The sequence below is a fragment of the Nostoc sp. UIC 10607 genome (assembly GCF_047228265.1).
GTDB lineage: Bacteria > Cyanobacteriota > Cyanobacteriia > Cyanobacteriales > Nostocaceae > Nostoc > Nostoc foliaceum_A.
Window position 1 is genome coordinate 1 of sequence record NZ_JBIQNW010000021.1, and the last position, 57,671, is coordinate 57,671.

The 57,671-nt window shown below is 41.0% G+C and carries 43 protein-coding genes and 1 pseudogene (1 of these 44 running past the window's edge); 19 read left to right on the forward strand and 25 right to left on the reverse strand.

Translation table 11 applies throughout. From position 1 onward, the window contains the following. Positions 1 to 506: 506 nt before the first annotated feature. Positions 507 to 698: pseudogene (locus ACEYW6_RS18560) on the reverse strand (DUF2811 domain-containing protein); the annotation flags it as partial. Between ACEYW6_RS18560 and ACEYW6_RS18565 the strand changes: the two are divergent. From ACEYW6_RS18565 to ACEYW6_RS18575, 3 genes are all read left to right on the forward strand, one after another. Beyond that, entirely contained in the window at positions 697 to 963 is a 267-nt protein-coding gene (locus tag ACEYW6_RS18565) for a hypothetical protein (protein ID WP_412980889.1), read from the forward strand. The pseudogene ACEYW6_RS18560 and the gene ACEYW6_RS18565 overlap by 2 nt on opposite strands. Positions 964 to 1,169: 206 nt before the next feature. Continuing rightward, entirely contained in the window at positions 1,170 to 2,441 is a 1,272-nt protein-coding gene (locus ACEYW6_RS18570) for an MDR family MFS transporter (protein WP_412980890.1), read from the forward strand. Positions 2,442 to 2,596: 155 nt separating this feature from the next. Continuing rightward, entirely contained in the window at positions 2,597 to 3,490 is an 894-nt protein-coding gene (locus tag ACEYW6_RS18575; protein WP_412980891.1) for a phosphotransferase family protein, read from the forward strand. 114 nt (positions 3,491 to 3,604) lie between these two features. On the opposite strand, the gene hisIE is transcribed toward ACEYW6_RS18575, so the two are convergent. Both hisIE and ACEYW6_RS18585 read right to left on the reverse strand, forming a co-directional pair. After that, complete coding sequence (gene hisIE / locus ACEYW6_RS18580) at positions 3,605 to 4,255, reverse strand: bifunctional phosphoribosyl-AMP cyclohydrolase/phosphoribosyl-ATP diphosphatase HisIE (protein ID WP_412980892.1); 651 nt, start codon at positions 4,253 to 4,255, stop codon at positions 3,605 to 3,607. Positions 4,256 to 4,349: 94 nt separating this feature from the next. Next, positions 4,350 to 4,544 carry a ChaB family protein gene (locus tag ACEYW6_RS18585; protein ID WP_190894859.1) on the reverse strand — a complete coding sequence of 65 codons (195 nt, stop codon included), beginning with the start codon at positions 4,542 to 4,544 and terminating at the stop codon, positions 4,350 to 4,352. A gap of 105 nt (positions 4,545 to 4,649) precedes the next feature. Here ACEYW6_RS18585 and hemL point away from each other — a divergent pair, with 105 nt between their 5' ends. Beyond that, positions 4,650 to 5,948, forward strand: a complete 1,299-nt coding sequence (hemL, locus tag ACEYW6_RS18590) for a glutamate-1-semialdehyde 2,1-aminomutase (RefSeq protein ID WP_190894858.1) — start codon at positions 4,650 to 4,652, stop codon at positions 5,946 to 5,948. Between the two features lie 351 nt (positions 5,949 to 6,299). Here the strand turns inward: hemL and ACEYW6_RS18595 are convergent, their stop codons facing one another. Continuing rightward, positions 6,300 to 7,106, reverse strand: a complete 807-nt coding sequence (locus ACEYW6_RS18595; protein ID WP_412980893.1) for a fasciclin domain-containing protein — start codon at positions 7,104 to 7,106, stop codon at positions 6,300 to 6,302. A gap of 686 nt (positions 7,107 to 7,792) precedes the next feature. Between ACEYW6_RS18595 and ACEYW6_RS18600 the strand changes: the two genes are divergently transcribed. The 4 genes from ACEYW6_RS18600 to ACEYW6_RS18615 all read left to right on the forward strand — a co-directional run bounded on the left by ACEYW6_RS18600 (position 7,793) and on the right by ACEYW6_RS18615 (position 13,188). Beyond that, positions 7,793 to 8,587: a glutathione S-transferase family protein gene (locus tag ACEYW6_RS18600; RefSeq protein ID WP_412980894.1), complete on the forward strand. Its 795-nt coding sequence runs from the start codon at positions 7,793 to 7,795 to the stop codon at positions 8,585 to 8,587. Positions 8,588 to 8,654: 67 nt separating this feature from the next. After that, positions 8,655 to 10,385, forward strand: a complete 1,731-nt coding sequence (locus ACEYW6_RS18605; RefSeq protein WP_196510751.1) for a helicase HerA domain-containing protein — start codon at positions 8,655 to 8,657, stop codon at positions 10,383 to 10,385. A 661-nt stretch (positions 10,386 to 11,046) separates the two neighbouring features. Further along, positions 11,047 to 12,030, forward strand: a complete 984-nt coding sequence (locus ACEYW6_RS18610; protein ID WP_196510729.1) for an RNA polymerase sigma factor, RpoD/SigA family — start codon at positions 11,047 to 11,049, stop codon at positions 12,028 to 12,030. A 456-nt stretch (positions 12,031 to 12,486) separates the two neighbouring features. Continuing rightward, positions 12,487 to 13,188 (forward strand): hypothetical protein, encoded by a 702-nt coding sequence (locus ACEYW6_RS18615; protein WP_412980895.1) that lies wholly within the window; start codon positions 12,487 to 12,489, stop codon positions 13,186 to 13,188. A gap of 8 nt (positions 13,189 to 13,196) precedes the next feature. Here the strand turns inward: ACEYW6_RS18615 and cobO are convergent, their stop codons facing one another. Both cobO and ACEYW6_RS18625 read right to left on the reverse strand, forming a co-directional pair. Next, on the reverse strand, positions 13,197 to 13,874 hold the full coding sequence (gene cobO, locus ACEYW6_RS18620; RefSeq protein WP_412980896.1) for a cob(I)yrinic acid a,c-diamide adenosyltransferase: 678 nt from the start codon (positions 13,872 to 13,874) through the stop codon (positions 13,197 to 13,199). Positions 13,875 to 14,260: 386 nt separating this feature from the next. Then, positions 14,261 to 15,529, reverse strand: a complete 1,269-nt coding sequence (locus tag ACEYW6_RS18625) for a plasmid pRiA4b ORF-3 family protein (RefSeq protein WP_412980897.1) — start codon at positions 15,527 to 15,529, stop codon at positions 14,261 to 14,263. 194 nt (positions 15,530 to 15,723) lie between these two features. Between ACEYW6_RS18625 and ACEYW6_RS18630 the strand changes: the two genes are divergently transcribed. From ACEYW6_RS18630 to ACEYW6_RS18640, 3 genes are all read left to right on the forward strand, one after another. Beyond that, positions 15,724 to 16,260, forward strand: coding sequence for a nucleotidyltransferase family protein (locus ACEYW6_RS18630; RefSeq protein ID WP_412980898.1), 537 nt, complete (start codon positions 15,724 to 15,726; stop codon positions 16,258 to 16,260). 173 nt (positions 16,261 to 16,433) lie between these two features. Then, the gene (locus ACEYW6_RS18635) at positions 16,434 to 21,857 is read left to right on the forward strand and encodes an AAA family ATPase (protein WP_412980899.1); all 5,424 of its coding nucleotides are present in this window, start codon (positions 16,434 to 16,436) and stop codon (positions 21,855 to 21,857) included. Between the two features lie 539 nt (positions 21,858 to 22,396). Further along, the gene (locus tag ACEYW6_RS18640) at positions 22,397 to 22,963 is read left to right on the forward strand and encodes a nuclear transport factor 2 family protein (protein ID WP_412980900.1); all 567 of its coding nucleotides are present in this window, start codon (positions 22,397 to 22,399) and stop codon (positions 22,961 to 22,963) included. 194 nt (positions 22,964 to 23,157) lie between these two features. Here ACEYW6_RS18640 and ACEYW6_RS18645 read toward each other — a convergent pair whose 3' ends face one another. Then, on the reverse strand, positions 23,158 to 23,598 hold the full coding sequence (locus ACEYW6_RS18645; protein ID WP_412980901.1) for a hypothetical protein: 441 nt from the start codon (positions 23,596 to 23,598) through the stop codon (positions 23,158 to 23,160). A gap of 199 nt (positions 23,599 to 23,797) precedes the next feature. Then, positions 23,798 to 24,478, reverse strand: coding sequence for a GntR family transcriptional regulator (locus ACEYW6_RS18650; protein WP_412980902.1), 681 nt, complete (start codon positions 24,476 to 24,478; stop codon positions 23,798 to 23,800). 95 nt (positions 24,479 to 24,573) lie between these two features. Between ACEYW6_RS18650 and ACEYW6_RS18655 the strand changes: the two genes are divergently transcribed. Next, positions 24,574 to 26,196, forward strand: coding sequence for a 2-isopropylmalate synthase (locus tag ACEYW6_RS18655; protein WP_412980958.1), 1,623 nt, complete (start codon positions 24,574 to 24,576; stop codon positions 26,194 to 26,196). Positions 26,197 to 26,214: 18 nt separating this feature from the next. Here the strand turns inward: ACEYW6_RS18655 and ACEYW6_RS18660 are convergent, their stop codons facing one another. Together ACEYW6_RS18660 and ACEYW6_RS18665 are read right to left on the reverse strand one after the other, a co-directional pair. Beyond that, positions 26,215 to 27,354, reverse strand: coding sequence for a glycosyltransferase family 4 protein (locus ACEYW6_RS18660; RefSeq protein WP_412980903.1), 1,140 nt, complete (start codon positions 27,352 to 27,354; stop codon positions 26,215 to 26,217). A 210-nt stretch (positions 27,355 to 27,564) separates the two neighbouring features. Continuing rightward, positions 27,565 to 28,734: a glycosyltransferase family 4 protein gene (locus tag ACEYW6_RS18665; RefSeq protein ID WP_412980904.1), complete on the reverse strand. Its 1,170-nt coding sequence runs from the start codon at positions 28,732 to 28,734 to the stop codon at positions 27,565 to 27,567. A 519-nt stretch (positions 28,735 to 29,253) separates the two neighbouring features. Here ACEYW6_RS18665 and ACEYW6_RS18670 point away from each other — a divergent pair. Both ACEYW6_RS18670 and ilvD read left to right on the forward strand, forming a co-directional pair. Beyond that, positions 29,254 to 31,629, forward strand: a complete 2,376-nt coding sequence (locus ACEYW6_RS18670; RefSeq protein ID WP_412980905.1) for a hypothetical protein — start codon at positions 29,254 to 29,256, stop codon at positions 31,627 to 31,629. A 405-nt stretch (positions 31,630 to 32,034) separates the two neighbouring features. Then, complete coding sequence (gene ilvD / locus ACEYW6_RS18675; RefSeq protein WP_412980906.1) at positions 32,035 to 33,744, forward strand: dihydroxy-acid dehydratase; 1,710 nt, start codon at positions 32,035 to 32,037, stop codon at positions 33,742 to 33,744. 64 nt (positions 33,745 to 33,808) lie between these two features. On the opposite strand, the gene ACEYW6_RS18680 is transcribed toward ilvD, so the two are convergent. Continuing rightward, positions 33,809 to 34,708 (reverse strand): aspartoacylase, encoded by a 900-nt coding sequence (locus tag ACEYW6_RS18680; RefSeq protein WP_412980907.1) that lies wholly within the window; start codon positions 34,706 to 34,708, stop codon positions 33,809 to 33,811. A gap of 268 nt (positions 34,709 to 34,976) precedes the next feature. Here ACEYW6_RS18680 and ACEYW6_RS18685 point away from each other — a divergent pair, with 268 nt between their 5' ends. Both ACEYW6_RS18685 and ACEYW6_RS18690 read left to right on the forward strand, forming a co-directional pair. Continuing rightward, positions 34,977 to 36,179, forward strand: coding sequence for an AGE family epimerase/isomerase (locus ACEYW6_RS18685; protein WP_412980908.1), 1,203 nt, complete (start codon positions 34,977 to 34,979; stop codon positions 36,177 to 36,179). A 56-nt stretch (positions 36,180 to 36,235) separates the two neighbouring features. Then, the gene (locus ACEYW6_RS18690) at positions 36,236 to 36,823 is read left to right on the forward strand and encodes a Uma2 family endonuclease (protein WP_412980909.1); all 588 of its coding nucleotides are present in this window, start codon (positions 36,236 to 36,238) and stop codon (positions 36,821 to 36,823) included. A 349-nt stretch (positions 36,824 to 37,172) separates the two neighbouring features. Here ACEYW6_RS18690 and ACEYW6_RS18695 read toward each other — a convergent pair whose 3' ends face one another. The 3 genes from ACEYW6_RS18695 to ACEYW6_RS18705 form a co-directional block, all read right to left on the reverse strand. Then, complete coding sequence (locus ACEYW6_RS18695) at positions 37,173 to 38,501, reverse strand: ATP-binding protein (RefSeq protein ID WP_412980910.1); 1,329 nt, start codon at positions 38,499 to 38,501, stop codon at positions 37,173 to 37,175. A gap of 96 nt (positions 38,502 to 38,597) precedes the next feature. After that, on the reverse strand, positions 38,598 to 39,935 hold the full coding sequence (locus ACEYW6_RS18700) for a tellurite resistance TerB C-terminal domain-containing protein (protein ID WP_412980911.1): 1,338 nt from the start codon (positions 39,933 to 39,935) through the stop codon (positions 38,598 to 38,600). A 187-nt stretch (positions 39,936 to 40,122) separates the two neighbouring features. Beyond that, a complete protein-coding gene (locus tag ACEYW6_RS18705) occupies positions 40,123 to 41,457 on the reverse strand; it encodes an ATP-binding protein (protein WP_412980912.1) in 1,335 nt (444 codons plus the stop codon). A 107-nt stretch (positions 41,458 to 41,564) separates the two neighbouring features. Between ACEYW6_RS18705 and ACEYW6_RS18710 the strand changes: the two genes are divergently transcribed. After that, positions 41,565 to 41,882 (forward strand): TMEM14 family protein, encoded by a 318-nt coding sequence (locus tag ACEYW6_RS18710; RefSeq protein ID WP_412980913.1) that lies wholly within the window; start codon positions 41,565 to 41,567, stop codon positions 41,880 to 41,882. 112 nt (positions 41,883 to 41,994) lie between these two features. On the opposite strand, the gene ACEYW6_RS18715 is transcribed toward ACEYW6_RS18710, so the two are convergent. The 7 genes from ACEYW6_RS18715 to ACEYW6_RS18745 all read right to left on the reverse strand — a co-directional run bounded on the left by ACEYW6_RS18715 (position 41,995) and on the right by ACEYW6_RS18745 (position 50,333). Beyond that, positions 41,995 to 42,855 carry a fructosamine kinase family protein gene (locus ACEYW6_RS18715; RefSeq protein WP_412980914.1) on the reverse strand — a complete coding sequence of 287 codons (861 nt, stop codon included), beginning with the start codon at positions 42,853 to 42,855 and terminating at the stop codon, positions 41,995 to 41,997. Between the two features lie 158 nt (positions 42,856 to 43,013). After that, a complete protein-coding gene (locus tag ACEYW6_RS18720; protein WP_412980915.1) occupies positions 43,014 to 44,294 on the reverse strand; it encodes a M16 family metallopeptidase in 1,281 nt (426 codons plus the stop codon). Positions 44,295 to 44,455: 161 nt separating this feature from the next. Then, positions 44,456 to 44,890: a hypothetical protein gene (locus ACEYW6_RS18725; protein ID WP_190894827.1), complete on the reverse strand. Its 435-nt coding sequence runs from the start codon at positions 44,888 to 44,890 to the stop codon at positions 44,456 to 44,458. Positions 44,891 to 44,973: 83 nt separating this feature from the next. Beyond that, positions 44,974 to 45,843 (reverse strand): zinc metalloprotease HtpX, encoded by an 870-nt coding sequence (locus tag ACEYW6_RS18730; protein ID WP_412980916.1) that lies wholly within the window; start codon positions 45,841 to 45,843, stop codon positions 44,974 to 44,976. A gap of 583 nt (positions 45,844 to 46,426) precedes the next feature. Further along, entirely contained in the window at positions 46,427 to 47,662 is a 1,236-nt protein-coding gene (locus ACEYW6_RS18735; protein ID WP_412980917.1) for an LL-diaminopimelate aminotransferase, read from the reverse strand. 151 nt (positions 47,663 to 47,813) lie between these two features. Further along, positions 47,814 to 49,172 carry an NAD(P)/FAD-dependent oxidoreductase gene (locus ACEYW6_RS18740; RefSeq protein ID WP_412980918.1) on the reverse strand — a complete coding sequence of 453 codons (1,359 nt, stop codon included), beginning with the start codon at positions 49,170 to 49,172 and terminating at the stop codon, positions 47,814 to 47,816. Positions 49,173 to 49,406: 234 nt separating this feature from the next. Further along, complete coding sequence (locus ACEYW6_RS18745) at positions 49,407 to 50,333, reverse strand: DUF4349 domain-containing protein (RefSeq protein WP_412980919.1); 927 nt, start codon at positions 50,331 to 50,333, stop codon at positions 49,407 to 49,409. Positions 50,334 to 50,796: 463 nt separating this feature from the next. Between ACEYW6_RS18745 and ilvC the strand changes: the two genes are divergently transcribed. Continuing rightward, a complete protein-coding gene (gene ilvC / locus ACEYW6_RS18750) occupies positions 50,797 to 51,792 on the forward strand; it encodes a ketol-acid reductoisomerase (RefSeq protein ID WP_412980920.1) in 996 nt (331 codons plus the stop codon). Positions 51,793 to 51,949: 157 nt separating this feature from the next. Here ilvC and ACEYW6_RS18755 read toward each other — a convergent pair whose 3' ends face one another. From ACEYW6_RS18755 to ACEYW6_RS18770, 4 genes are all read right to left on the reverse strand, one after another. Beyond that, positions 51,950 to 52,444: a DUF427 domain-containing protein gene (locus ACEYW6_RS18755; RefSeq protein ID WP_196511080.1), complete on the reverse strand. Its 495-nt coding sequence runs from the start codon at positions 52,442 to 52,444 to the stop codon at positions 51,950 to 51,952. Positions 52,445 to 52,446: 2 nt separating this feature from the next. After that, positions 52,447 to 53,808: a 5-histidylcysteine sulfoxide synthase gene (gene ovoA / locus ACEYW6_RS18760; RefSeq protein WP_412980921.1), complete on the reverse strand. Its 1,362-nt coding sequence runs from the start codon at positions 53,806 to 53,808 to the stop codon at positions 52,447 to 52,449. A gap of 345 nt (positions 53,809 to 54,153) precedes the next feature. Beyond that, positions 54,154 to 56,310 carry a polyribonucleotide nucleotidyltransferase gene (locus ACEYW6_RS18765; RefSeq protein WP_190894819.1) on the reverse strand — a complete coding sequence of 719 codons (2,157 nt, stop codon included), beginning with the start codon at positions 56,308 to 56,310 and terminating at the stop codon, positions 54,154 to 54,156. A 109-nt stretch (positions 56,311 to 56,419) separates the two neighbouring features. Then, positions 56,420 to 56,983, reverse strand: coding sequence for an N-acetyltransferase family protein (locus ACEYW6_RS18770; RefSeq protein ID WP_412980922.1), 564 nt, complete (start codon positions 56,981 to 56,983; stop codon positions 56,420 to 56,422). A gap of 143 nt (positions 56,984 to 57,126) precedes the next feature. Between ACEYW6_RS18770 and ACEYW6_RS18775 the strand changes: the two genes are divergently transcribed. Next, on the forward strand, positions 57,127 to 57,671 hold the start of the coding sequence (locus ACEYW6_RS18775) for an SNF2-related protein (RefSeq protein ID WP_412980923.1). 4,144 nt of this gene lie beyond the right edge of the window; 545 of the gene's 4,689 nt are visible here — the first part of the coding sequence; the start codon lies at positions 57,127 to 57,129; its stop codon lies beyond the right edge, outside the window.

The window sequence follows — 57,671 nt, forward strand, 5'->3', positions numbered from 1 at the left end:
TCTTTTCCTCGTACCCCTGTTGATGAATTTTACTGTTATAACTCCTCCTAACTGTAAAAAACCTACACTTGTCAGCCTTACTAAGGGGAGGGGTAAAGCGTATGTAGGACAAGCATTTGAGCTTAAGTTTACACCAATGACAGCTATGCGCCCCTACTAACGTGTTTGTATCCAAAAGAAAACCGCTATACAACAAGTACTAACGGTCAACTAATATATTCAAGTCTTGCCTCAATTTTAAATCTTGCGCTATTACCAACTAGTAGTTTTGGCAACAGGAGAAACTATTGGAACCTCTTTAAGGATCAGAATTTACTGATCTTTTTTGTTGTAATATTGCCCCAACATGGCCGATCGCTTTGGATCAAAATCCCATTTATGGGGCACGGTTTGACGTGCCCCTATTAGGGCATGAGCCAGAATAACGCCGTTCATACCAGTACCTATGGGGTGTCTAGTAGATTAGCTGTTGCGGGTGAATCGATGCTGGGCATTTCTACTGTGGAGTGGTGGAACAAAGTTTCCAGATAGACTCGAGCAGCACGGCGATCGCTATCCCCATTTTGGAGTAAAAACAATGATAGTGCCGCCGTCAATACCCTATTTTCATCCCAATCAGGATGGGTTTCTAAGTAGTTTTTTAAGGATTCGTGGAGTGTTTCGGGAATTTCTGTAAAGATGCTAACCGTTGATTTCATGAGATTTTCCTCCTATGAGGATAATCAAGAGGGACAAGTTGCTTGCGGTAAAGCAGCCTATGGCTTCCTCACCACTCTTTTGCTAGCCCGACAATCTGCATCCACATCTCAGGTAATATATTTTACACATTTGATGCCAACGGTTGAACGAATTACAAAAGCAAGCCGAATCATTGTGCGCCAAGAGGGGGTGGGTTTGTCAATGCTGCGAAATGTTAAAAACGGATGTATAAAAAATAAATACGAACGAAATAATCAGCATTAGAGTCTATTTTTCGTTACTTTACTTTATAAAAACTCAGTCCTTGAAGTTCTTTACCACTGTTAATTAACAATCCCCAGCCAGAGGGTAAGATGCCCATTAGCTCGTAGTCAACCTGTGGAAAACTGCTAAAATCCCTGTGGAAACCCTGTGGAATGAGGGAGAAAAATAGCAGCCAATGATAAGAATTACAAAAATGTCACCAAACTATGACATTTAAACTCGTGAAATTAGCTTCTCAATCTCAGCTATCATCATGGCTGCCCTCGATACATCCCCAAGTCTGGATTTTCGCAATAGGTAGATTTCTCTCGGAAGTTGGCACCGGCTGTACCCTGTTTTACGCCCCCATCTTTTTTGTGAATGAAGTTGGTTTATCTGCAACCAGTGTTGGGTTAGCCTTGGGTAGCGCCTCGATTTCCGGCATTGTCGGGAGGATTGTAGGTGGTTCATTGGCTGATTCTGAACACTGGGGTCGCCGCCGCACTTTGTTGCTAGCGACGGCGATTTCAGCAATTGCTTCTCTGGTTTTAGCTGCAACCAATGATTTTACTATTTTGGTAATTGGTAGCTTGATTAGCGGTTTAGGAATAGGTTTCTATTGGCCGGCTGCTGAAGCTGTTGTTGCTGACGCTAGCCAAATTGACAATCGCCGCGAAACTTTTGCGATCGCTCGACTAGCTGATAATCTTGGGTTAGCGATCGGAATTGTACTTGCTGGGTTTTTGATCGCGATAATTGGGAGTTATCGATGGCTATTTGTCATTGATGCCATCTCTTTTTTGGTATTTTTTGGGGTTGTCTATGTGGGACTTAGTGAAACCGAACAACAGCAGATAGGGAAATCTGAAAAGATAGAACTTTTTGCTTCTTGGATGGCAGTATTAAGCGATCGCCGTTTCCTGGTCTACATAGCAGTTAATATATTCTTTACAATCTATATTTCTCAAATCCACAGCACCTTGCCGCTTTACTTCAAAAACTTTGTTATAAAAAGTACTACCGAAGGATTTGCTCAAACTACGATTAGTGTTTTATTTGCTTGGCATCTGGTGTTCGCCATTATCTGTCAGTTGCCTGTTACCAGTGTGTTAAAACGCTGCTCACACACACTTGCACTCACTGTCTCCGCCATTCTTTGGGCAATTGGTTTTGCCCTCATTTGGGTAAGCGGCACTGCCCCATCTCATCATCTAGTTTGGGCAATATTGGCATTAGGAGTATTTGCTGTGGCGATTGTTTCCTACAACCCATCTGCTGCCTCTTTAGTCACTGAGTTAGCCCCGGAAAATCAACGCGGCGTTTATTTTTCCATCAACGCTTTATGCTGGGCTGTTGGCTCTTTTATTGGTCATCCCTTGGGTGGATGGGCATTAGATCAACCACAAATTATTACTAATAGTTTATGGTTAGGCTTTATCTTGAGTGTGGCGATCGCTGTGGCAATTTTACAGTATCTCAATCGAATTTTGGCCGAGTAATCACCAAAATGGTATTATGCTCATGTTTAGCGATTTTATAGGGAGTTGAATCATAGTGGTACGTTGATACAACAAACGGACAAATCATTTAAATCGCTGTGATCGGGCTAAAAGTCCGATAAATTTTGATTTTTTGTTTGTTGTCATAATCTACTATGAATATTCCTGCTTCGTATATCGAAAAAATTGGTGCTATCTATCCCAATATCTCTGTTGAGCATCTTGACTTTAATCAAGATGGAATGGTTAATGATGTGGTGATTGTTAATCATGAGCTTGTATGTCGTTTTGCCAAAGATGACTGGGGAAAACAGGTACTTTCCCATGAAGCTAAGGTATTAGAAGTGGTGCAAAAATATGTTGAACTGCGAGTTCCCCACTTTGAACACCTGGAAGAAGGCTTTGCTAGCTATAGATTTATTAAAGGTGAACCACTATCTCGTAACACCTTGCTGAAGCTGAGTGATGCATCACAAGAGCATATCATCTTCCAACTAGCTAGATTTCATCAACAATTACACAGCATCCCAAATGAAGTTTTAGTTAATGCTGGGGTGTCTTCTTCTGGTGCAGAACGTTCCCGTGAAGATTGGTTGCAGTTGTATGAGCAACTTCAGGAAACTCTCTTTCCTCACCTGTGGCGTCATCAGCAAACTTGGATACACGAACTTTTTGCACCCGTAATTACAGGTGAACTTGACCTCAGCTACACGCCCGTACTGATAGATGGCGACAAGCCAGTGTATCACATTCTATTTGACCCGATTTCAGAAAGCATCAGCGGTCTGATTGATTTTGGTACGGCTGGTTTGGGAGATGCAGCTTGTGATATTGCAGTGCAACTCGGTAATTACGGAGAAAGTATTGTGCGGCGTATGGAAAGCGACTATCCGATGTTACCAGATGTCATCGACCGGGCGCGTTTCTGGGTGGGGACACTTGAACTTCAGTGGGCTTTAGCTGGAGTAAAGTTTAACAATATCTCATTGTCGTTAGCACATATTGGTTTAGCCAGAGAGGTTCAACCTTTAGGTACACCCTTAAGTTAACCCAGCATAGCCAATCAAAAACGGCACACTTGTTTAATTTTAGAGACTGGCGAAGTTAGGGAAGAAAGTTTTGTATTTACTTCCCCGACTCGCTCATTTATTTGCCTATATTATTTACTGACGACGTTCTTGCAACTTTCGATACACCGATTTCAAATCAACTTGATGGTGAGCTAAGGCAACCAAAGTATGATAAAGCAAATCAGCCACTTCACCTGCGATCGCATCTGCTTCATCATCCTTAAAGGCCATTACCACCTCAGCAGTTTCCTCACCAATCTTTTTCAAAATTTTGTTATCACCACCTGCGAATAGTTTACAGGTATAAGAACTTTCAGTAGGATTATCGCGGCGATCGCATATTATTTGAAATAATTGCGACAATGTATCCCCTGGCGGTGGGGCAATTTTCCCTTCTATTTGGTGAAAGCAGCTGCGTTCTCCAGTGTGGCAGGCAACATCTCCTAATTGCTCTACGCCTATGAGCAGCGCATCACTATCACAGTCATAACGGATACTTTGCACTTTTTGAATATGCCCAGAAGTTGCTCCCTTGTGCCACAATTCTTGCCGGGAACGGCTCCAAAACCAAGTTTCTTCAGTTTCCAAAGTCTTTTGTAACGACTCTTGATTCATCCACGCCATCATCAAGATAGTACCATCCAAATAATCTTGGACAATTGCAGGCACCAGACCCCGTTCATCGTAGCGAATTTCCTCAACGGGGATGGTGTAATGCAGTGAGCGCGAATCGTTAGAAGACATACCAGCTAGTTTGCTCTAATGAGAATAATTTATGGATTCACGATACCATTCTGAATAGAGCAACTGGCATGTTTTTTTTATTGCACTATCTTATCTAGCTCTCAACAAGAGCATTTCGTTCCATAGCAGACTGCATCTTTACAGCACTCAACGCGACTTTGTGAGCTTTTGAGGCTTCACCATACCAATGAATTGCCGAGTTAAAAGCTGCTCGGTAAAGATCCTGGTATGCTTCAGATAATCGAGTTTGAATATCTAGAGGCAAGTCTTTATTCGACTTGTATAACATATTGTTATTTTTTGGTTCAGCTATTTATATAGGATAGAAATTCTAAGCAGTTTTTGACCCTATCCTAAGATAGAGCTTTTTATTGCCCACTGTTAGGAGAGAACCTTGGTAAATACCACAATTAAAACAACAAAATCACAAGAAGTCTTCGCCGCTGCTCAAAACCTCATGCCAGGAGGAGTCAGTTCTCCTGTTCGTGCCTTTAAATCTGTGGGCGGACAACCCATCGTTTTTGATCGTGTTAAGGGCGCATATATTTGGGATATAGATGGCAACCAATACATAGACTATGTAGGTACTTGGGGCCCAGCTATTTGCGGTCATGCTCATCCAGAAGTAATTGCAGCGTTGCATGAAGCTTTAGAAAAAGGTACCAGTTTCGGTGCTCCCTCAGTCCTAGAAAATGTTTTGGCAGAAATGGTCATCGATGCCGTTCCTAGCATCGAAATGGTCAGATTTGTCAACTCTGGAACTGAAGCCTGTATGGGAGTTTTGCGACTGATGCGGGCTTTTACAAAACGAGACAAAATCATCAAGTTTGAAGGGTGCTACCACGGACACGCCGATACTTTTCTAGTGAAGGCAGGTTCTGGTGTTGCGACACTTGGTTTGCCAGACTCACCAGGAGTTCCGAAAGCGGCAACTAGCACCACTCTAACTGCGCCTTTCAATGACCTAGAATCTGTCAAAGCGTTGTTTGAAGAAAACCGTGACGAGATTGCTGGCGTTATTCTTGAGCCAGTTGTTGGTAATGCTGGATTTATTGCACCTGACGCGGGTTTCCTAGAAGGATTACGCGAACTAACTCACGAGCATGGAGCGTTATTGGTATTTGATGAAGTGATGACAGGCTTCCGTATTGCTTACGGTGGCGCTCAAGAAAAATTTGGCGTTACTCCCGATTTAACAACCTTGGGTAAGGTGATTGGTGGTGGTTTGCCAGTAGGAGCTTATGGCGGTCGTCGAGATATTATGTCAATGGTTGCCCCGGCCGGCCCCGTATATCAAGCTGGGACTCTTTCTGGTAATCCTTTGGCGATGACTGCTGGTATTAAGACTTTAGAATTGCTGCAAAAACCAGGTACTTACGATTATCTTGAGCGGATTACTAAAAAGCTAGCAGATGGTTTGCTGCAAATTGCTAAAGAAACTGGTCATGCAGCTTGTGGCGGTCAAATCAGCGCGATGTTTGGCTTATTCTTTACCTCTGGCCCAGTTCATAACTACGAAGATGCGAAAAAGTCTGATACAGCTAAATTCGGACGCTTCCATCGGGGTATGTTAGAGCGTGGTATTTACTTAGCACCCTCTCAATTTGAAGCTGGGTTTACCTCTTTTGCTCACACTGAAGAAGACATTGAGCAGACTTTAGCGGTTGCACGGGATGTAATGTCTAGTCTGTAATGCAAACCTAGTCAAAGTAGGGGAGCAAATGCATCGCGGTGAGTCCAGCACAGTAGTACTCATACGTGTCAACTTAAGTTAAAACTCCTTTAAAACCTTGTTCCCAGTCGGAAACTGGGAACGAGATAATCTCTAAAAGCTTCTAGACTGGCTTTCACGTTAAGTTGACACCAATGCCTTGAAGACAGATATGGTTTGTCAAACCACTCATATTTGCTCTTGCGTGTCAATGGGTAAGTCATGCAATGTTCTTACAAAAAAACCGTCCAAAACTAGCATCTGAACGGAATTTTTTGGTATTAATATTTAATGCCAACCTAGTCTTCTACAGGTTGCACTGATACCGAAAAACTACAAGTCAGGAGGTAAAATAACCTGATCAATTGCGTGGATTACACCGTTGCTGCCTGTGATATCTGCCTGAGTAACTTTAGCATCATTGACAGTTACACCAGTAGCCGGATCAACTTTAACGTTGATTGCGCCGCCTTCAAGGCTTTTAACTTCACCAGATTTCAAATCAGTGGACAATACCTTACCAGACACTACATGGTAAGTTAAAATCTTGAGCAATACTTCTTTGTTGTCTGGTTTTAACAATTCTTGCAAAGCATCTTGTGGCAACTTAGCAAAAGCTGCATCAGTGGGTGCAAAAATAGTTAAGTTATCTTTGCCTTGCAAAGCCCCAGTCAACCCTGCTGCCTTTAAAGCCTTAGTTAAGGTGGTAAAAGAAGCATTTGACTCTGCCAACGCTAACAAGTTTTTACCTTGATTGTCAGCTGCCCCTGGTCCTGGTGGAGTTGTAGTAGGTGTCTCAGTGGGTTGAGTTTCCGGGGTACTACGTGGGGTGCGGGGTGTTGGTTCACTAGGTGTAGCACTACCGCCCCGGTTATAAGGAGGCTCGTTGAAAATACTTGGTCTGGGATTTGTTTTACCACTTTGCTGCGCTACTTGTTGGCGTTTGGTATTGCCTTTTTCTATTGGGGAAGCGTTTGCTTCAAGCCGTTGACCCTGATTATAAGGGGCTTCGTTGAAAATACTGGGGTTAGGATTTAGTGCGGATTTCGCATCAGATGGTAGGGTAATGAGAAGGTTGAAACTAGTAAATCCTGCTATGCCTGCCAACGTGGTCAGCAATTTGCTGTAATTTGTCTTCATAAATTTTGTTTGTCTTTTTTGTCCACACATTACATAAAGATTTATAACATTTTGCTATGCACAAAATCTAACCGAAGAGGGAAGTAACATTATTCCTCCGAAGAGTTTGTATTGACGAGGTTAAATATATAACCTCGACTCACGCTTAACAGATAAAATATACTTAGCATACATTTCATGTAAATTGAGCAGATTTTCTCCATCACACCAAAAGGAGTTAAAAAGCCTCACTTGATATATCGTAAATTCTAAGAAAGTGGAAAAATCTCACATTTACAAGTTATGAATTATGACAAGCTTTGTTACAGAATGCAATTAAAGTAAAATTTTATACGAGTCTGTATATGATTTAAGAGTTGCTAAAAAACCTGAGTTATATATTTGACAGGGCTATGATGTCAAAATCCTCATTAATTTACTCAGCAAAAGTACACAAATTAAGTACTTAAATATCTTAAGTAGGCTAACCAGTTACGGAAATTAAAGTAACTGCTGAAGACTAAGACTTAGGGGTTCAATTGTTTTATGTATACCCAATTAAATTATTTAATTATTTGATAACTCAGGTATAAGTTCAATCTTAATGTCAATTAGATAGATAATAAGCAACTAATGTTAAGAAAAATTACTTTAACTAAAGATACAATTGTAAAGTTAAGAAGTTGACCAGTTATAAGGTAGACAACATGTTGGAATTATACCAATGGGAACTATCTCAATACTCAGAGAAAGTGCGCCTAATTCTAGATTTTAAAGGACTAGATTACCGCAAAATAGAGGTTACACCTGGTATTGGACAAGTAGAACTGTTCCGGCTGACTGGTCAGAAACAAGTCCCAGTATTAAAGGATCGGAATAAGTATATTGCGGATTCTACGGAAATAGCTAAGTATTTAGACTTAGAATATCCCGATCGCCCGATAATACCGCAAGACCCTAAAAAACGGGGTTTAACTTTATTAATAGAAGAATGGGCTGATGAGTCCATAGGTATCAAAGGTCGCAAAGCACTATTTGCAGCCATAAGTCAAGATCAAAATTTCCGCAAATCTTTATTACCCACCTCAACACCAGATATATTTAAAAGTCTGGTTGAAGGTGTACCTACTGACTTACTGACAGTGATGGGTTTTGGCGTAGGTTATAGTCCAGATGTGATAAAGTCAGCGATCGCATCCTTAAAACAAGACTTGGAAGCGGTAACGTTATTATTGGCAGATAGTCCTTATTTAACTGGAGATGAGCCGACTTTAGCTGACTTGGCAGTGGCTAGCTTATCGATATTGCTCAAGTTCCCGTCTGGCCCTTATTTGGATTTACCAGCTTCTATTAGAGGTAAAGGATTGCCAATCTTCGCAGAGAATATAGATTATGAACCATTCTTTACCTGGCGCGATCGCCTTTACGCCCAGTTTCGTAAACCATTAATCAGTACCACTCCACCAACGGGAAGTGCGCCAACTTCAATTCAGATTGACTAAGTAATGGGGCATTAGGCATTGGGCATGGGGGAAAATAACTAATGACTAATGACTAATGACTAATAAAATGAATTCGGGACAGCCATTAGGTTCGGTTATTCAAGGTTCTCTAACTGAAGGTTTAGAAGTACGATTGCATCCTGACATTTCTGTGGAAGATATGCGGGTAGGTAAGTTCCTCGTTGTGCAAGGGATGCGATCGCGTTTTTTTTGTATGCTGACAGATGTAGCATTGGGAGCTGCTAATGCACGAATTATTGCTAATCCCCCCAGTTGGGAAGACACTTTTTTACGAGATGTTTTAGCCGGAAGTGGTACATACGGTACTATCAACCTCGCACCGATGTTGATGTTCACTCCTGAATCGGAAGAATCTTTCTCCCCCACAAACGGCAAATCGACAAACCCCTTCCTCCCATCGGTGACGGGCTTGGCTTCATTTGTGCCCCAAACCAGTACTACGATGGAATTGCTGCCTGTTAAAACTATTCCCAGCCACTTTAGCCAAGTTTACGAAGCAAGTGTTGACGATTTTCGCCGGGTATTTGGTTGGGAAGATGACCCCCAAAGGCGCAATTTTTCCATCGGCAAACCTTTGGATATGGATGTGCCAGTTTGCATCGATTTAAATCGCTTTGTAGAACGGAGTAATGGGGTTTTTGGGAAATCTGGTACTGGTAAATCTTTTCTAACACGGCTACTTTTAGCTGGGGTTATCCGTAAAAATGCGGCAGTAAACTTGATTTTTGATATGCACTCTGAGTATGGCTGGGAAGCTGTTGCAGAAGGGAAGAACGTAAATACAGTTAAGGGTTTAAAGCAACTTTTCCCCAGCAAGGTAGAAGTTTACACCCTCGACCCAGAATCGACAAAGCGCCGGGGTGTGCGTGATGCTCAAGAACTCTATCTGAGTTACGAGCAAATTGAAGTTGAAGATATTAAGTTATGTAGTCGAGATTTAGGACTCTCTGACGCAGCCTTAGATAACGCCAATATTTTATATAGCGAGTTTGGCAAGTCTTGGATTGTCCAGTTGCTGAATATGACTAATGAAGAAATCGAGATGTTTTGCGACGAGAAGCGCGGACACAAAGGCTCGATTATGGCATTGCAGCGCAAACTATTACGGATGGATAGCTTGAAGTACATGCGAGCGGTTTGCCCCCAGAATTATATTAGTAAAATTGTCCAGTGCCTGGAATCTGGGAAGAATGTTGTGATAGAATTTGGTTCCCAGTCTAATATGCTCTCTTATATGTTGGTGACGAATATGATCACCCGACGTATTCACGAGCATTACGTCAAGAAAGCAGATAAATTCCTGCAAAGCAAAAACCCGAGCGATCGCCCGACGCCATTGATGATTACCATTGAAGAAGCGCACCGTTTCCTTGACCCGGCTATCGTCCAAAGCACTATCTTTGGGACTATTGCCCGTGAATTGCGGAAGTATTTTGTCACACTTTTGGTAGTTGATCAACGTCCATCAGGAATAGATAATGAAGTTATGTCCCAGATTGGGACTCGCATTACCGCTTTGCTTAATGACGAAAAAGACATTGACGCGATTTTTACGGGTGTATCTGGTGGTAGCGGACTGCGATCGGTATTGGCAAAGTTAGACTCTAAGCAACAAGCTTTAATTTTGGGTCATGCCGTTCCGATGCCAGTAGTAGTACGTACCCGTCCTTACGACGCAACATTTTACGAAGAAATTGGTGAACCAGCCTGGGAAGAAAAACCTGACGCAGAAGTATTTGCCGCTGCTGAACTCGCCAAAGCTGACCTTGGATTTTAGATTGTCATTTGTCAGTTGTCCTTTGTCCTTTGTCCTTTGCAAATGAACAATGCTTCTCTACGAACGCGAACAGCGTGTCGGACACAGAGATTGCGCCAACAACTTACCTCGGCTTTGCTCGGCACGAGTCACTCAGTACAAATGACAAATGACCAATGACCAATGACTAATGCCCAATTCGTAACATCCCTCCATCCTCACAGCAAATTTAGTTCGGTTATCCGGCTAGTTTTTGGCAACAGAAGAGGAGTTTTTAGCGTCACTATAGATATAGTCAGTAATTTCAAGGAAGTTTAATTTTTTTGCAAACGGGCAACTTTGAATTATAATTAGAAGCTTTATCTTAAGATACTTTACTATCTGCCTGATTTATCGTACTATAAAGCTAAGTGGAACTCATACCGACTTCGGATTTTCAGCCACTGTCAGTAACTGCCTAAAGAAGAATTCTCAAAAACAACCAGCGTGCTTATATAAAGATTGAAAATTTAGGAAAGGTAGGGGAACCTATCATTGGGGGCTTACCGTCTGGACAACGGCTGCATCAATTGATAATTACTTTTGATAGCTTCCGATATTTTGTGATAGATTTACTACCTTTCCCTAACCATTTTAGTAAGAAAATATACTTTGTGTTTACGGAGTAGAGGAAAACGCACCAATGCCTACTGTCAACACCCAAACGGAAAACCTCAATACCAAATTCACGGCTGATATGGTGCGAACCTATCTGCGGGAAATTGGTCGTGTACCACTGTTAACCCGTGAACAAGAGATTGTCTATGGGAAGCAGGTACAACAAATGATGAAGTTCATCGACGCCAAAGAAGCTTTGGCGAAGCAATTGCACCGCGAACCGAATATGTCAGAGTGGGCTGATCATGTTCAACAATCGGAAACCGAGGTGCAACAAACGGTGGCGCAAGGTAAACGGGCAAAGCAAAAAATGATCGAAGCGAATTTGCGCTTGGTTGTTGCTATTGCTAAAAAGTACCAAAAGCGGAATATGGAATTTCTGGATTTAATCCAGGAAGGAACACTAGGATTAGAGCGGGGTGTGGAGAAATTTGACCCAATGAGGGGTTATAAGTTCTCAACTTACGCTTACTGGTGGATTCGCCAAGCGATTACCCGAGCGATCGCTCAACAAGGTCGCACCATCCGGTTACCGATCCATATCACCGAGAAACTGAATAAAATCAAGAAAGTGCAGCGCGAATTGGCTCAAACCTTGGGGCGATCGCCCACTCCAGCGGAAATTGCCAAAGAGCTGGAATTAGAACCTGCTCAGATCCGCGAGTACCTGAACATGGCGCGTCAACCAGTGTCTTTGGATGTTAAAGTTGGCGATAACCAGGATACTGAGTTGCAAGAAATGCTCGAAGATAGCGGCCCATCGCCAGAGTATTACACCAACCAGGAATTTTTACGCCAAGACTTGAACAACCTGCTAGCAGAGCTAACTCCACAACAGCGAGAAGTTTTAGCCCTACGCTTTGGTTTAGAAGATGGTAACGAAATGTCATTGGCGAAAGTTGGTGAGAGATTGAATCTCAGCCGTGAACGCGTCCGCCAGTTAGAGCATCAAGCTTTGGCTCATCTGCGTCGCCGTCGTGCCAATGTTAAAGAATACGTTGCTAGCTAAAACGAGAGACGCAAAATGCCGCGTCTCTACACCACCTTGGTGATGCGCCTCCTGAATTCAGGGGGCGATTTTTTTATGCTGAAAACCAGGGAAAATATTTGGATTTCACATTTCACACTGTATTTATACGGTGATGCATCTGAGAAAATAGTGTCAGTAATTTTTATTTATTAAAAAGTAAAAAACAAAATGCCAAAAAACGATGTTAATTGAGAACCTTTAATTTCTGATTAACCTCACCCAATGGGATGAATCTATTGGATGAAGAATAAAGACTCTAACTGATGGTAATCTAAGATTGTTGAACTAAATTAAATAAAAACTTTAGTTTTTGACAGTTTTCTTTTTTGGACAATAGTAATATAAGTCGTTAACAAAGTCTTTGACAATTAAGACTTGGTTATGATGTAAGTAAGTTCTAGAGAACTTAGTTAGTTTTTTAACAGGAGAAGTAGGGTGCTTAACAACCTTCATCAGTTCTTATCTCCCCGTCAGTGGGGAATTTCCCTCGCGGGCTTAGGCTTACTTCTCGGTTTGGGCTGTATAGCCAAGCAAACTCAAGTAGTATCAGTTACAGATTCTGCATTATCATCGGCTCAGATTCAGAAAACCTCCGAAAACTCTCTTTTGTCGCAGCTAAGAAGAGTTAGAGAGCAGAGAAGTCAACTGAATGCAGCTTCAGGAGATAGAGGGCTTTTTGTCCATAAGAGCGGAAAAACATTACCTACAACCACAGCGTTGGTTCCAAGTTCTCAGGGAGCTACAAAAGGGGCAGAAGTTTTACCAAAAGCAGTTTTTCCTGTAAAAGATGGGGTTTACCTCTATGGTCAATCCCCAAAATCTAACCAGCTTGGTCAAGGTTACATCATATTTCAAAAGCAGCAGAATAAGGTAACGGGTGCATTGTATATGCCCCAATCAGAGTTTAATTGTTTTCAGGGTACACTCAACCCATCAGGAGAGTTGGCGATGACGGTTAATACTTCGTCAAATGAAGCCAGTTCTGCTCAGTCGAATCAGGTAGCTGCAAGCAATAGATTGCCTCAAGTCGGTGAAGATGAGTTAAACTCTTATGCTTACTCGGTGGCTTTGCAAGACTTTCATCGCTTAAATTCCATCACTGCTAGCGATCGCCGCGCATTGGAAATGTGCAAGTAATCTTCAAGTTAATACTCAATTCCTGGTTGCGCTTTAACGCCTTGATCGCGGAAAGGGTGCTTAACTAGGGTCATTTCCGTTACGAGGTCAGCACGCTCAATTAAAGCAGCTGGTGCGCCTCTACCTGTGAGAATAACGTGCTTATTAGCTGGTTTTTGCGCCAAACCTGCTAAAACATCATCTACTTCTAAGTAAGACATTTTGAGGGCAATATTAATTTCGTCTAACAACACCAGATGAAAGTCTGGGTTGCGGATGTATTCTAATGATTTTTCCCACGCGGCGCTAGCTTTATCAAGATCGCGATCGCGGTCTTGAGTTTCCCAAGTGAAGCCTTCGCCCATTGCGTGAAATTCTATTTGGTCTTCCCAATAACTGAAAACCCTTTTTTCTGAAGGTTCCCAACTACCTTTGATAAATTGGACGATCGCAACTTTATACCCGTGACCAAGCGATCGTAACACCATCCCCAAAGCCGCAGTAGTTTTACCTTTACCATTACCAGTATTTACAATAATTAATCCTTTTTCTGGCACAGCTTGCGCTATGCGTTGATCCTGTACTTCCTTACGCCGCTGCATCTTTTTGCGATACTGTTCATCAGTCAGAGATGAAGACATTACTTCATCAATCAAGCGCCCAATCTCTTGGTCTTGGTTTAATTCTTGTGGTGTATCGTTTTTCATCAACCTTGTGTGCAAATAACTATTAAAACTTTCGAGAATGAACTGAAATTAAGTGTATTATCCAATTTTACTGAAATTACATAATTGGATATGTCCAGTAAGATTTTATGGGAAAATATTGATACCGTGTTAGCTTTTTTAACATCATTGGCAGACAACTAAGTAAAACTCTATGATATACAAACTCAGCTTATAATTTGAGTTCAATATTGATATTTTAAATAATTTAATAGGTTTATTAAATCACTTTACTGATAAAATTCTGTCTTTTCCTTCGACAGGTCAGTTGGGTAAAGTAAAAATTATCATTTTATCACTTATTTAGAAAGTGACATTAATTTTACTAGGGGTACTTTTATATAAATCGAGTTACTAAAACAGTATAATTACTCTCCCTCATCATCTGATTCATCATCTTCACTCCAATACTGTTGAGGTGCATTTCCGTGAACTTCTAAAATCTTTGGTTTTTTGATTTTATTATCAGGCGGATTAATTGCTTCTAACTGTACATCAAATTTCCAGTTATCACCAAAATCATAAAGATAGGTCATTTTAGCACCTGGTTCTAGAGATAAATCACCAATCTGCACTTGGTCGGCAAATGGAGGAGTTTCCAGGTACGGATGACCTATTTTGATAGTACGACCAAAACGATCTTTATAACTAAACTCATACAAGTGGTCGTAGTCAAAATCAAAAGCATCGAGAATTATTTCTGCTAGCCAGCCTAATGATTTCTTCGCTGGTATGGCAATGCGTCTCCAAACTTGAGAAATAGACACTTTAAAAATATAAATACCATCAATAAAGCCTTGCTTTGGAACAAATAAATTATGCTCCCATTTTGGAAAAAATGCTTGAAAATGTGACTGCAATTTTCCAAAAGTTACATTGACATCATCCTGCAATTCTCCTCGTATACCTAGCGGAAATAGTAATTGCAACAGAGCATCACCAAAGGGCAAGCGTTGTAAACTAGTAATGCGCCACCCCTTACCTTCTTGTGGTTTTCCTTGTTTGATAGATAACAATCCAAATAATTCTAACAGGGCAACATTATGCAACCCAGGGTAATAACTAATATTGTGTTGGTCTTCATATTTAGGAAACTTTAAACCTTTATCTGGAACGCGGGGCCAAAGTTGAATACATCTAAATAAATTCCCGAATGAGTCTTGATGCTCACCCAAAATTTCGTTATTTCCCCAAATTAACCAGGCTTCTAATAAGTTGAAATAGCGTTCTGTTAAGTTGAGATTTGACCATGATTCTAAGGTAGCTGCGTCTAATACTAAAATTTGCTTCTTACCTTGGGATCTAATTTGGGCTATCCCAGAACTGCGTAATAACAAATATAGTCCATTAATGTAGGGGTATGATTTCTGTACAGGGCGTTTGAGTTTAATTTCAATTGGGTGACTTAACCGAGAATTAACTTCCGATAGTACTTTAAGTGGTAAAAGGTTATTAACACTACTAACTTCCACTCCATTTGGTTGCAAGAAATCTATCAAAGTTTGAAAATCATGCAGAATCGTACCGGGTTGATTTTCATCAATGCTGAGTTCTTGTAGAAGTTTTTGTTGTGACTCTGTTAGGGAAGGCAGTTCAGGATTGAGTGTACGTTCTAGTCGTGCGAATAAATCTTCCATAGATAAAAATTCTAAATTCTAAATTCACCATTTAACCTTCCGTAAAACCCTGTTCTCTTTATACTATGACTTCAGCAGTTACCCTAAAAATATTGACTCGCCAAGTGTCATAGCAGGACTATCAACACCGTAAGCTTAATGTAATGTGAATAATAATATTTTCACCTTCTACTTGACAATTTCAGGAATTTGATATGAATAGTAACACTCGTCTACAGATGATTTTAACTGATACACGTATTAATACAGTATTACCTGCGATCGCTCAACTAAATTTACCTAACTGGTGGTTAGCCGGGGGTGCAGTCCGAAACACAGTTTGGTCTTCAATTTTTGGTAATGAGTGTGGGTTAGGTATTAAAGATTTTGATATTGCATTCTTTGATATAGAGGGAAACCGTTCTCAGGAACTAGCAGCAAAGGCGACTCTTACAGAACAATTTCCTCATGACCAGTTTGATGTCAAAAATCAAGCCAGTTTTGCTCGTTGGCGGCTTGGTAGCAGACCCTACACTAGTACAGAGGATGGCATCACAGATTGGCTGCACACTGCTACTGCTGTGGGAGTTCGGCTAGATACACAAGGCCAATGGCAATTTTTTACTCCCTATGGGTTAGATGACTTATTTGATGGCATTATTCGACCTACGCCAGCACATACTCATAACCTAGATGCTCACAATAAAGCTTCTGGGTTTTTACAGAAGTGTCCTTATCTGCAGTTAGCGTAAAAGTTACAGTCGGGCTGTAGACATTGGTTTTTGTTACAAGGTTAATTTATAACCCTTAGATACGGGATCTCAATGTTAATAATTTTCTACGTACTGGGAATAATTAAAATAGAACCCCTTTGATGACAAGACGAGGGGTGATGCTAATTTTGTAACTTGATAGTCAAAAATCAATGCCAAATCGTACTGGATACCAAATCAACTCGACTCTCCACGAAGGAATCCAAACAATTATTTATCAAACACAAACCCCAAAGACGCAACAGCGAGTTATCCTCAAGTTGCTTAAAAATGAATACCCTACCCTCGAAGCCTTTACTCGCCTTAAAAATGAGTATCAAATTCAGCAAACTTTAGACCATCCCAATATAGTTAAAGCCATTAGTTTGGAAACCTTTGATAATCGTGTAGGACTGTTGTTAGAAGACTTTGGTGGTCAATCTTTAGATCAACTTCTACAGACAGAAAAACTTGACTTAATTAAGTATTTAAACATTGCTATTCAACTGACCAAAGCTATAGATTATTTGCATAAACACCAGATTATTCATAAAGATATCAAACCTAGTAACGTCATCATTAACTCCCAGACAGGTATTGTTAAACTCACTGACTTTGGTATAGCATCCCGCCTCAATAAAGAAAATCCTCAGTTTACTAATCCTAACTGCGTTGAAGGCACACTTGCCTATATGTCTCCTGAACAAACTGGGAGAATGAATCGCATTCTCGATTATCGCACTGACTTTTATTCTCTTGGTGTGACTTTGTATGAAATGCTCACTAAGAAAACACCATTTTTTAGCCAAGACACCCTAGAAATAGTTTATAGTCACATTGCTGTTCAACCAATAAAACCGCAGACATTAAATCCAAAAATTCCTGCCGTCGTCTCAGAAATTGTCATGAAGTTGATGGCGAAAAATGCGGAAGACAGATATCAAAGTTCCACAGGATTATTAGCAGACTTAGAATTATGTCTCAACCAGTTAGAAACTAAGGGTACAATTAATGATTTTGTTCCAGGTCGTTTAGATATCTTAAGCCAGTTATTAATCCCACAAAAATTATATGGTCGTGAAGAACAAGTTAATGAACTCTTAGCTGCATTTGAGCGCGTTACATCTGGAACTAGTGAAATGATGCTAGTCTCTGGTTATTCTGGTATTGGCAAATCAGTTCTAGTCAACGAAGTTAATAAACCCATTACTCGCAGACAAGGTTACTTTATTTCTGGTAAATTTGATCAATTAAAGCGAAATATCCCTTATGCTTCTTTAATTCAAGCTTTTGCTTATTTAATGCGGTATTTGCTGACTGAAAATAATGAAAAAATAGAAACATGGCGGAATAAAATTCTATCAGCTTTAGGAACAAATGGAAAAGTTATTACTGAGGTAATTCCAGAAGTAGAGCTAATCATTGGTACACAGCCTGAAATTGCCCAAATTGGTGCAACAGAATCACAAAATCGCTTCAACCGTGTTTTTAAAGAATTTATCCAAGTTTTTACCCAAAAAGAACATCCTTTAGTCATATTTTTAGATGATTTACAATGGGCAGATTCAGCTACATTGAATTTAATTCAACTGCTCATAACTGATACAGACAGCAAATATCTGTTATTTATTGGGGCATATAGAGATAATGAAGTTAGTCCGGCACATCCTTTAATCCAAAAAATAGAAGAAATTAAAAATAGTGGCACGGTTGTCAATAATATTGTCTTGCAACCTTTAAATTTAGGGAATGTGACTCAGTTAGTTGCAGACACTCTACAGGACACAGAAGTTAATCATGATTCCGAAAACAGAGTATTAGACAATCAAATTATCCAACTAGCTGAATTAATTTCTAACAAAACAGGTGGCAACCCATTTTTTATAACACAACTAATTCAAGCACTTCATCAAGAAAAACTTTTAACATTTGATTTCATTAATGCTAAATGGCAGTGGAGTCTAGAAGATATCCAATCAATTGGAATTACCGATAAAAATGTAGTTGAATTAGTTGCAAGTCGAGTTCAAAAGCTACCAAAGTTTACCCAGGATGTTTTAAAATTAGCAGCTTGTGTAGGTGATAGATTTAGTCTGGATGTTTTATCGATAGTCAATGAAAAATCAGCTTCATTGACCGCAAATGATCTACACTCGGCTTTGCAAGCGGGATTAATCTTGCCTTTAAGTGAAGCTTACCGTATTCCTTTAGTTTTTAATCAAGAAGAAGCGGTTAATTTAAATTTCGATACCTCACGTGTGGGTTACAAGTTCTTACATGACAGAGTACAACAAGCAGCATATTCGTTGATTCCAGAAGAACAAAAGAAATCGACTCACTTGAAGATTGGGCAATTGCTTCTCCAAAATATACCTAAGGAGGAAATAGAATCTAACATTTTTGATATCGTCAATCAGTTGAATGTAGGTATTGTTAACCTGATAGAGCAATCTGAAAAAACTGAATTGGCACGATTAAATTTAATTGCAGGAAGAAAAGCTAAAGCTTCTACAGCTTACGAAGTGGCTCTTAAATACTTCACAAATGGGATAGAACTTTTAAATATAGACGCTTGGCAAACTGAATATACCCTAACCATAGGTTTATATGAAGGAGCCGCAGAGGCAGCCTATCTGGGCGGTAATTTTGAGCAGATGCAACAATGGTCTGAGGTGGTGCAGCAAGAAGCCAAAATCCTTTTAGATAAAGTGAAAGTCTATGAAGTACAGATTATCGCTTCTATCATTCAAAGCAAACAATTGGAAGCTATCAAAATAGCAGTATCAATTTTGCAATTGTTAGGAATAAGTTTTCCAAGTGAACCAACATCATTTGATATTCAGCAGGGGATGGATGAAATCGCTGCTTCTTTGAAAGGGAAAGCCATTGCAGATTTAATTGACTTACCATTAATGACCGATCCTAACAAGATTGCAGCCATGAGAATCTTAATGGGAGTTCTTCCTGCGGCTTTTCAAACTGCTCCTGCAATGATGCCAATTATTGTCTGTAAAATGGTCAATTTGTCCTTAATGTATGGCAATACGGCTGTATCTGCCTATGGTTATAGCCTTTATGGATTGCTCCTTTGTGGAGTTCAAGGAGAAATTGATTCTGGCTATGAATTTGGTAAATTAGCTTCACGTCTGGTATCGCAATTTAATGCTGAAGAACTCAAGGCTAAGATTTTAACGGTTGTTAGCGCTCATGTTATGCATTGGAAAGAGCATGTTAGGGAAACATTAACATCATCAATGGCAGGATATTCTAGTGGTCTAGAAACTGGAGATTTAGAATATGCTGGCTATTGTGGTTACATTTATCCTTATCATTCATTTTGGCTGGGTAAAGAACTTTGGGTTCTAGAAAAAGAACTGATAGCTTATTGTGAATCGCTGAAAAAAATTAATCAACAAGTAGCTTTAACTTGGAACTTAGTATATTTGCAAACAGTGTTGAATTTGAAAGGAAATTTTGAAAAGGTGGACTGTTTAATTGGAGAATCCTACGACGAGCAAAGGATGCTACCAATTCATCAGCAAGTAAATGACCTTTACACAATTAACCATCTATTTGTTAATAAACTAATGCTTTCTTACATATTTGGAGAGTATTTTAAGGCTGTAGAAAATGCTGCGATCGCAGAAAAATCTTTAGGTGGTGTTACAGGGTTGTTTGTTGTTCCACTGTTCTATTTTTATGATTCTTTAGCCCATTTGGCAATATATCATACTGCTAAAGAGTCTGAGCAGCAAGCTATTCTGGAAAAAGTCCAAGCTAATCAGCAAAAGATGGAACTCTGGGCTAATCATGCTCCAACGAATCACTTACATAGATTTTATCTCGTGGAGGCAGAACGTTATCAGGTTTTGGGTCAAAAGCTTGAGGCAATGGACTACTATGAAAACTCTATTGCAAAATCTCAAGAAAATGGTTTTCTCCAAGAGGAAGCTTTAGCCTATGAGTTAGCAGGAAAATTTTATCAATCTTTAGGTAAAGAGTTAATTCATCAAACTTATATAACTAAAGCCTATTATGCCTATATTCGTTGGGGTGCGATCGCTAAAGTTAAATACTTAGAATCAAAGTATGTTTTTCTAGTAGGACAAACTAATACGATAGAAACTACTACTTCAAAAATAGATACAATTCATCTTACCACTACCACGACTACTAATAGCAGCTTGAGTGATTTTTTGGATTTTAATGCATTCATCAAGTTTTCGCAAGCGATTACCAATGAAATTATTTTAGAAAATTTGTTGAGCAAGCTAATCAAAATTTTACTAGAAAATGCTGCTGCACAAAAAGCAGTACTACTTCTACTTAAAGATAATCAACTATATATCGAAGCTTCTGGAAATCTTACTGACGATGTAGTGACAGTTTTACGCTCTATTCCTGTTGAAACCTATCAGGATTTACCGCTATCTGTAATTAATTACGTTTTTCGAACTCAGCAATATCTTGTATTAAATGATGCAATATCTACAGAACCTTTTAACCTTGATATTTATATTCAAGAATCTAAAATAAAATCAATCTTTTGCTTGCCCATTATTTACCAATCACAGCTTACAGGTATTATTTATTTAGAAAATCAGATATCATCAGGAGCTTTTGTCCCAGAAAGGGTAGAGGTGTTAAAAGTCTTGGTTTCTCAAATGGCTATTGCCATACAAAATGCCCGATTGTACACAAGAGAACAAGACAAATCTAGAGAATTAGAACAGTTAATAAAAGATTTCCAAGAGGCACAACTACAACTTATCCAAAGTGAAAAAATGTCTTCTTTGGGTAATTTAGTTGCAGGTGTAGCACACGAAATAAACAATCCGGTTGGTTTTATTACAGGTAGTATAGTCCAAGCAAAAGATACTGTTAAAGATTTAATAGGGCATCTGCAACTGTACCGAGAAAAGTTCCCAAATCCTGGTGCTGAAATTGAAGAAAAAGCCGAAGAAATAGATATAGATTTCCTGCTAGAAGATTTACCAAAAATGATTGATGGTATGACAGTAGGGACACAGCGCATTCGTAACATTAGTACTTCCCTTCGTACTTTTTCACGGGCTGATACTACCTCTAAAGTATTAGCTAATATCCATGAAGGTATTGATAGTACTTTATTGATTTTACAGCATCGCCTAAAGGCTGATCATAATCGTCCGGCAATTAAAATCATTAAGCAGTACGGAAATATCCCACTAGTCAAATGTTATTTAGGACAATTGAATCAGGTGTTTATGAATGTTATTGCAAATGCAATTGATGCTTTAGAAGAAGCAAATATTGGTCGTAGTTTTATAGAAATTCAAGACAATCACCCTAATACTATTACTATTTTCACTAAGATAGATGAAGATAATAATCTGATAATTAAGATTCAAGATAATGCTAAGGGGATGTCAGAAGAGGTTAAAGCCTGTATCTTTGAAAATTTATTTACTACTAAATGTGTAGGAAAAGGTACAGGATTAGGATTATCTATTAGTCGCCAAATTATAGTAGAAAATCACGGTGGAAGTTTGATTTGTGAATCAGTGTTGGGACAAGGAACAGAATTTATAATTTCTATTCCCGTTTTGGGAGAATAATTTCTCATGCTAGAGACGCATTAGCAAAGCTATATCCGCAGATACGCGACTTTTCAAATAAGTCGTGTATTTTTCATATCACGAATGTTTAAATATTGCTATAGTAATTCTATTTTAGTTGGAAAAACTTGTAAAGCAAAGGTTATTTACTTTTTCATAAAACTATGCAAATGATAACTTTATTACTTAATCAAATCAACACAAATACAGTGATAATTAATACTCAGAATTTCATGATTCATCTGTTATAAATAATTACATACATCAAATCTTGTACTATTTTTCTTGTTTACTAGTAAATTAATTTACTAGCTGATATCAAAGTAAGCTCTCGCTAAATTCCCAAGGATTTTAGCCAAGTTTTTATGATCTAACAAGTCCAGCAAAAACTTGAGTTTACAGCAAGTACAAGATACGAAAATTGTAAAAATTAAGGTGGTCATCCTGTGGAAAAGAGAAGAGAAAGTGGGCGAATAGTTCCAAAGGCTATCTCGTGTTTGTTAAATCGTATAACTTTGATTGTGCTTGCAGTCACTCTTGTGCTGTTTATTGGAGGTAAGTTTGAACTAGCAAGTGCATCTCAACCTAACGCAGAATTAGAAATTCAAAAATTAACATCTTGTTACGCGTTAGGAACTGATGCTATTGGTAGAGGAAATCTCCTAGAGGGAAAGAATATTTATCGGGATTGTTTTACTCAAGATGCAGTCCTCACTGCCATTTTTCCTGATGGGGCGAGTGAAACACGTTTTGGAACAGATTCTTGGGCAGATTTTGTCTATTCAGTATTCCAAGGAAATGGTTATACAGCTACCCAACACTTGATAGGTACGATAAACATTTCAGTTCAAAATAATCAAGCAACGATGACCTCTTACCTCCATGCAACTCACAAACGTTCGGAAACCAGCATTGATGTTGCTAATGGTACTTATGAAGATGAAGTTATCAATAAAAATGGGCGCTGGAAAATTCGTAAACGTACTCTCAAACTCATCGATTTCTTGAATCTTAGTTCCCCAACTACTGCTTCCTCAAGCACTAATGCCCGAAGCACTAATTCCTCAAGTACCTTGGTAATACCAAATATACCTCGCTTAAAGTAGTAATCCTTTAGAGATGAGATTTGGATAAGTATTCTTCATTTCTCTTGTGGAAAAAAGCTAAGGGGTGAATATATTAATTCATCCCTTTTTGCTTTGCCACTTAACCGAACTATTGTGTAATAAAGAACATAGTTTTGTATTCAATAATTTCGTGAAATAAATATCCTAATCTCAGCGTTAGTAAAGCTGCAAAATCAATCTTTATTCTGTTTGATGCGTGAGTAAAGAAGTTCGCGTAGGCGTAGCCCGTCGTAGACATCGCTCCGAGGATTTACAATTAAGCATGGACTATTACCGCCACTTCCATTACTTACAATAACGACAGTAATGCCGGATTTTGGACAAACTCCTAAACAACTGGTGCTAGCGACCCGAAATTCCCCCCATAATCCCTCAAATTTTAAACGTGATTTTAACCAATTCTCTAAGTCTTCGGAAGCCGTTGAGCCTGATTGCTCGTTTGCACATTGTGAACACACAAGCACCAAACCAGACTCCCATCGGGGAGAAACACTGGGAATAGAAGTGTCTAAAGGGCGAGAATTTATTAAGGGTGATGGTTGCTGAGGAGTGGATGCAAAACTATTGAAGATACGTTGGAGCAATCTCTTAATACGCTGGATCAGTTTTTTCATGGATGACCACCTATTTCTCTGAACAACGTGAGCTGAATAAAAAGACCTCTCCCTGGTTTTACGATGTAAAACCGTCCCTTTCCGAGTCGAAGAGGGATAGACTTGAACTTTAGTTCAAGGTAGGGAGAGGTTTGTTGAACAGGATAGTGGTAATTTCCGGTTTAATCTGTTCTGCTAGATCATCTCCTTCCAACAAGAATCAGCGTTTCTGAGCAATTTGCTGCAAGTATGCAATTAGCTGTTCTCCTGCGGTGTCAATATGTCGTTTCAGTAACCTGACAGCAGTTTTTGTATCCTGCTTTTGACAAGCATCTAAGAGTTGATAGTGTTCTTTTTGCGATCGCTCTTGGTAATCCATTTGCGCTAATTGTACCCGGACATAGCGATCGCAATTAACGTGTAAAGTTTTAATCATTGCCAGCAACCGGGGACGTTCAGCAGTGGCGTACAGTGTCGCATGAAATTCCCAGTTGAGTTTTGCCAACACACCTGCATCAGTTGCTTGATCTGTAGCTTCCAAAATCACAGCAGCTTTTTCTATATCTGTTTCCCTGAACTTAGGTATTGCCAATTGCATCGCTTTCACTTCCAAGGCGCTGCGAATTTCACAAATTTCTTGCGCCTCTTGTGCTGTCAACACAGATACGATCGCACCACGATTTAGATGCAGTGTCACCAATCCTTCTGCTTCTAGCTGCTTGAGGGCTTCGCGCACGGGAATGCGGCTAACGCCAAACTGAGTGGCGATTTCATCCTGTCTCAAGGATTGTCCTTCCTGAAAAATGCCGCCCAGAATCGCTTCCCGCAAAGCATCGGCAATTAAATCTGGGGTACTGCGTTGTTGTTGCAGCACATTGGCTGCTAAGTCATTTAAGTTCATATTGAATATTGTATACAATATCCAAAAGATTGTATACAATATCCAAAGTAAGTTTTTGAAACATCCCTTCAATACCACGGGAGACAGTTATGAGCATCGCATCTCAACCAGACCGAGTTATCATCTTCGACACCACCTTACGGGATGGCGAACAGTCACCGGGCGCAACCCTCAATGTAGAAGAGAAATTAGCGATCGCTCATCAACTAGCTCTCCTTGGTGTCGATGTGATTGAAGCCGGTTTTGCCGTTGCTAGTCCGGGAGATTTTCTAGCTGTCAAAACCATTGCTGAACAAGTTGGAATATCTGGTGGGCCAATCATTTGCAGTTTAGCTAGAGCCACTCGCCAGGATATTCACGCCGCCGCCGAAGCTTTGAAAGGTGCGGCTCGTCCTAGAATCCACACGATGATTTCTACCTCTGATATTCACCTGCAATATCAGTTGAAAAAATCTCGTAGCGAAGTATTAGCGATCGCATCAGAAATGATTGCCTATGCTAAGTCGTTTGTAGACGATGTAGAATTTTCACCAATGGATGCTAGTCGCACTGAACCAGAGTTTCTGTATCAAGTTTTGGAAAGAGCGATCACAGCAGGTGCAACTACAATCAACATTCCTGATACCGTTGGTTACTGCACACCCAAGGAAATCGGAAATCTGATTCAGGGAATTCGAGAACATGTTTCTAATATCGATGGAGTGATTCTTTCCATTCACACCCAAAATGATTTGGGTTTGGCGACAGCTAACGCTTTGGCAGCAATTGAATATGGTGTGCGTCAGGTGGAGTGTACCATTAATGGCATTGGGGAACGAGCAGGCAATGCAGCCTTAGAAGAGATTGTCATGGCGTTGCAGGTTCGCAAACCCTTTTTCAATCCTTACTTTGGTCGTCCGGTTGATGCCGATACACCCCTGACTAATATTAAGACTCAGGAGATTTATAAAACCTCATCCTTGGTTTCTCAATTAACTGGGATGCTGATTCAGCCTAATAAGGCGATCGTGGGAGCAAACGCTTTCGCCCATGAGTCTGGTATTCACCAAGATGGGATCATCAAGCACCGCCAGACTTATGAAATTATGGAAGCTGCTGCGATCGGTTTGCCCGAAAATCGCATTGTTTTGGGCAAGCACTCTGGACGAAATGCTTTCCGTACAAGGCTGAAGGAATTGGGGTTTGAACTGAATGAAGCAGACTTGAATAAAGCCTTCAATCGGTTCAAAGAAGTCGCCGATAAGAAAAAAGAAATCTCAGATTGGGATTTAGAAGCGATCGTTCGAGATGAGACGCAGATTCAAATAGAAAGTTGCTTCCAAATCGAACACGTCCAGGTAATCTGCGGTGACTGTACTTGCCCAACTGCAACCATCACAATTGTCACTCCTGAGGGCAAAATTCTCACAGATGCGAGTGTAGGCACAGGCCCAGTGGATGCGGTGTATCAAGCAATCAATCGATTGGTGCAGATTCCCAATCAACTGATTGAATTTTCTGTCCAATCTGTGACTGGAGGAATTGATGCACTGGGAACTGTCACAGTTCGTTTGAAGCATCAAGAGCGGATATTCTCTGGACAAGCATCTGATACTGATATTGTAGTAGCCGCAGCTTATGCTCATGTAAATGCCCTGAATCGTCTCTATCGTTACTTGCAAACCCAAACTGATAGATCCCATTTGCATGAGACAGACTCTGCTGTTGTATCTAGGTAGATTAGATTAATCAGGTAATTATAATTTGTCAGATAGTAGTTGGGCAATTTGTTGATTAATAATTGCAACATCAAAACGCCGACTAGCAGTAGTCCTAGCATTATTGGCTATAGTTGCAGTTATTTCCGTCTCCTGAAGACAGGTGATAATTACTTGTACAAGTTCCTGGGATTCTCCTGGTGTCACTAAAAAACCATTAAGTCCATGTTCTACTAATTCCATTGCACCTCCAGCTTTTGCTGCAACTACAGTTTTTCCACATAGCATCGCCTCTACAATCACTCGACCAAAAGGTTCTGGGGCAGTAGAGGTATGTGCTACCAAGTCACAAGCTGCCATTAACTGGGGAATATCAGAACGAAATCCTAAAAATTTAACGCGGTTTTCTAGTCCCAGTTCGGCAACTTGTTGGTGTAACTTTTGGACGTAATCTTGTTCGCCAAACAGTGCATCACCCACTAGAATTGTTATCACCTCTGGCGGACATTTGGCAAGGGCATCAATTAAAACATGCTGCCCTTTCCAAGGTGCAAGACGACTAAAGTGTCCCACTACAAATTTTCCTTCTAACCCTAACTGTTGCTGTAATTTGTTAATGTCAGAATCATCAGGTTGATAAATTTTTGGATCAAAGCCGTTATAGACAACTTCAACTAAATTTCGGTCTCCTCCCGCTTGTAAAAAGGCGGTTTTACTAGCTTGTGAATTAGCAATTACTAATGAGGCAAAACGATTAGCTAGGTTAATAGCAACATGAAGATTAGTTTGACTAAAATGTTCTGTGGAAAGAATATCATGTAAATGATAAACCAGAGGGCGACGGCTGAAAAAACTTGCTAATGCTCCTACAACTAATGCTTTTTGGGTATTGGCATAGATTAAATTGTATTCACGGGCTTTTTTAACTACCTTAGTAATTAAAGGTGCAAGTTGTCCTAGACTCTTGAATCCTTGTAGCAAACTGCTTTCTTTGCGAACTTGGATTGCTTGAGTTGCGAGAACTTCCACGGGGATATGATTTTGTTGTAGTAAATCTTTAAATGGGCCATCTGCAAATAAACCTACCAAAGCGCGATCGCCATAAGGTTTAGCAATATCTATTAAACATAATTCGGCACCGCCTGGTTTACCACTTTGATCTAAGAAAAGAATTCTCATATAGCCTCTATTTTATTATCTAATTTTGACCCGCGTACTGCCCCTAATATCTATTACATGGCATCTGGAAAACCTCTCTCTAAATCTCTCTCCTAAAAGGAGAGAGACTTTGAATTTTCCCCCTTCCCGCGTTGGCAAGGGGGTTAGGGAGTTAGGTTTTTAGTGGACTTTTCCACATAACTTAAAAAGTTAACTATTACAATCACTTGTTTAAGCTAATAAAATATTCCGTACTTGTTGAGCAATTTGATTCCAGTCGTAGTGTGTGGTGGCGTACTGACGACAGGCTTCTCGTGAAGGTATATGAATATTTCCCAAAAGCACTTGTTCTAATTTCTCAGCAATGGCTGAGGCTTCGGTTGAAGTAGTAATTAAATCGGGTGAGAATTCTGATAAAATTTCTGGCATTCCGCCAACTGGAGTACATAAAACAGGAGTACCACAGGCTAGAGACTCGATTATTACTAATCCAAACCCTTCAAAAGATTGACTAGGCATTAAAGTCAATTCAGCAGCTTGATAAGCTATAGGTAATTGCTCATCAGGTAGAAAACCTAAAAATTTAACGTTGTCATCTAGTCCTAATTCTGTAGCCTGTTGTTGTAGTGCAGCTTGGATGTGACCACGACCTGCGATCGCTAACCAAACATCTGGTATTCTGGGCTTAATTATAGCCAGTGCTTGCAATAGTTTATCAACACCGGTTCGATGTACTAAGCGGCGGGATGTAAATATTATCCGCCGATTACTGGGCCAGCCTAGCTTTGCACAAGCCTCTTGGGGTGATAAATTTGGCTGAAACCAGTTAATATCAACTCCACCAGGAATAATATTAATTTTGCTCCACGGTACTTGATATTTATCATGTAGAATTTTACCAAATGCTTTGCTCAAAACAATGAAGCGATCGCAGCGGTTATAAGTATTTTTTTCTATTAGCCAGTGCTTGATTAAAAGGCTAAGGTTTTTATTAACCACTTCTTGCTGACTCTCAGAAGCCCAAGGACCATGAAAGTTAAAAGTAACTGGTACTCCCTTTGGTAAAATATCCAAAATAGGAAAGCTATATAGTGCAAAGTGCAGATTAATAGCATCTGGTTTGCTTGTTCTTGTTTTCTGAAAATTATTGCGAATCGACCATAATCTTTGCCAAATAGCACTATCAACAGAAGCCAAATTAGTTAGCTTAATCGGCGAATTTATTTCCGCCTCTGGTAGACCGACTCCGCATAATTCAACCTGGTCTTGATTGGCTGCTAATTTATGAGTTAGTTCATAAATATACCTTTCTAGTCCTCCGGGACTTTTGGGAAACCAGCCCAATCCAAGGGTGAGAATAGATGCAGACGATGAAGCAAAGTTTTCTGATTTATTTCCCATTGATGTATTTCCTATAAATATATTTAAAACAGGCGGACATTCGTGCGCGTCCACATCTGTATACAAACCGGAATCACTAAAATTTTCAAATATACATTATCAATAAGAGCTTTTGTATAGAACACCAATTTATAAACTATTTATATGTCAACGTCAACAAGGAAGTGAAATTGTGTTTTTAGTAACTAAACAACACCGAGCTAGACATATATGATACCTGCCAATTAAGAAAGATGAATGCTATATAGGGAGAGAGAAAAGCTGATAAAAAGTAATAAATTTAGAATTGTTTTGTATTAATTTTTACCACTGCTATTAAATGATAGGTAAATATTAATACCTTAAATGTATTAGTTGAAAATTCAAATAATTAGGTGAGTTTTATAAAGCTTATGTAAAACTTGCTATTAAATGTGATGTCTATGGATAGCCTGTATCTTAGCCACTTCAAAATAGTTATATTTTTGCGGATTACCAAAAAAATGATTGTATATAAATAATTAAAAGCTTAAAAAATATATGAAAAATAAATTACTGACGCAGTTAATAAAACTCCGTCACCGACTCAACCAGCACCTCAAAAAAATATTTAAGATTAGATATATACAAAAAAGTAAAACCTTCAACTTTTTACTCAGTCTGACTGTTGGAGTAATTGTTACTACTCTTGGAATTACAACAGACTGGGCAACAAGTGGAACACGCACGCTTATCTACAAAACATCGTCGATAAGTAATACTATCGGCAGTGAAAGGTCGATACAAAACAATACTGAAACACCCACACTTACACATAAAGAAATCTCGATAAGTAATACTATTGCCAGTGAAAATCTGCTAGTACAAAACAATACGGGAGCGTCCACACCTACTTATAAAACATCGTGGATAGGTAACACGATTGGCAGTGGAAATCTGCGGGTACAAAACAATATTGAGGCAATGTATGTTGCCCCTGATGGCACAGTTTATACTAACAGCCATTGGGATGAAGCGGGAATGGAAGCAGCCATATATAAGGATGGTAAGGTTATTGGTGCTATTGGAGATACTCACGGTTGGAGTCGTGGAGGTGGCAAAGCTGTAACAGCAAATAGTAAATATATTTACATTGCCATGACTCAGGGATCGAGGGGCAAAACCAATGAAGATTACCCAGCAGAAGGAACAACTTGGCATTGCGTTAGACGCTATGATTTGTCGGGAAAACCAGCACCTTTTCCTAAAGGGCGTGGCTGGGATAAAAGTATGTTAATTACCAGTACTAAAAGTGAAGTTACTGGATTAGCAACTGTGGGTAACGAGTTGTATGTGAGTGATTTTGCTACCAACCAGATTCGTGTCTATGATACTGATACGATGAAGGAACTACGCACCTTTACCGTTGCTAATCCGGGAGCAATAACTATTGATCCACAAAAAAATCTGTGGATTATTCAAAGCAAAAATGGTAGTAAGCCTGCCAAGATTCTTCATTATTCGCCGAGTGGAAAGCAATTACCCCAACAGATTGCAGATATTGTTGAACCAACTGCGATCGCAATTAATCATCAAGGTAAGCTGTTGGTGGCAGAAAATGGGCCGCGTCAGCAAATGTTGATTTATGACATCAAAGATAAGCCGACGCAGGTGGGTAGTTTCGGCTCTAAGGGCGGTATCTATGCAGGAGTTCCTGGTGAAGTTCAAGATTTGAAACTTTACGGGCTTACTGGAGTTGGTACAGATGCTTCCGGCAATATCTATATAAATAGTAATGGTTTCAACAAATCAGGAACAGATTTGCGGAAATTTTCGCCATCGGGAAAACTAATGTGGCGATCGCTAGGATTGATATTCGTCGATAATGCAGATGCCGATCCTAAAACTGATGGTGTAGATGTATTCACCAAACAAGAACACTATCTAATGGATTACAGTAAGCCTGCTGGTAAGCAATGGACTTACAAAGCCTACACCTTAAATGCTTTTAAATATCCTCAAGATCCCCGACTGCATACATCGCCAGATGGAACCTTTGTTCGCCGTATCCAAGGGAAGCCGTTCTTGTTCCTCACAGATATGTATAACAGCTTTCTGCAAATATATCGTTTTAATCCAGGCACAGATGGCAAAGTTGCTATACCAGCCGGAATGTTTGTCGGTAGCAATGGCGCAGATAAACCATTTATCACCGGAAATTGGCCACCGCATCAACCAGAAAAAGGGGAATGGATCTGGCGCGATCGCAACGGTAATGGCAAATTTGAAAAGGAGGAATATGATACCAGCAAAGATTATCCCTATATCGGCGGCTGGTGGGTAGACAGCAAAGGAGATGTTTGGAAAGCTTTGCGAACAGAAGATGGCATTCGACATTATCCTTTACAGGGAATAGATGCTAAAGGCAACCCCATCTACAGCTATGGTTCGATGGAAAAGCAAACTACTCCCAACATATTTAACGATTTGCGGCGGATCGAATATTTCCCCGAAACAGATACTATGTATTTGTCAGGCTTTACAGTAGATCACCCTGCATTCGGTGACGATGCTGGAGTTGCTGGATCTGAGATTGCCCGTTTTGACAATTGGAGTCAAGGAAATCGTACTCCTCGTTGGCGGATTGTAATTCCTTACGACACCATCGGCAAACGCGAAGTGTCTACGGCGGCCATGAGTGTGGCGGGAGATTATGTATTTGCCGTGACAGTTAAAACCGCAGAGGTATATGTCTACAATGCCAAGACGGGAGCACAAGTACAACAGTTAAAACCAGGTCCAGAAGTTGGCAGCGAAAGTGGCTGGATTGATATACCTTACGGTATCCGCGCTTTTCGGCGTTCAAATGGTGAGTATCTGGTATTTGTGGAAGAAAATTGGAAAGGAAAAGTAATTATGTATCGGCTGCCGGGGTGAGTATTTACAGCAGGGCAATAATATTTGGTAATTAAATTCAACTATAGCGGTTCCCACTCAGATGCGGTACGATAGTTCGCCCCAGCACGAGTATTGTACATACGGTATGGGTTCGAGTACCGAGGCCCCTTCGCTGACTACATTCATGACCCGAACAGCGTATTCATGACGAAAAAGCTGGCTTGATTCGCTTCTGGAAAGTAAATCCCTAGTTAGGGCTGTAAGGATTATTCCAATAAGGAAAGAATTATGGTAGTTCCTCAGCTACAGCAATAAAGTAGCGCAGGTGTCGTAGTTCCATATTTTTGATATTTTATAAGTCTCAATTTTAAATAAATATATATTGGACATCTTAAAAAAGTCTACGTATCATACTCGTACAAAGATTTGAGCGAGGCCAGAGCAATGGGTGAAAAAACAATTTCGTCAGAGAATTTTAGAAGTAAAGTTGTCACACAAGGAGTGCAGCGATCGCCAAATCGGGCTATGCTGCGTGCAGTAGGTTTTCAAGATGAAGACTTTAACAAAGCAATTGTGGGTGTGGCTAATGCCTACAGCACCATCACTCCCTGTAACATGGGTATTAATCAACTAGCACTCATAGCTGAAGCTGGAATAAAACTAGCTAGGGCAATGCCGCAAATGTTCGGCACAATTACTATTAGCGATGGGATTTCGATGGGAACTGAGGGGATGAAATATTCCCTAGTGTCACGAGAAGTGATTGCTGACTCCATTGAGACAGCCTGTAATGGTCAGAGTATGGATGGTGTGATTGCCATCGGTGGCTGTGATAAAAATATGCCAGGGGCAATGATTGCAATGGCACGGATGAATATCCCGGCTATCTTTGTTTACGGTGGGACAATTAAACCCGGACACTACCAGGGTCGCGACTTGACTCTTGTGAGTTCCTTTGAGGCTGTGGGTGAATACAGTGCTGGTAAAATTGACGACACCGAACTGATGGAAGTAGAACGCCGTGCTTGTGCTGGTGCGGGTTCTTGCGGTGGGATGTACACAGCTAATACTATGTCTTCAGCCTTTGAAGCGATGGGCATGAGTTTACCCTATTCTTCCACAATGGCGGCAGAAGATGAGGAAAAAGCTGATAGCACCGAAGAATCAGCCAAGGTATTAGTAGAAGCAATTCGCAATCAACTGTTACCCCGGCAAATTATTACCCGTAAATCTATAGAAAATGCTATTTCTGTAATTATGGCTGTGGGTGGTTCAACTAACGCCGTATTACATTTTCTGGCGATCGCTCGTGCGGCTGGTGTAGAACTTAATCTAGATGATTTTGAAACTATCCGTGGTCGTGTCCCTGTTTTATGTGATTTAAAACCCAGTGGTAGATATGTTGCCACAGACTTACATCAAGCTGGTGGTATTCCCCAAGTGATGAAAATGCTATTGGTACATGGATTACTTCACGGTGACTGTATCACGATCACAGGTAAAACCATCGCCGAAATTTTAGCAGATGTCCCCAATGAACCACCCACTAATCAAGATGTGATTCGTCCTTGGAATAACCCGATGTATGCCCAAGGTCACTTAGCCATCCTGAAAGGGAATCTGGCTACAGAAGGAGCAGTCGCAAAAATTAGCGGGGTGAAAAATCCCAGTCTTACAGGTACTGCACGGGTATTTGATTCCGAGGAAGAATGCTTAGATGCCATCCTTGCAGGTAAGATTAAAGCCGGTGATGTAATTATCGTCCGTTACGAAGGCCCGATTGGCGGTCCTGGTATGCGGGAAATGTTGGCTCCCACCTCAGCACTTATTGGTGCGGGTTTAGGTGATGCAGTCGGATTAATTACTGATGGGCGCTTCTCAGGCGGTACTTACGGGATGGTAGTCGGACACGTTGCTCCCGAAGCCGCCGTTGGTGGTGCGATCGCTCTGGTCGAAGAAGGTGATAGCATCACTATTGATGCTAATTCACGCTTGTTACAAATAAACATAGACGATGCAGAATTAGCCAGTCGCCGCGCCAAATGGCAACCCCGTCCACCCCGTTATACAAAGGGCATCTTAGCTAAATATGCTAAGTTAGTTTCCTCTAGCAGTGTTGGTGCTGTCACAGACTTGGATTTATTTAATGAGTAGGGAGTAAGGGTAGAGACGCGATATATCGTGTCTCTCTACAAGAGTGTTTAAAAGAGCGAATAAATTAAACTACCTCTTGTTGTTTTTGAGCTAAATACATTGCAATTCCTTTCTCGTAGTAAGCTGCTTCATTAATAAAAACAGGATAAACAGTAGACTCTCCCTCATAGAAAATATCTTTTCCTGCAAAAGTCAAAAACATTGGATCGCCTGGATTCAAAGGTTCATAATCCCTAAACTGAAGCTGGGGATGAATCATGGCTTGAATTTCACCGCGTAGGCGCAGCCCGCCGTAGGCATCGCTTCTCGGATAATCAATAGTCTTAATATATTGATAGAGTGTAAGCTTGCTGTCTATCTGCGGAAGATTACCTTGGTTATACCCTTCAAAATAATCCAAAATTGCATAAATAAGCTGTTCTGTTTTCTGAAATAATTCGGCGTTTAAAATATTCTGAGCTACAGCACCAACTTCTATAACAAAACCCAATTCACACAAAGAACGGAGAAAACCACCTTCTCTAGATTGTTGATTAACAAAAATCTTTACCATCGGATTGATAGAACTTAAATAAGCGCCTAACCGAAGTAAGAAAGGATGCATATCACAAAATATCAGACTTAACCCCATGTTTGCAGTTGTGCTGTGCAAATCAACAATTACGTCCACAAAAGGCTGATTTTGCGGTTGTAGTATCTGTTGAATTGCTTTTGCCCGCGTATCTTCATAACTTAAAAGTTGGGGATTTTGTAAGCCTTGATTGGTGAAGCAACGATTTAAATCTTTGTCAATGTATCGTTTGCCTTCTTCAATAGCTTTGAGATTGCCAAGTAATGCCAGAGTTTCAAAACTTACTCTGTTGATTAAATTAGGATACTGCTGAAACTTTTTGACTAAATGTACTCCTGTTAACTCATTACCGTGATTTCCTCCAACGATCGCAACTCGTTCAATCTGACTCATAACAACCTCATATCTAAAAAAATACTCTACAGTTATTGATAATGGTGGGAGATACAAGATAGAAGTATAACTGCTGCTGACTAAATCTTGTAAAAGACTGACGCGATGTCTACGATGGTCACTGAGCTTTGTCGTAAAGCCTGCGGCATAGCTACGCTTAGGGCGCAGCCTCTCGTAGAGAAGTGCGGGCTACGCCTACGCTCGATGTTCGAGCCAAAATGTGATAACTGTTAAGCTGTTAGTTTTAGCGCAAAAGGGGAGGAAATTTATGGAGCAGGATTTTCAAGCGATGCCTCCGGTGGGCTACGCCTACGCTGAACTTTACAAAAACGCTCTCCTCAACAATGTCCTTCCATTTTGGGAAAAATATTCTCTCGATTGGGAGCAAGGCGGTTATTTTACCTGCCTCGATCGCGAGGGCAAAATTTATGATACCGACAAATTCATCTGGTTGCAAAACCGCCAGGTATGGACTTTTTCCATGCTTTACAACCAGCTAGAAAAGCGCGAGAATTGGCTGAAAATTGCCAGCAACGGCGCTAATTTTCTCGCCCAACATGGCAGAGATAGTGATGGTAACTGGTACTTTGCCCTCACTCGTGAAGGAAAACCACTAGTTCAGCCTTACAATATCTTCTCTGATTGCTTTGCAGCGATGGCATTTAGTAAATATGCACTCGCTGGCGGCGAAGAATGGGCAAAGGATGTGGCGATGCAGGCTTATAACAACGTATTACGCCGCAAGGACAACCCCAAGGGCAAATATAATAAAACCTATCCCGGCACACGCCCGATGAAATCGTTGGCTGTACCGATGATTTTAGCCAACCTGACTCTAGAAATGGAATGGTTGCTGCCAAAAGAAACACTAGAGAATGTCTTAGCTGAGACAGTCCGCGAAGTGATGACCGATTTTCTCGACCAAGAACGGGGACTAATGTACGAAAACGTTACCCCTGACGGTTCCCACATAGATTGTTTTGAGGGACGGCTGATTAACCCAGGCCACGGTATCGAAGCGATGTGGTTCATCATGGACATCGCACGTCGCCAAAACGACAGCAAAACTATTAACCAAGCCGTTGATGTGGTGCTAAATATCCTAAATTTTGCTTGGGATAGCGAGTACGGCGGATTGTATTACTTTATGGATGCAGATGGTCATCCCCCACAACAATTGGAATGGGATCAAAAGCTGTGGTGGGTTCATTTAGAGTCTTTGGTTGCATTAGCAATGGGCTATCGCCTGACCGGGCGTGAGGTATGTTGGGAATGGTATCAAAAGATGCACGATTACGCCTGGTCACACTTTGCTGATTCAGAATACGGTGAGTGGTTTGGCTATCTCAATCGCCGTGGAGAAGTATTGTTGAACCTTAAAGGCGGCAAATGGAAAGGATGTTTTCACGTACCGCGTGCATTGTACCTTTGTTGGCAGCAATTTGAGGCATTGGAAAGCCTGCGGCGGTAAACAACGCAGTCAGTTTAATCTCTGCTAGTGTACAAGTACTATTGGAAAGATGTCTCATGAATGTTGTGACACCTAAGCGATTTACGATCGCAGAATACCATCAATTGATTGAACTCGGATTTCTCACAGATGGCGATCGTATTGAATTGATTCGAGGGGAACTGATTCAAATGACAGCAAAGGGAACGTCTCATACAGTTTGTAGTTCTATCCTATGCCGTCAATTGGATCGGCTTTTAGGCGATAGAGCAGTCATCCGTGGACAAGATCCCATCATCCTTCCTAATCAGAGTGAGCCTGAGCCGGATGTTGTCATTGCACGAGGAAGAGATGAAGATTATCTTGCTCATCATCCGTATCCCGAAGATATTTTGTTGGTTATTGAAATTTCGGATAAAACAATAGATTACGACCAAATAACCAAGTTGTCTTTGTATGCAGAAGCCGGAATTTCTGATTACTGGATTGTGAATTTGTCGGCTCGTCAACTTGAGCATTACAGCCAGCCATATCAAAATGCTCAAAGTAAGTTTAGCTATCTCAGCAAGCAGATTTATTTATCTAATCAGTCAGTGGCGATTCCTGGATTTGAAGATGCATTATTAGACTTGAGTCGTTTGGTTCCAGAGAGTACTAGTGAATGATTTTGTTGGTGCGATGCCTACGGCGGGCTACGCCTACGCGTAAAAAAGTTTTCTATTATCTGAGATACGTTTAAATACTGCTATCTTATGCTTTAAATGATTGATATTATACTAAATATGTAAAAAGTATGCTGTTAGTATGCACCACATCGAACTAATTATATTAATTTTGGATTTGTTTCCGAATTACATGGGTTCAGACAAGCTATTAAGAATGCTAAAAATGCTTGATAATCATTTTAATGTAATTGACAGGCAGATAAGTGAAATAAAATCTCTTCTGTCTATGCTGTAAGTAAGCATTTTTCAGTTTTCTAATACATAACTACAAACTTTTGTTTTGATAATATCACAAGCTAAATTCTGCTGCGCCATCCTCATCCACATCTGCATCCTTACCCACAGCAGTAGGTTTAAATTTAGAGCCATGAATTAATTCACCAAACGCAATTTCTGGATTTTGGTGAAGAATATTCAGCACACTCATAAAATCCCGCACAATTTCCCCTGGTGTCAGTAATGCTTCTGCACCCAAGCGATTAATAATTTCTTGTACAAACTCCTTCAACTCACGATTTGTCAAAGTCTGTTCATACCCAAAATTGAGTGCATGAATCTCTGCTAAACGTTGCAGAAGCGTCAATATTTCTGCTTCACTCAACGGATTTAGCCGAATCACTGGCCCCAAATGTTCCTGAACTCCAGATTGTGCAGCAAAACGGCTTTCTTTTGTGCGTCTTTGCCAAGCTTGGTCTGCAAAAAGTCCCCGTTTGGGGTCTTCTAAAAATTTAGTTGTTCCACCAACAACAATACCAAGATGTTCTGCTTTACATTGCATGGTATCGTTAAACATTGCGAGAAGTCTATTATAGTTCTTTTCCCGCGTAACGGTGGTAGATATTTGATATAAATGTACGGCTTCGTCAACTAAAATTAACAGTCCTTTATAACCAATTTCAGCGACAAATTTAGCAAACAGTTTTATATAGTCATACCAACTATCATCATCAATAATAACGCGCACTCCTAAAGCTGCTTTCGCCTCAACTTTAGTAGTAAATTCTCCCCGCAACCAGCGCATCGCCGCATTTTTTAAATTATCATCATCCATTCGGTAGCCACGCCAATAAGCAATAATCACGCTACCAAAATCAAAACCGTGAACTAAATCTTCAATATATTGAACTACTTCCCTAATTTTTGATTCAACTTTGTCATCAAAACCATCGTCATTGGGACGCATTTCAGTTTCTTTAACCACTTCTTGTTGAATTTTATTAATCCATCCTTCTAAAATCGAGACTAAAGCACCACCATCAGGACGAGTTTTTGTAGCTAGGTGGCTCATTAATTCTCGATAGGTGGCTACACCTTCATTGTTGCTTCCAGCTAATCGACGTTCAGAGGATAAATCAGCATCAGCTACTACGAAACCTTGCTCCATAGCGCGGTTGCGAATTAGTTGTAATAAAAAACTTTTACCGGAACCGTAGTTACCAATTATGAAGCGAAATGCTGCTACACCTTCTGCAATATCATCAAGATTTTGTAATAGGCTTTTTAGTTCTTTTTCTCGACCTACTGCTATATATTCAACTCCCACTCTTGGTACTACCCCCGCACCAAGGGAATTTATTAAAGCAGTGGAAATTTTTTTCGAGATTTTGAGCTTTGCCATGTATTACACTTCACTTTATTCTAAACGCAGAAGCACGCAGCAAGTAGGTAAGGTAGATATTCACCTTACTACTAATCTTACGACGGCAATAATAATTTAATTTGATGAAGCATGTCTAGCCATGAGGTCTTCATACACTGAAATCATTTTTTTGACATGCGTCATATACTCATGATAAACTTCTGGGCTTTCAGAATTTGAATCAATTATTAATTCACCAATAGTATCATTTGCTCGTTCATTTATAGAATCGATTAATAAATTCGGCATAGTTATATTTGCTTCGGCAATTTTTTTAATAGCAGCCTTGGGATTATCTTCTTTGACTATAGCTTTTAATACTTCTAGTTCGTATACTGGGAGATTTTCTAAAAAATTAGTCCATTCTTCAGGTAGATTATCTGATATATCAACTTCCGAAGTGTCTCTGATTTCTGTAGTTTCCATTATTTCAGAAAAAGGAAACAACTCATTATCATTTTCTTGGGAAGTATCAGACAAAGGTTCTGGATTGAATGTTTCTATTTGTTGAAGTAATTCCCATACTTGATCTTGCAATGAATCTCGTTCTTCTTGCAACAATGAAATTTGCCCTTGCAACTGCTGTAATTCGGCTTTTTGTTCTGCGAGTTGAGTTTGTGAAGCATTTAGGATAGCTTGGATATTTTCTCTTTCGGTTTTTGTCGCTACTAGCAATTGATTTTTTTGGGTTGTCTCAACTTCTAACTCTTGAATTGCAATTCTCAATTCGTAGAGTTTTTCTTCTAATTGGGGTTTGAGTCTGCCTAAAAGAGTTAAATTGCTTTCAATTTCTTTTTTCTCCTGCTGAAGTTCCGAAATTTGACTTTGCAAATGGGTGATTTCACTGCGAGATACATTACAATTTGACTCTAGACGGCGCTTTTCTGCTGTCAGGATAGAAAAAGCGTTGTTCAATTCTGCTTGATTTTTCTGCAAGTTATTAATTTCAGTTTGCAGGCTACCGATTTCGGTTTCTAACTGTTTTTTTTGTCCAGCAAATGTTCTTAATTCTCGATGTAAACTATCCCTTTGATTACGGCTTTCTGTGACTTGATTTTGCAGTTGTTGTGACTCTGCATATAATAAATTATGATGTTCTTCGATTTGGTTTATTTCTCTGACAACGCGAGCTTTCAATCCCTCCATTTCTTTAATTCGCTTGCGGAGAGAACCTAAAATAAACATTTCATAATTTCTGCGTCGCTTATCTACGAATAATGCTGCTGCATAGATAGTAACGGCAGTGATTAAACCTGTGAGAAAGGCTTTATTAAAATCCCAGTTTGGGACGAGGCTAAGTCCAAAACTCACACTAAAGGCAACTATGCCTAATATAAATCGATTGCTGATCATTACTGATTGCATATTGCTGGTTTTTAGCGGATTGAAATTATCAGAAGAAGTAACTCTCATACTAATTCGTAATGGGCTACGCCCTGCTTCTCTACGAGACGCTGCGCGAACGCTAACGTAATTCCTAATTCGTCATTAAAATACACATAGAGAAATACTTAATAAAAGCGGTTTGCAATCCGTTGCTATATTTGTTGAAACAAGACATTTTTTCGAAAGTTGGTATCATAGTAGTTCTAAACTAATTTTAATTTGAAGTTTTTGATGTATCATTATTTACATTAAATAGTTTTAAATCTGCTTTTAAAAAATCAACAAACTGCCGTGCTGTACGTCCAGAACGACCATTATGGCGAGTTGCCCATTGTAATGCTTGAAATTCTAAATCTTCTTGGGTAATATTAATTTCAGCTTGGGCGGTTAGATGTTGTACAATCTTTAAATAAGTTTTCTGATCGGCTGGTTCAAAAGTCAAGGTTAAACCAAAGCGATCGCTAAACGAAAGTTTCTCCTGCATCGTATCCCAGGCATGAATTTCCTCGTTATCTTTGGGCGTAGGTCTATCCACAAAAAACTCCCGAATCAGGTGGCGGCGATTGGAAGTAGCATATACAACTACATTTTGCGGCCGCGCAGTTAAATTACCTTCTAAAACTACCTTGAGCGCTTTAAAGGCATCATCATCTTCTTCAAAGGAAAGATCATCGACAAAGATGATAAATTTTTGTGATACTCCCCGTAAATGTTCCACAATTTCTGGTAGGTCTTTTAAATCAGCTTTTGCCACTTCTAATAAGCGGAGGCTGCGATTACTATATTCATTCAACAAAGATTTCACCAAAGAAGATTTGCCAGAACCCCGGCTACCATAAAGTAATACATGTAGTGCCATCTCTCCTGATAATAAAAACTCTGTATTTTTCAGCAAAGCATCTTTTTGAGACTCATAACCTACAAGCGCACTCAGCTTAATTGGGTCAGAATACCGAATACCGATAAACTGCCCACCTTGCCAGCGCAAAGCGCGATACTCTGCAAATAAACCAGAGCCACATTTTCGATAATAAGCTGCTAATTCTTCTACAGCATCACCCCAATTGTCTAACTGTTGTAGATACGTAGCGAACTTTGTCTCTCCTCCTAGCAATTCTTGCTCTTTATACCACACTACTGGTGAAATCGGCATGTGAGCTACGCCTTGTATCCACTCACTCAAAGAAGCGCTGCTACATTCATAGAGACTTTGCAATATTTGTAAATCATGGCGAACTGCTGCTATTAAAGCTGGAGGCAAATCATCAAATTCTTGCACTTCAGCCAGCTTTGTAAAAGGATTCTTAGACAAGAGAAGTTGAGTAATTAAATAGTCTTCCCAATTTTCATTTCTAGCAGCCAAAGCGTGGAAGTAACTGCCGTAGGCTTGGAGACAACCCCGTGCATCGGCATCAGTGTAACGTATAGCTTGCAACAGTTCCAGAAATGCCATCCCCACTTCGCTTTGGAGAACAGACTGGTACAGTAAAAGTGACGCTGCTTGGCGTTGGAGATATTGAACCTTTGTATATGAGGAAGAACTTGCCATTGGTATCGCTTGATTTCCATCAATTAACTGTGTGGTATAGCTAAATAGCTATGGTAAATTGTCTGCTGACCTTGGCAGTAAAGTCAAAATCTACATAGGTTTTAACAATGAATTTAAGTATAATTGCTGCTTTTGCCTACGGCATATTAGCGATCATTGGCGGCATTATTGGCTACATTCAGGCTACAAGTAAGGTTTCGCTCCTAAGTGGGAGCATTAGTGGTTTATTATTAATACTTGCCGCTTACTTTCAACTCCAAGGGCAAACCTGGGGTTCGATTTTAGCAGTGATAGTTACTGCTGTTTTAGTAGTCGTCTTTGCATTTAGACTAGCTAAAACACGCAAGTTTATGCCGGCTGGATTAATGACGATTTTGGGTATGTTGTCCTTGGCGGTGATGGTGAATCAAATGGTGGGGAATTGAGGGGTGAAATTTAAACGCAAACGCAGAGGGGAGGCAGCGCGTTGCGGGGGTTCCCCCCGTTGTAGCGACTGCCGTCGCGCAAAGGGAAGCGCAGAGGTACGCAAAGTTGTAGCTAGCGCAAAATTTGGTCAATCATCCGGTTCGCCTGGGAAGCATAACCGCCGCCAAATAAATTGAAGTGATTCAAAATGTGATATAGGTTATAGAGTGTTTTTCTCTGCTCATAGCCTGCATTTAAAGGAAAAACTTCGTTGTAACCTTTGTAAAAAGCTGCGGGGAATCCACCAAACAATTCTGTCATGGCAATATCAACTTCGCGATCGCCAAAATAAGTTGCTGGATCAAAAATCGCGGGTTCTCCTGAGTTAGTACACCCAGCATTTCCACCCCATAAATCGCCATGTACTAAAGAAGGTTGCACCTGATGCGCCAATAGTTCAGGGATGGCAGCTAGTAATTTTTCTGAAGAGGGGAAATTTCCTCCCCGTCGCCTTGCCAACTGAAATTGATAACCCAGGCGATGTTTAATATAAAATTCTGCCCAGTCTGCTGCCCAAGTATTGATTTGGGGCGTAGAACCAATGGTATTGTTAATTTTCCAACCAAAACCTTTGCTACTGCTAGCTTTATGCATCGCCGCCAACTTGCGCCCCATCTCTTCCCACGAATTGCTGTTACCGCTAGCAAGTTCTAACCATTCCAGCACGATGTAGCTAGAATTCTCAGCTACACCCCAGCAAATAGGATTTGGGACGCGAATACTAGCTGTGGCTAGCATTTCCTTTAAACCCATTGCCTCAGCCTCAAACATCGCAGCTTGGGATGGTTGGTTAAGCTTGACGAAGTAGGTTATCTCACCATTGGAGATAGCATAACCTTGGTTGATGCACCCGCCACCAACCGATCGCCGTTGCTGACTCTGAAATTTTTCGCCAGTCACCTGGCTAATTTGAGCATCGAGTTGAGTCCACATTGTTAAATAAAAGTTAGGAGTTAAACCAAAGTTAGGAGTGTGAAGTTAGGAGTGAGAAGTTAAACCAAAGTTAGGAGTAAGGAGACACAATCATGGCTTTTAACTCATAACTCCTAACTCCTAACTCCTAACTTTATTGATTATTCCCCATTTTTAATTTACGGCTTGACGACAACTACACCATAAGCATCTGGAGAAAGATACTCTTTGGCTGCTTGCATCAAGTCAGTTGCATCTTGGCTCTGAATATGATCTGGGTAGTTAAAGGCGGGTTCTAAATCTCCTACCAAGGAATGATAGTAACCATACAACCCAGTGCGATCGCTTGGTGTTTCATTGCCAAAAATAAATCTGTTCGCTACTCGCCGCCGCACACGGGCAATTTCTGATTCTGTAACTAACTCGGTTTGGACTTTGCGAATGTGTTGAGCGATCGCATCCTCTACTTGTGCTAAATTTTCTACTGCACATTTAGCTGAAATATAAAATATCCCTTGCAGCTGATTGCTCATGTTGCTCACAGAAATTGAAGAAACCAATCCCCGTTCTTCTCTTAAATCCCTCACCAGCCTTGATGTCCGTCCGTGTCCCAAAATTCCGGCTAAAACATCCAGTCCATAGGTGCGATCTAACTGAACCATTCCTGGAACCCGCCAAACCATCACTAGCCTTGCTTGCTGGAGACTTTCATCTACAAATTCTCGACGCACAATCTCTGTAAATGGTGACTCAGGATTTAGGGGTGAGTCGTGAGTAAGGAGTGGTGAGTACTGAGTTTGATGAGCATTTGTAAATCCTTCAGCAATGATCGCAATTAATTCTTCCACAGGCAAATTGCCCACAGCTACAGCAGTAATTGACTGGGGTTGATACCAACTAGTATGAAAATCACGCATCTGCTGGGGTTTAAGTTCGGCAATCACCGATTCTGGCCCCAATACCGCACGGCGATAAGGTAGTTCATCAAAGGCTGTCTCCATTGCTCGTCGAAATGTACGCCGTTGGGGATTATCCTCTGAACGCCTAATTTCTTCTAAAACTACTAATCGCTCACGTTCAAAAGCATCATCAGGAATACTAGCATTTGATACTACATCTATTTGTAGTGGAGCAAGCTCGGCAAAATCTTTGGGGGCAGTGGTTATATAGTAATGAGTATAGTCTTGGCTAGTAGCGGCATTGGTAACAGCACCCCGTTCTTCAATTCGACGTTCAAACTCACCGCTAGCCAGTCGTTCTGTTCCCTTAAAAATCATATGCTCTAAAAAGTGAGCCATGCCGTTAATGGCATCAGATTCTACGGCTGAACCAACTTTAATCCATAAGTTGAGGTTTACAGCTTCAACTGGCATCTGCTCCGCTATGATTGTCAAACCATTGGGCAACTGATGCAGGGTTGGGGTATTAAGACGAGGAAGTTTCCGTAGGGTTGAAGTCATTGCTACTTGCGTGAGGAGCTATGTTACTCCTTTATCTTATCCGTGACAGAAAATTATATAAAAAGACCACTAAGAGGTTTTAGTACGCAAAACCTGTCCCTCTCCGAGTCGGAAAGGGACAGACTTGAACTTTAATTCAAGACAGAGAGAGGTTCGTCGAACTAACGAGAGTAAGGGTGATTGAAGGTTTCCCAAGCAGCAATAGCCGCCTTTTGCAGGCGAAAGCTGAAGTCTACTAAGTCTTTCATCATTAAGTGCCAGTTTCTCTCAGCTTCATCCTGAATTATCGCCCAAGAGTTTTCTAGGCGAAGGCGATCGCGTTCCATCAGCTTCCTCCCTTCAATCAATTCCCGTGCTTGACGCACAACTTTCAAATAGGTTTCACGGGTGAGAGTACCTGCTGAATCAGCCTCAGCTTGAGCGCGTCTTTTTAACGCTTCAATAAGCGCTTTGGTTTCGCGCTTCACCTCATCAGTTTCACCAACCATTTCGGTTTCCACTAATTCGTCTGTTTCAGAACTGATTTCTACAATTACTATGGATTCGGTAGATTCAATTACTGTGGTTTCAAAGGATTCGATATTGTTAGCAGTCATCGTTCAAACATCCTTAATTGCAAAGCTTACTTTCGGATGAAAACTGCACCCTCTACTAATAATTATTACTCATTTGGATAGGCTTAATAAGTTGTTGTTGGCAGTTGTTGCTCTAGTTTCATCAATGCTGCAACTCGCGCCTCTGTAGCAGGGTGACTGGAGAACAAGTTACCCATAAACTGTCCAGAGATAGAATTGATAATTAATAACGGCTCATAAGCTGGATTGGCATTTAAAGGCATCTGTCTTGCTGAGGCTTCCAAGCGCTGTAATGCTCTGGCTAAGGCGCGGGGATTACCAGTTAATCTAGCTGAACCTGCATCAGCAGAGAATTCTCGTGTACGCGAAATTGCTAACTGAATAATCGTCGCAGCCAATGGCGCAAGCATTACTGTTAATAAAACTCCCAAAGGATTTGCACCTCTGTTACCATCTCGTGAACCACCGCCAAACCATAAGCTGTAACTCACCATTTGGGCTAGGAATGAGATAGCACCGGCAACAGTAGCAGCAACGGCTTGTGTAAGGGTGTCACGATTAATAATGTGGGTGAGTTCGTGGGCGATAACGCCTTCGAGTTCATCCTCTGGCAATATATTCAAAATGCCTTCAGTGACAGCCACAGCAGCGTGTTCTGGATCGCGCCCTGTAGCAAAGGCGTTAGCACCTTGGCTTGGAACAATGTAAACTTTGGGCATGGGAATGTTCGCGCGATCGCTCAATTTCTGCACCATCCGATAAAGTCCTGGTGCTTCCCTTTCACTCACAGGCTGGGCGCGGTATACTGCCAGCGCAATTTTATCTGATTGATACCACGAAAACAGGTTTGTTACTGCTGCCAAGCCGATTCCAATTATCAAGCCACTACTACCGCCAATTACCCAGTAACTAATAGCTATCAAAAGCCCACTTAATGCAGCTAGCAAAGCAACCGTTTTCACTTGATTTCCCATATTTTCGCTCTCCTGCTAATGCTGTATAAATTTTCTAGAAAACAGCATTAATTAAGCTACATCTTGATTGTATCCAGCTAAACTTAGATATATGGTACAGAAAACCTATCAGATAAGTACGGTTTTCCTACTTAAATTTTATAAATAAAAATTTAGTTGTTTTTGATACGTGCTATTTTGATAAAATATATATTTATAGATAATAAAAAGACATCTATCTGTAGGAGTAAATTATTTATTAAGACAGAAATTAAGGAGTTATGGGATGAAACAACTACGTAAATTTGAACCGTTTACTAAATCATCGCTTCCAATTCTTCCAAAGCTTGAAAACTACCTACTTGCCAACTACGTTCCACGGCAGCAGGGATAATCTGAGTAATAGCTATGCATCTGCAAAATTAGGACTGGTGTCAGATTTTATATATTTCCCTTCTTTGAGCAAATAAATAGAAAGACTCCCGTTATCGTAAACCCATAGTTCTGGAACTGAATCTCAATAATTATCTATCAGGTTGCGGTGGATAATACAGCCCACCGTAACCTTTAGACTAATAGAATGAGTTTAACAAAAGCGATCGCCTTACACTTTAAACTTCTCGGCAATCCGCTTCATCGCCTCTTCGACATTCTCCCGGCTGTTAAACGCCGAAATGCGGAAGTAACCTTCACCCGCAGCACCAAAGCCAGAACCGGGTGTTCCTACAACGTTGACAGTTTGCAGCAACTTATCAAAGAATTCCCAGCTGGATAAACCATTAGGAGTTTTTACCCAGACATAAGGTGCATTCACGCCACCATAAACTGATAATCCGGCGGCTGTGAGTTTCTCGCGGATAATTTTGGCGTTTTCTAGATAGAAACTAACCAATCCTTTGATTTGTGCCTGTCCTTCTTCGGAGTAAACCGCTTCGGCTCCCCGTTGGACGATGTAAGAAACGCCATTAAATTTGGTGGACTGGCGGCGATTCCATAGTTTCCATAGTTCCACATCGGAACCATCAGCGGCTTTTCCTGTGAGTGTCTTCGGTACCACAGTTAACGCGCAACGAGTTCCTGTAAAACCTGCATTTTTGGAGAAAGAACGAAATTCGATCGCAACTTCTCTTGCACCTTCAATTTCATAAATTGAATGCGGAATCGACGGATCGGTAATATAAGCTTCGTAGGCTGCATCAAAGAAAATAATCGAGTTATTAGCTTTGGCATAGTCTACCCATGCTTTTAAATATTCCTTGGTTGCAGTTGCGCCAGTGGGGTTATTGGGAAAGCAGAGATAGATTAAATCTACTTTTTTTGAGGGAATTTCGGCGGTGAAGTTGTTATCAGCCGTAATTGGTAGATAAACTAAACCCTCAAACTCGCCTTTATCGTTGGCATCTCCCGTATTCCCCACCATCACGTTAGTGTCTACATATACGGGGTAAACGGGGTCAGTAACGGCAATTATATTGTCATGACCAAAGATTTCCAAAATATTGCCGGTGTCGCACTTGGAACCGTCGGAGATAAAGATTTCGGAAGCATCTATATTGGCTCCTCGTGCTTGGAAATCGTGAGTAGCAATTTTCTCCCGCAACCAAGCGTAGCCTTGCTCTGGCCCGTAGCCTTTAAAGGTATTGCGATCGCTCATCTCTTCCACAGCTTTAATCATAGCTGTGCGGCAAGCCTCCGGCAGAGGTTCGGTAACATCGCCAATGCCCAACCGGATGATTTTAGCATCAGGATTGGCTTCTGCAAAGGCATTCACCCGCCGAGCAATTTCTGGAAACAGATAACCCGCTTTCAGTTTCAGGTAGTTGTCGTTAATAGTTGCCATTATATAGATTATGAAAAACGCCCTCAAATAGCTTACTGCTAATTTATGAGGGCGATAACTTTGTTGTAGGGAGTGGGGAGTTAGGAGTGGAGAGTTAGGAATTTGGAGTTATAAGAATTCTTTCTCCCATGCCCCATGCCCAATTCCCAACTTAGACATTTACCGTTTGTTTATTGTCGGCTGATGTGTAACTGTTGCGATCGCTAATTCCAAACTGCGTGATTGATTCTTGTCCTGTAATTAATCTTGCTCCGCGATTACGGGTGAAATAGTTCCAGGCCCACTGAATTATTACTACTAATTTGTTGTCAAATTCAATTAAGAAGTAGATGTGAATCACCAGCCAAAACAACCACGCAAAGAAACCTTTCAGCTTGATAAAGCCCAAATCTACCACAGCAGAATTGTGCCCAATCATTGCTAAACTACCCCGATCAACATAAGAAAAGGGTGGCAAACTGTTACCTACAAGCCGCTGTTGGACTAGTGCTGCTACATATTCACCTTCTTGCTTGGCTACAGGTGCAACACCAGGTAGCGGCTTACCATTCTGATGAGAAAAATTTGCTAAGTCGCCAATTACAAAAATATTGGGATGTCCCTTAATACTCAAGTCAGGTTCGACAATAATCCGTCCAGCGCGATCGCACTCGGCACCTGCGTGTTCTGCTAGCACTTTTCCCATTGCTGAAGCTTTCACACCTGCTGCCCATAATACCGTTTTTGAGGCAATTTCTTTAACTTCATCGCCTTGTTTGAGGGTAACAATATCATTTTCAATATTCGTTACCAATGTTTTTGTCTGGACAACCACCCCCAAACGCGTCAGGGATGCTTCCGCTTCTTCTGATAACTCTGGTGCAAAGGGTGGCAGAATCCGATCCAGCCCTTCTAATAGCAAAATCTTGGCTTCCGATGTGTCGATGTTGCGGAAATCTTCTTTGAGAGTTTGATTTGCCAATTCTGCGATCGCGCCAGCTAACTCTACACCAGTAGGCCCACCACCAACAATTACAAAGGTTAGGCAAGCACGGCGTTTTTCTGGATCGGTTTCTTTTTCTGCGGCTTCAAACGCTGTAAAGATCCGGCGACGCATTTCTATGGCATCTTCTACAGTTTTCAAGCCTGGGGCGAATTCTTCCCAGTTGTCTTTGCCAAAGTAGGAATGCTTGGCACCTGTGGCGACAATTAACGTATCGTAAGGTATTGCTTCGCCACCCACAATCACTTCTTGCGCTTCTGGATCAATATTATGTACCTCTCCCAATAGCACTTTCGTATTCTTGCTCTTGCTTAATACAGAACGCAACGGCGAAGAAATATCCGCAGGAGATAGGGCACCTGTAGCAACTTGGTATAAGAGGGGTTGAAATAGATGAAAGTTACGTTTATCAATCAGAGTAACGTTGACGGCCGCATTGGCAAGTGTTTTGGCTGCATAAAGTCCACCAAAACCACCGCCAACAATAACTACTTGATGAGGTGGATTATTGTCAAGTAAATTTACCATAAGAAATATTATCCTGTATTCTGACTATTGTAACTATTCTTAACAAATTTGTATCAAACTTGTCATCATATATTTTGTATTGCTCTTTACATTTGATGAATGATTAAAGTAATTAAAACGACAGGAGAAACAGAAATTTTCAACATAGAAGTACAGACAGTAAGAGTTTGGAATCTTTAAATTAATCTTTGCTTATGTAAATTTATCAAAGGTTAATGTAGGATTTATGCAAATTCACTCAGAAGTATTTGATTCTGGTGTTTGTCTCAAACGTGGTGAATGAGTTCGCCGCCAACGGTTAAAGCCATAGACAAGAGCAACAAAAATTAACAAATAGGGACTGTAAACTATTAACCAAATACCCAGCTTGAGTAAGCCAACGGAAAATGAACTAAGGGAGTGGGTGGATTTGTTCCAAGTCTCCTGAACTTGCAAACCAAAGGCAGGTTGTGAAGTGGTGCTAGAAACTGCTGCTGCTAGGTTCAGCGTAATAGTGGAATATGCAACTTGATTTTGTAAGCTTTTCAGTTGGGCATTAATTTGTTCTATCGTTTGTCGAACATTACTTAATTCTTGGGCAACACTGAGGACATCTCTAACAGAACCCGCCCGATCCATAATTTTTTGCAAATTGGCTTCAGTTTTCTGCAAATTGGTTAATCTAGCTTGAAAATCTACCAAGCGATCGCCCACATCTTCAGCAGTGATATTACGACTCTCGACAGTGCCCAATTTAGCTAGTTGTTCTAGGGTAGGTTCTAGTCGGTTCTCTGGTATCCGCAATTGTATTGTTGCTGTGTGACGCGGGTTGTCGGTTTTGGGTTGTTGTTGTCTCAACCCGATCAAATCCCCTTGCTGTTTATTGATAATTTGCGAAACAGTATTAACAGTCTGATCTACAGAGTTGACAGTCAAAGAGATTGCTGCCTTTTTAATGAGTTGCGGACGAGAACGAACTATTGATGAAGCTTCCGCCTTTTGAGAAATACTGCTTTCACCAGCAGGTGCAGATGCTCGATTTGCCATCCCATCGGCGGCCATCTGAGGTAAAGCCGAACTTGTTGAGCGTTCAGAAGAAGCGCAACTGGTGAAAATCACCCCTCCTAATAATGCACTTATAAATAAAGCAGATGTGCGCGGGAATTTAGTCGAAGCGTACATAATCTACCCCCAGATGGATGAAGTTAACCCCAGTATTACTGAAGTAAAACTCAAAACCTGTATTGTTGCGATTTATGTAACAGGGTCAAAGTAATTCGTAATTCGTAATTCGTAATTACTAATGACGCTCTTTACGTTCGCGCAGTATGTTGCAGACAGACGCTGAGACGCTACGCGTAGCTTGCTTCTTTGCGGGAGGGGAGTACGTGGACTCTTTCTTTGGGCTGCGCTAACGTAATCACGTTATGGATGGGGATTTAGACCACACCCGTAACGGCACGACCCATAGAGTCTGAACCTTGGTTTAATTACGAATTACGTTAGCGCAGCGTTAGCGAGTCTTCGAGCGTCATTACGAATTACGAATTTTTAATGGTTGACAGTTCATCTGTGGTTACTCAATTTGAGGTACAATCGTAAGCCTGCCAATAAATGACGATGCTTGCTGACAGGAGATGCTTCTATGGCCCGGATGTACTATGACGAAGATGCCAATTTAGACCTTTTGGCTGGAAAAACTATTGCTATCATCGGCTATGGTTCTCAAGGTCATGCCCACGCTCTCAATCTCAAAGATAGTGGTTTGAATGTGATTGTGGGACTATATCCGGGTAGTAAGTCAGTAGCAAAAGCTGAAGCTGCTGGGTTAACTGTGAAAAATGTTGCAGATGCTGCCAATGCTGCTGATTTCATCATGATTTTGTTACCTGATGAAGTCCAAAAAACGATTTACAAAAACGAAATTGAACCCAATCTACAAGAAGGGAATGTGTTGGCTTTTGCCCACGGTTTCAATATTCACTTTGGGCAAGTTGTACCACCGGCTAACGTAGATGTGGTGATGGTAGCACCAAAAGGGCCAGGGCATTTAGTACGACGGACTTATGAACAGGGTGAAGGCGTACCAGCGTTGTTTGCAGTTTATCAAGATGCCAGTGGTCAGGCACGCGATCGCGCGATGTCTTATGCTAAAGGTGTCGGTGGTACTCGCGCGGGTATTCTCGAAACGACTTTCCGCGAAGAAACCGAAACTGATTTATTTGGCGAACAAGCAGTATTGTGCGGTGGTTTGAGTGCTTTAATTAAAGCCGGATTTGAAACTTTGGTAGAAGCTGGTTATCAACCAGAATTGGCTTATTTTGAATGTCTGCATGAAGTCAAGCTGATTGTTGACTTGGTTGTAGAAGGCGGTTTAGCCAAAATGCGCGACAGCATTTCTAACACAGCTGAATATGGCGATTATACCCGTGGGCCGCGGATTGTTACCGAACAAACCAAAGCTGAAATGCAGAAAATTCTCAGCGAAATTCAATCTGGGCAATTTGCACGAGAATTTGTTCTAGAAAACCAAGCTGGTAAACCAGGATTTACCGCCATGCGTCGTAAAGAAGCTGAACACAAAATTGAGGAAGTCGGCAAAGATTTACGCGCTATGTTTAGCTGGTTGAAAAAAGCTTAAGCAAAACAGAAAGCCAATATCTAGCGGTTATCTTATCGTTTACGTGAGGTAACCCGTAGGGGCACGGCATGCCGTACCCCTACATCTTGCTATCTAACGTTGTTCCGCATCTGAGTGGGAACCGCTATATGATGTCCATGAATTGTTAGCTGATAAATTACCACCCCATTGTTCCTGGGCTACCTTTAAATGGGCCGACAATATCAGCAGTAATCCATCCCCCATAAAAATCGCCGGGTTGAGACATAACTAGCTCATCATTTACATAGCAAGCATCCATTAAACTAGGGTAAAAAGCATAGTATTCTTGAATCGTTACAAAATCAGGTGTGGGTTCAATATATCGCCAAGCAGCGTTATTTATATACTTATCACCGATGCTGATATCATAATATTGACACTTACCTTTCCACTCACACCAAGTTTTTTTAGGTGTTTCTATCAGATATTCTAGTTTAATGTCTTCAGAAGGAAGGTAATAAACCGGAGGATGGCTAGTTTCTAAAACTCTTTTAGCTTTAGTTGTTTCTGCTAAAACAATACCATTACAAATTATCCGAATTGATTTGTTGCTATCTTCTAAGCGAGCCGGACGAGGATAATCCCAAACTGATTCTTGACCGGGTTCTGGTGGGATTCGATTTGGTCGCATTCTCAACAATCTCCTTTCAAATCTTGAACAATTCTAAAACCAGCGTGTTGATAAAAGTAGGGACGAAACCAGTTGCGATAGGTTGGTAATGCCATTGAACCATTAGTAGCCCAAGAACCACCGAGCATCATCTGATGTTTATCATCAAAAAACGGTGCTGCTTGATCTTCGTAAAGTGGATGAGGTTGAAATCCTGCTAGGGCGTTGAATGTGTCCCCTAACCATTCCCAGACGTTTCCTCTGAGATCGTAAAGTCCAGAAGCACTATTAGCTGGTTTGAACATTCCCACTGGGCTGGGGGAAATGAATTGTAAGTTGAGATTATAGTTAGTTGATAACTGGTTATCTTCAGAGATAAGTAAGGCTTGATTCCATTCGGCTTCAGTCATCAAGCGCATGTCTGAGCCTTGAAAGCGACAAAATGCGATCGCTTCGTAGTAATTGACTTCTACAGGCCAGTCTAGGGGTAAGTCTATTTCGTCGAATGTGGCTCGATAGCGGTAGCCATCTTGGAAGGGTATCCAGAATTTGGGATGTTGGACGTTGTAGAGTTGCAGCCAATCCCAAGATTCAGTATTCCAGTAGTCTGCATTGTTGTAACCACCAGCTTGAAAAAATTTCAGATATTCGCCGTTAGTGATGAGATATTGACTAGCTAAAAACGGTTTAACTTCAACAGTGCGATCGCCATATTCGCTATCCCAACCATAAGTAAGATCATCCTTGGGTTTTCCCAATTTCACCACACCACCTGGAACCCGGCGCATTTCATTATTGGGAATCTTCGCGTTGCTAGGTGCATAATTCCAGCCTTGGGGACGTTTTAGGCAATCAGTAGGCAATTGACGCACCAACATCGAAGAGGTTTCAAAGTGAATCCGACTATGTTCTATTCCCATCAGCAAAGCCCAGAAGGGATGCTGTTGATGAATCGGCAGATCCAGGGAAGTATTTTGAATAACTTTTGCGATCGCCTCTTTTGCCTTGTCTCGGTATTGCCAAACTTTTTCGACATCAGGCCAGCTAACCCCTTGCATAGCTGCGTCGAGTTCTGTTGGTGTTTGTGGATCAACTCCGATTTCAAATAGGGTTTCGTATTCTGAATTAATTCCAGCTTTGATTAAACCAACGCGAATTAATTTATTGATGAAAAAAACAGCGGAGTGACCAAGATAAAAAATTAGACGGTTTCTTAAAGGATCGGGGTTAAGATAAAAAGTTTCTTCCCCAACCAAACTTTTCATGAGTGTTTCTTCAAGTTCCCAAGAATTCTCAAAGTAGTTGAGCAGGCTTTGTGAACTGCAATCATTGAGTGTGGGGACTTGAGTTGATGTCAGTTTATTTATCGTTTGAACTAAAGGCATGATATTTTTGACAGAACATTCATCAGACAAATTACATAAACTACGACTTCTTATAAAAAAAAGTTTTGTTCATCATCTTTTGTCTTGTGTCGTTATGATCAAACAATCTGCTCAATTTGTAAATAGATAAAAGGTATAGTTTAAATTACTTTAATTACGGCTTGCCAAAATAATATAAATAATGTAGCAACGTTGCTCAACAGGTATAGGCGAGTTTAAAACATTTATTAACTGTCTTCTTGCTATCAAGTTAAGATTGCAACTAATTAGAGAAGCATACGGCGATGCCTTCACAGTAGGCATCGCGGATTTTAGATTTTATCTAATCTAAAATCCCAAATCGAGTTACCGATTCACCGCCGCAGCTTCCCGTGCTGCTGCTGCTTGATCTGGGTGGATACCCAAGCGAGTGAGATTAATCCGACCTTTGTTATCAATTTCGCGCACTTTGATAATCACTTCATCGCCCACCGCTACTTCATCCTCAACTTTGCCAACACGGTAGTCAGCTAGTTGTGAGATGTGGATCATCCCTTCTTTTCCAGGCAGGAATTCCACAAATGCACCTATCGGTATAATCCGAGTGATGCGTCCTGCGTAGACATCCCCTTCGTGTAACTTGCGGGTCATGCCTTGGATAATGTTTCTGGCTCTCTTGGCCTTGTTCTCATCCACAGCGGAAATTGTCACGGTGCCATCATCTTCGATGTCAATTTTTGCACCAGTTTCCTCCGTGATGCCCTTAATAGTCTTGCCTCCAGGCCCGATGACCAGACCAATCATGTCTGAATCAATCTTGATTGTTAACAGACGCGGGGCATAAGCTGATGTTTCAGTCCGCGGCGTATCAATGCAGGCAAGCATTTTCTCCAGAATGTGCAACCTGGCTGCTTTAGCTTGGTGAACGGCTTGGGAAATAACCTCCAATGACAAACCGGAGATTTTCATATCCATTTGCAAGGCGGTAATTCCGGTATCTGTACCAGCAACTTTGAAGTCCATATCGCCCAAAAAGTCTTCAATGCCCTGAATATCGGTGAGGATTCGCACTTCGTCCCCATCCTTAATCAGACCCATTGCTGCGCCACTGACGGGTTTGAGAATTGGTACACCAGCATCCATCAGGGCGAGGGTAGAACCACAAACTGAACCCATTGAGGTGGAACCGTTGGAGGAAAGTACTTCCGATACGATGCGAATCACGTAGGGAAATTGTTCTTTTGACGGTAGCACAGGTAGTAGCGCTCGTTCTGCTAATGCCCCGTGACCAATTTCGCGCCTTCCTGGGGCCCGCATTGGCTTGGTTTCTCCAACTGAGAAAGGCGGGAAGTTGTAATGGTGCAGGTAACGCTTGTGCTGATCTAGCTGCATGTCATCGTTCAGGTTTTGAGCATCCCCAGGTGTACCCAAAGTACAAGTGGATAATACCTGAGTTAGTTCCCGGTTAAATAAACCGCTACCGTGGACTCGCTTTGGTAAAACATCAACTAAACAAGAAACACGACGCACTTCATCGAGTTTACGACCATCAACGCGAACGTTATCTTCGATGATTTGCCGCCGCATGAAGTGTTTGGTAATATCTTTAAAAGTGTTACCAAGTGCCTTCTTATTTGCAGTTGCGGCAACTCGAATTGGGTCTTCTTCTGGCAGTTCGGTAATCGTCGCGGCAATTTCATCCTTGACGACATCTAAAGCTGCATCGCGTTGGGGTTTGGTGAAACTAAATTGAGACAAGATTTTTTTAATCTCGCCGCTAGCGCGATCGCGGATATAATTTTCCAGAGTCTGGTCTACTTCTGGTGGTGCTTCTTGCACTATTACCAAACCCAGTTCTGCGATTAAATCTTGCTGTGCTTTGATTAAGTCCCGCACTGCTTCATAACCAAAGTCAATCGCCTCGATAATATCTCGCTCTGGCAACTGATTGGCTCCCGCCTCCACCATGATTACGCCATGTGGTGAACCTGCTACTACCAGATCCAAGTCTCCAGCTTCAGTTTCTGCATAGGTGGGGTTAATAATGAAATCATCTCCCACTAAACCAACCCGCACTGCTGCCATTGGCCCATTAAAAGGAATTTGGGCAATTAGGGTAGCGATTGAAGCGCCTGTAACTGCTAACACATCGGGTGGAACTAACTCGTCCATCGACAGCGTTAAGGCAATAATTTGCAGGTCATCCCGTAGCCATGAAGGGAACAGGGGACGCATGGGGCGGTCTATAAGACGGCTAGTGAGAATTGTTTTTTCTGGTGGACGACCTTCTCGGCGCATGATCCCTCCGGGAATCCTACCAGCGGCATATAGCCTTTCTTCATAATCTACTGTGAGCGGAAGAAAATCAATGCCTTCTCTGGCTTGCGATCGCGTAGCCGTAACTAAAACGGATGTATCCCCTGATTCTATCAAAACTGACCCACCAGCCTGGGGAGCTAGTAGGCCTACTTTCAGTCGAATATCCCTTCCATCGAAGGATATTGACTTGTCAACTTCTGCCATTCAGTTTTTTTTCCTTCTCTTTCGCTATTCTCTTTCTGTGGCAATCCTAACATTTATGCACTATGACTGACTTCTAGTACATACAAAGATAACTGATGACTGATGACTGTTAACCGTCAACAGTTAACAAATCCAAAGTGCGATACATCATCAGCGCGTCTACTACTTCTTCATCCTCTAGCTTCGCCGCGCGCGGAATTCGCCCAATGATCTCAAATCCTAACGACTGCCAGAGTGTAATTGAAGGTATATTAGTTTCAAAGACCAAATTGAACATTACTGCTTCGTAGCCCAGGTTTGCTGCTATCAAGAGCATCGCCTCCCCCATAAACCGCCCAATCCCCTGACCGCGTAACTCAGGTTGTACAATAAAACCAGCGTTGCAAATATGGCAACACCGACCGGGAAAGTTTGGTTTTAAATAAAACGCCCCTAATATTTCTTTTGGCTTGTGTGTATCATCTTGAACAGATGTCCTGACAACAAAGGCATCCTTACTCAACCAGTAAGCTGAAAATTCTGCCTGAGATAGAGGTTGCTTTTGGGGATAAGTTTTACCTTCAACAATTACAACATTGAGTAATGTTCTTACAACCTCCTGTTCTTGAGGATGCATATAATCTAGTTCAACTATTATGCCGCTTTTTAAAACTTGAACAATAGGAAAATCCATTAATTAATAATATTTATGCGAATTGACTGCTGAAACAATTATTATATGCAACGATTGCCGTAAAAATATTTGGAAAGAATCTAAAAAGTAGAATATTGACGATTTAAATTCTTTAATTTTGGGAAAATCTAAGTAGTTATCAAATGGCGATTTTACACTGTAATTGGTTACTAAAAAATCAAAGTGGTTGTTTATTTATTTGGGGGGAAACTTGGCGATCGCCACGAGTGAATTTCGAGTTTAGTGGGTCTGGAGATATACCACTACATCCGTTGGCGATGACATCAGTTGAGTTGAGTGAGTGGTTGCGATCGCGAAGCGTCGCCTTTGGCGATTCGCAGAACATGGCAATTACCAACTTCATCCAGCAACCTCAAGTTGCGATGGCTACTACTGGGCGAACACGGAAAGCCGCCAGTGCCACTGAGATAAGTTTGCCAATACATTCGCAAATCGTTGCCCTACCAACTTATATCCCAGAAGATAGTAGTGAAGGAACAGCAGCGATTTTCCCTGTGCATTCTGCCAGCTTGGGGCTAGACACAGACTCCCCGCAATATCTACAACCGTGGCGAGTTGAAGGTTTTTGTCTCAAGCCCAGTGAAGCAGTAAAATTTCTCGCTGCTGTTCCCCTAAATGCTGCTAAAGGGGAAGATGCCTTTTTGGGTGGAGATTTACGTTTTTGGTC

Coding starts and splice junctions, on each gene's coding strand:
- ACEYW6_RS18565 (WP_412980889.1), top strand. CDS start 697: ATGAGATTTTCCTCCTATGAGGATAATCAAGAGGGACAAGTTGCTTGC.
- ACEYW6_RS18570 (WP_412980890.1), top strand. CDS start 1,170: ATGACATTTAAACTCGTGAAATTAGCTTCTCAATCTCAGCTATCATCA.
- ACEYW6_RS18575 (WP_412980891.1), top strand. CDS start 2,597: ATGAATATTCCTGCTTCGTATATCGAAAAAATTGGTGCTATCTATCCC.
- hisIE (WP_412980892.1), bottom strand. CDS start 4,255: ATGTCTTCTAACGATTCGCGCTCACTGCATTACACCATCCCCGTTGAG.
- ACEYW6_RS18585 (WP_190894859.1), bottom strand. CDS start 4,544: ATGTTATACAAGTCGAATAAAGACTTGCCTCTAGATATTCAAACTCGA.
- ACEYW6_RS18595 (WP_412980893.1), bottom strand. CDS start 7,106: ATGAAGACAAATTACAGCAAATTGCTGACCACGTTGGCAGGCATAGCA.
- ACEYW6_RS18600 (WP_412980894.1), top strand. CDS start 7,793: ATGTTGGAATTATACCAATGGGAACTATCTCAATACTCAGAGAAAGTG.
- ACEYW6_RS18605 (WP_196510751.1), top strand. CDS start 8,655: ATGAATTCGGGACAGCCATTAGGTTCGGTTATTCAAGGTTCTCTAACT.
- ACEYW6_RS18610 (WP_196510729.1), top strand. CDS start 11,047: ATGCCTACTGTCAACACCCAAACGGAAAACCTCAATACCAAATTCACG.
- cobO (WP_412980896.1), bottom strand. CDS start 13,874: ATGAAAAACGATACACCACAAGAATTAAACCAAGACCAAGAGATTGGG.
- ACEYW6_RS18625 (WP_412980897.1), bottom strand. CDS start 15,529: ATGGAAGATTTATTCGCACGACTAGAACGTACACTCAATCCTGAACTG.
- ACEYW6_RS18630 (WP_412980898.1), top strand. CDS start 15,724: ATGAATAGTAACACTCGTCTACAGATGATTTTAACTGATACACGTATT.
- ACEYW6_RS18635 (WP_412980899.1), top strand. CDS start 16,434: ATGCCAAATCGTACTGGATACCAAATCAACTCGACTCTCCACGAAGGA.
- ACEYW6_RS18645 (WP_412980901.1), bottom strand. CDS start 23,598: ATGAAAAAACTGATCCAGCGTATTAAGAGATTGCTCCAACGTATCTTC.
- ACEYW6_RS18650 (WP_412980902.1), bottom strand. CDS start 24,478: ATGAACTTAAATGACTTAGCAGCCAATGTGCTGCAACAACAACGCAGT.
- ACEYW6_RS18660 (WP_412980903.1), bottom strand. CDS start 27,354: ATGAGAATTCTTTTCTTAGATCAAAGTGGTAAACCAGGCGGTGCCGAA.
- ACEYW6_RS18665 (WP_412980904.1), bottom strand. CDS start 28,734: ATGGGAAATAAATCAGAAAACTTTGCTTCATCGTCTGCATCTATTCTC.
- ACEYW6_RS18670 (WP_412980905.1), top strand. CDS start 29,254: ATGAAAAATAAATTACTGACGCAGTTAATAAAACTCCGTCACCGACTC.
- ilvD (WP_412980906.1), top strand. CDS start 32,035: ATGGGTGAAAAAACAATTTCGTCAGAGAATTTTAGAAGTAAAGTTGTC.
- ACEYW6_RS18680 (WP_412980907.1), bottom strand. CDS start 34,708: ATGAGTCAGATTGAACGAGTTGCGATCGTTGGAGGAAATCACGGTAAT.
- ACEYW6_RS18685 (WP_412980908.1), top strand. CDS start 34,977: ATGGAGCAGGATTTTCAAGCGATGCCTCCGGTGGGCTACGCCTACGCT.
- ACEYW6_RS18690 (WP_412980909.1), top strand. CDS start 36,236: ATGAATGTTGTGACACCTAAGCGATTTACGATCGCAGAATACCATCAA.
- ACEYW6_RS18695 (WP_412980910.1), bottom strand. CDS start 38,501: ATGGCAAAGCTCAAAATCTCGAAAAAAATTTCCACTGCTTTAATAAAT.
- ACEYW6_RS18700 (WP_412980911.1), bottom strand. CDS start 39,935: ATGAGAGTTACTTCTTCTGATAATTTCAATCCGCTAAAAACCAGCAAT.
- ACEYW6_RS18705 (WP_412980912.1), bottom strand. CDS start 41,457: ATGGCAAGTTCTTCCTCATATACAAAGGTTCAATATCTCCAACGCCAA.
- ACEYW6_RS18710 (WP_412980913.1), top strand. CDS start 41,565: ATGAATTTAAGTATAATTGCTGCTTTTGCCTACGGCATATTAGCGATC.
- ACEYW6_RS18715 (WP_412980914.1), bottom strand. CDS start 42,855: ATGTGGACTCAACTCGATGCTCAAATTAGCCAGGTGACTGGCGAAAAA.
- ACEYW6_RS18720 (WP_412980915.1), bottom strand. CDS start 44,294: ATGACTTCAACCCTACGGAAACTTCCTCGTCTTAATACCCCAACCCTG.
- ACEYW6_RS18725 (WP_190894827.1), bottom strand. CDS start 44,890: ATGACTGCTAACAATATCGAATCCTTTGAAACCACAGTAATTGAATCT.
- ACEYW6_RS18730 (WP_412980916.1), bottom strand. CDS start 45,843: ATGGGAAATCAAGTGAAAACGGTTGCTTTGCTAGCTGCATTAAGTGGG.
- ACEYW6_RS18735 (WP_412980917.1), bottom strand. CDS start 47,662: ATGGCAACTATTAACGACAACTACCTGAAACTGAAAGCGGGTTATCTG.
- ACEYW6_RS18740 (WP_412980918.1), bottom strand. CDS start 49,172: ATGGTAAATTTACTTGACAATAATCCACCTCATCAAGTAGTTATTGTT.
- ACEYW6_RS18745 (WP_412980919.1), bottom strand. CDS start 50,333: ATGTACGCTTCGACTAAATTCCCGCGCACATCTGCTTTATTTATAAGT.
- ilvC (WP_412980920.1), top strand. CDS start 50,797: ATGGCCCGGATGTACTATGACGAAGATGCCAATTTAGACCTTTTGGCT.
- ACEYW6_RS18755 (WP_196511080.1), bottom strand. CDS start 52,444: ATGCGACCAAATCGAATCCCACCAGAACCCGGTCAAGAATCAGTTTGG.
- ovoA (WP_412980921.1), bottom strand. CDS start 53,808: ATGCCTTTAGTTCAAACGATAAATAAACTGACATCAACTCAAGTCCCC.
- ACEYW6_RS18765 (WP_190894819.1), bottom strand. CDS start 56,310: ATGGCAGAAGTTGACAAGTCAATATCCTTCGATGGAAGGGATATTCGA.
- ACEYW6_RS18770 (WP_412980922.1), bottom strand. CDS start 56,983: ATGGATTTTCCTATTGTTCAAGTTTTAAAAAGCGGCATAATAGTTGAA.